The organism is Bradyrhizobium sp. 147, from assembly GCF_023073935.1.
Classification (GTDB): domain Bacteria; phylum Pseudomonadota; class Alphaproteobacteria; order Rhizobiales; family Xanthobacteraceae; genus Bradyrhizobium.
The window spans coordinates 115,344-173,014 of sequence record NZ_JADPKL010000077.1 but is presented as its reverse complement, the minus strand read 5'-3'; the positions used below and the strand labels follow the sequence as shown (position 1 = coordinate 173,014).

Annotated in this window: 47 protein-coding genes and 1 pseudogene (2 of these 48 cut by a window edge); 20 read left to right on the top strand and 28 right to left on the bottom strand. The window is 65.2% G+C overall.

Annotated elements, in window-relative coordinates:
- From IVA87_RS17500 to IVA87_RS17480, 5 genes are all read right to left on the bottom strand, one after another.
- Positions 1-1,453, bottom strand: partial view of a flagellar protein gene (locus tag IVA87_RS17500; protein WP_247334414.1) — the 5' portion only. 431 nt of this gene lie to the left of the window's left edge; the window shows 1,453 of its 1,884 coding nt (coding positions 1-1,453); the start codon lies at positions 1,451-1,453; the stop codon falls past the left edge of the window.
- A gap of 21 nt (positions 1,454-1,474) precedes the next feature.
- On the bottom strand, positions 1,475-3,358 hold the full coding sequence (gene flgK, locus IVA87_RS17495; protein ID WP_247334412.1) for a flagellar hook-associated protein FlgK: 1,884 nt from the start codon (positions 3,356-3,358) through the stop codon (positions 1,475-1,477).
- A gap of 34 nt (positions 3,359-3,392) precedes the next feature.
- Complete coding sequence (locus tag IVA87_RS17490; RefSeq protein ID WP_247334410.1) at positions 3,393-5,654, bottom strand: flagellar hook-basal body complex protein; 2,262 nt, start codon at positions 5,652-5,654, stop codon at positions 3,393-3,395.
- A gap of 236 nt (positions 5,655-5,890) precedes the next feature.
- Positions 5,891-6,403: a peptide-methionine (R)-S-oxide reductase MsrB gene (gene msrB, locus IVA87_RS17485; protein ID WP_247278681.1), complete on the bottom strand. Its 513-nt coding sequence runs from the start codon at positions 6,401-6,403 to the stop codon at positions 5,891-5,893.
- An 87-nt stretch (positions 6,404-6,490) separates the two neighbouring features.
- Positions 6,491-7,948: an FAD-binding oxidoreductase gene (locus tag IVA87_RS17480; RefSeq protein ID WP_247334408.1), complete on the bottom strand. Its 1,458-nt coding sequence runs from the start codon at positions 7,946-7,948 to the stop codon at positions 6,491-6,493.
- A 92-nt stretch (positions 7,949-8,040) separates the two neighbouring features.
- Here IVA87_RS17480 and IVA87_RS17475 point away from each other — a divergent pair, with 92 nt between their 5' ends.
- From IVA87_RS17475 to IVA87_RS17465, 3 genes are read left to right on the top strand one after another with little or no spacing between them, the layout of a single operon-like run.
- Positions 8,041-8,577: a histidine phosphatase family protein gene (locus IVA87_RS17475; protein ID WP_247300133.1), complete on the top strand. Its 537-nt coding sequence runs from the start codon at positions 8,041-8,043 to the stop codon at positions 8,575-8,577.
- A gap of 49 nt (positions 8,578-8,626) precedes the next feature.
- Positions 8,627-9,052 carry a universal stress protein gene (locus IVA87_RS17470; protein ID WP_247278684.1) on the top strand — a complete coding sequence of 142 codons (426 nt, stop codon included), beginning with the start codon at positions 8,627-8,629 and terminating at the stop codon, positions 9,050-9,052.
- Between the two features lie 15 nt (positions 9,053-9,067).
- Positions 9,068-9,664: a hypothetical protein gene (locus IVA87_RS17465; RefSeq protein ID WP_247334406.1), complete on the top strand. Its 597-nt coding sequence runs from the start codon at positions 9,068-9,070 to the stop codon at positions 9,662-9,664.
- 429 nt (positions 9,665-10,093) lie between these two features.
- On the opposite strand, the gene IVA87_RS17460 is transcribed toward IVA87_RS17465, so the two are convergent.
- Positions 10,094-10,330 (bottom strand): DUF1127 domain-containing protein, encoded by a 237-nt coding sequence (locus IVA87_RS17460; RefSeq protein ID WP_247300137.1) that lies wholly within the window; start codon positions 10,328-10,330, stop codon positions 10,094-10,096.
- A 182-nt stretch (positions 10,331-10,512) separates the two neighbouring features.
- On the opposite strand from IVA87_RS17460, the gene IVA87_RS17455 reads away from it, so the two are divergent.
- Entirely contained in the window at positions 10,513-11,856 is a 1,344-nt protein-coding gene (locus IVA87_RS17455) for a PLP-dependent aminotransferase family protein (RefSeq protein ID WP_247334404.1), read from the top strand.
- 8 nt (positions 11,857-11,864) lie between these two features.
- On the opposite strand, the gene IVA87_RS17450 is transcribed toward IVA87_RS17455, so the two are convergent.
- Complete coding sequence (locus IVA87_RS17450; RefSeq protein ID WP_247278688.1) at positions 11,865-12,446, bottom strand: hypothetical protein; 582 nt, start codon at positions 12,444-12,446, stop codon at positions 11,865-11,867.
- Between the two features lie 78 nt (positions 12,447-12,524).
- On the opposite strand from IVA87_RS17450, the gene IVA87_RS17445 reads away from it, so the two are divergent.
- Complete coding sequence (locus IVA87_RS17445; RefSeq protein ID WP_247278689.1) at positions 12,525-12,959, top strand: hypothetical protein; 435 nt, start codon at positions 12,525-12,527, stop codon at positions 12,957-12,959.
- A 4-nt stretch (positions 12,960-12,963) separates the two neighbouring features.
- Here IVA87_RS17445 and IVA87_RS17440 read toward each other — a convergent pair whose 3' ends face one another.
- The 3 genes from IVA87_RS17440 to IVA87_RS17430 all read right to left on the bottom strand — a co-directional run bounded on the left by IVA87_RS17440 (position 12,964) and on the right by IVA87_RS17430 (position 17,605).
- Complete coding sequence (locus tag IVA87_RS17440) at positions 12,964-15,363, bottom strand: EAL domain-containing protein (RefSeq protein ID WP_247300142.1); 2,400 nt, start codon at positions 15,361-15,363, stop codon at positions 12,964-12,966.
- 111 nt (positions 15,364-15,474) lie between these two features.
- The gene (locus tag IVA87_RS17435) at positions 15,475-16,884 is read right to left on the bottom strand and encodes an MFS transporter (protein WP_247278691.1); all 1,410 of its coding nucleotides are present in this window, start codon (positions 16,882-16,884) and stop codon (positions 15,475-15,477) included.
- 214 nt (positions 16,885-17,098) lie between these two features.
- Complete coding sequence (locus IVA87_RS17430) at positions 17,099-17,605, bottom strand: ferritin-like domain-containing protein (protein WP_247278692.1); 507 nt, start codon at positions 17,603-17,605, stop codon at positions 17,099-17,101.
- A gap of 425 nt (positions 17,606-18,030) precedes the next feature.
- Here IVA87_RS17430 and IVA87_RS17425 point away from each other — a divergent pair, with 425 nt between their 5' ends.
- The 8 genes from IVA87_RS17425 to garD all read left to right on the top strand — a co-directional run bounded on the left by IVA87_RS17425 (position 18,031) and on the right by garD (position 29,398).
- On the top strand, positions 18,031-19,113 hold the full coding sequence (locus IVA87_RS17425; protein WP_247278693.1) for a YbhN family protein: 1,083 nt from the start codon (positions 18,031-18,033) through the stop codon (positions 19,111-19,113).
- A gap of 78 nt (positions 19,114-19,191) precedes the next feature.
- Entirely contained in the window at positions 19,192-21,144 is a 1,953-nt protein-coding gene (locus tag IVA87_RS17420; RefSeq protein ID WP_247334402.1) for a hypothetical protein, read from the top strand.
- Between the two features lie 269 nt (positions 21,145-21,413).
- Positions 21,414-22,766, top strand: coding sequence for an MFS transporter (locus IVA87_RS17415; protein WP_247334400.1), 1,353 nt, complete (start codon positions 21,414-21,416; stop codon positions 22,764-22,766).
- A gap of 126 nt (positions 22,767-22,892) precedes the next feature.
- A complete protein-coding gene (locus IVA87_RS17410) occupies positions 22,893-23,798 on the top strand; it encodes a LysR substrate-binding domain-containing protein (RefSeq protein ID WP_247278696.1) in 906 nt (301 codons plus the stop codon).
- 123 nt (positions 23,799-23,921) lie between these two features.
- The gene (gene kdgD / locus IVA87_RS17405; RefSeq protein ID WP_247300148.1) at positions 23,922-24,866 is read left to right on the top strand and encodes a 5-dehydro-4-deoxyglucarate dehydratase; all 945 of its coding nucleotides are present in this window, start codon (positions 23,922-23,924) and stop codon (positions 24,864-24,866) included.
- Between the two features lie 26 nt (positions 24,867-24,892).
- Entirely contained in the window at positions 24,893-26,236 is a 1,344-nt protein-coding gene (gene gudD / locus IVA87_RS17400) for a glucarate dehydratase (RefSeq protein ID WP_247334399.1), read from the top strand.
- Between the two features lie 78 nt (positions 26,237-26,314).
- Positions 26,315-27,763 carry an aldehyde dehydrogenase family protein gene (locus IVA87_RS17395; protein ID WP_247300152.1) on the top strand — a complete coding sequence of 483 codons (1,449 nt, stop codon included), beginning with the start codon at positions 26,315-26,317 and terminating at the stop codon, positions 27,761-27,763.
- 93 nt (positions 27,764-27,856) lie between these two features.
- Positions 27,857-29,398, top strand: a complete 1,542-nt coding sequence (gene garD, locus IVA87_RS17390; RefSeq protein WP_247300154.1) for a galactarate dehydratase — start codon at positions 27,857-27,859, stop codon at positions 29,396-29,398.
- A gap of 90 nt (positions 29,399-29,488) precedes the next feature.
- On the opposite strand, the gene IVA87_RS17385 is transcribed toward garD, so the two are convergent.
- The 3 genes from IVA87_RS17385 to IVA87_RS17375 all read right to left on the bottom strand — a co-directional run bounded on the left by IVA87_RS17385 (position 29,489) and on the right by IVA87_RS17375 (position 31,882).
- A complete protein-coding gene (locus IVA87_RS17385; protein WP_247300156.1) occupies positions 29,489-29,845 on the bottom strand; it encodes a hypothetical protein in 357 nt (118 codons plus the stop codon).
- A gap of 292 nt (positions 29,846-30,137) precedes the next feature.
- Entirely contained in the window at positions 30,138-30,734 is a 597-nt protein-coding gene (locus tag IVA87_RS17380) for a DUF2147 domain-containing protein (protein ID WP_247334398.1), read from the bottom strand.
- Between the two features lie 119 nt (positions 30,735-30,853).
- Positions 30,854-31,882, bottom strand: a complete 1,029-nt coding sequence (locus IVA87_RS17375; protein WP_247278703.1) for an NAD(P)/FAD-dependent oxidoreductase — start codon at positions 31,880-31,882, stop codon at positions 30,854-30,856.
- 184 nt (positions 31,883-32,066) lie between these two features.
- On the opposite strand from IVA87_RS17375, the gene IVA87_RS17370 reads away from it, so the two are divergent.
- Positions 32,067-32,534: a thioesterase family protein gene (locus tag IVA87_RS17370; protein ID WP_247278704.1), complete on the top strand. Its 468-nt coding sequence runs from the start codon at positions 32,067-32,069 to the stop codon at positions 32,532-32,534.
- A 17-nt stretch (positions 32,535-32,551) separates the two neighbouring features.
- Here IVA87_RS17370 and IVA87_RS17365 read toward each other — a convergent pair whose 3' ends face one another.
- On the bottom strand, positions 32,552-32,872 hold the full coding sequence (locus IVA87_RS17365) for a 2Fe-2S iron-sulfur cluster-binding protein (protein ID WP_247278705.1): 321 nt from the start codon (positions 32,870-32,872) through the stop codon (positions 32,552-32,554).
- A gap of 169 nt (positions 32,873-33,041) precedes the next feature.
- The gene (locus IVA87_RS17360; protein ID WP_247300162.1) at positions 33,042-33,416 is read right to left on the bottom strand and encodes an Hpt domain-containing protein; all 375 of its coding nucleotides are present in this window, start codon (positions 33,414-33,416) and stop codon (positions 33,042-33,044) included.
- Positions 33,417-33,814: 398 nt separating this feature from the next.
- Between IVA87_RS17360 and IVA87_RS17355 the strand changes: the two genes are divergently transcribed.
- Positions 33,815-39,523 (top strand): negative regulator of septation ring formation, encoded by a 5,709-nt coding sequence (locus IVA87_RS17355; RefSeq protein WP_247334397.1) that lies wholly within the window; start codon positions 33,815-33,817, stop codon positions 39,521-39,523.
- A gap of 272 nt (positions 39,524-39,795) precedes the next feature.
- Here IVA87_RS17355 and IVA87_RS17350 read toward each other — a convergent pair whose 3' ends face one another.
- The 3 genes from IVA87_RS17350 to IVA87_RS17340 are packed head-to-tail and all read right to left on the bottom strand — an operon-like array spanning position 39,796 to position 42,588.
- Positions 39,796-40,665: an MlaD family protein gene (locus IVA87_RS17350; protein WP_247334396.1), complete on the bottom strand. Its 870-nt coding sequence runs from the start codon at positions 40,663-40,665 to the stop codon at positions 39,796-39,798.
- A 16-nt stretch (positions 40,666-40,681) separates the two neighbouring features.
- Positions 40,682-41,452: an ABC transporter ATP-binding protein gene (locus IVA87_RS17345; protein WP_247300168.1), complete on the bottom strand. Its 771-nt coding sequence runs from the start codon at positions 41,450-41,452 to the stop codon at positions 40,682-40,684.
- A gap of 2 nt (positions 41,453-41,454) precedes the next feature.
- Positions 41,455-42,588, bottom strand: a complete 1,134-nt coding sequence (locus tag IVA87_RS17340) for an ABC transporter permease (protein WP_247300170.1) — start codon at positions 42,586-42,588, stop codon at positions 41,455-41,457.
- A 134-nt stretch (positions 42,589-42,722) separates the two neighbouring features.
- Between IVA87_RS17340 and dgcA the strand changes: the two genes are divergently transcribed.
- The gene (gene dgcA, locus IVA87_RS17335; RefSeq protein ID WP_247300172.1) at positions 42,723-43,718 is read left to right on the top strand and encodes an N-acetyl-D-Glu racemase DgcA; all 996 of its coding nucleotides are present in this window, start codon (positions 42,723-42,725) and stop codon (positions 43,716-43,718) included.
- Here dgcA and IVA87_RS17330 read toward each other — a convergent pair.
- A complete protein-coding gene (locus tag IVA87_RS17330; protein ID WP_247300174.1) occupies positions 43,688-44,884 on the bottom strand; it encodes a major facilitator superfamily domain-containing protein 6 in 1,197 nt (398 codons plus the stop codon). The two genes, dgcA and IVA87_RS17330, sit on opposite strands and share 31 nt — an antisense overlap.
- Before the next feature lie 75 nt (positions 44,885-44,959).
- Between IVA87_RS17330 and IVA87_RS17325 the strand changes: the two genes are divergently transcribed.
- The gene (locus IVA87_RS17325; RefSeq protein WP_247334395.1) at positions 44,960-46,327 is read left to right on the top strand and encodes a hypothetical protein; all 1,368 of its coding nucleotides are present in this window, start codon (positions 44,960-44,962) and stop codon (positions 46,325-46,327) included.
- A 718-nt stretch (positions 46,328-47,045) separates the two neighbouring features.
- Positions 47,046-47,822: a Crp/Fnr family transcriptional regulator gene (locus tag IVA87_RS17320; protein ID WP_247300179.1), complete on the top strand. Its 777-nt coding sequence runs from the start codon at positions 47,046-47,048 to the stop codon at positions 47,820-47,822.
- 133 nt (positions 47,823-47,955) lie between these two features.
- On the opposite strand, the gene IVA87_RS17315 is transcribed toward IVA87_RS17320, so the two are convergent.
- The 5 genes from IVA87_RS17315 to IVA87_RS17295 all read right to left on the bottom strand — a co-directional run bounded on the left by IVA87_RS17315 (position 47,956) and on the right by IVA87_RS17295 (position 50,772).
- Complete coding sequence (locus IVA87_RS17315; RefSeq protein WP_247300180.1) at positions 47,956-48,153, bottom strand: hypothetical protein; 198 nt, start codon at positions 48,151-48,153, stop codon at positions 47,956-47,958.
- 40 nt (positions 48,154-48,193) lie between these two features.
- On the bottom strand, positions 48,194-48,403 hold the full coding sequence (locus IVA87_RS17310; RefSeq protein WP_247278716.1) for a hypothetical protein: 210 nt from the start codon (positions 48,401-48,403) through the stop codon (positions 48,194-48,196).
- A gap of 195 nt (positions 48,404-48,598) precedes the next feature.
- Entirely contained in the window at positions 48,599-49,066 is a 468-nt protein-coding gene (locus IVA87_RS17305; protein ID WP_247334394.1) for a phasin family protein, read from the bottom strand.
- A gap of 819 nt (positions 49,067-49,885) precedes the next feature.
- Entirely contained in the window at positions 49,886-50,281 is a 396-nt protein-coding gene (locus tag IVA87_RS17300; protein ID WP_247334392.1) for a hypothetical protein, read from the bottom strand.
- A gap of 47 nt (positions 50,282-50,328) precedes the next feature.
- Complete coding sequence (locus tag IVA87_RS17295; RefSeq protein WP_247334390.1) at positions 50,329-50,772, bottom strand: RbsD/FucU domain-containing protein; 444 nt, start codon at positions 50,770-50,772, stop codon at positions 50,329-50,331.
- A gap of 165 nt (positions 50,773-50,937) precedes the next feature.
- On the opposite strand from IVA87_RS17295, the gene IVA87_RS17290 reads away from it, so the two are divergent.
- Positions 50,938-52,698: a caspase family protein gene (locus IVA87_RS17290; protein WP_247334388.1), complete on the top strand. Its 1,761-nt coding sequence runs from the start codon at positions 50,938-50,940 to the stop codon at positions 52,696-52,698.
- Positions 52,699-52,977: 279 nt separating this feature from the next.
- On the opposite strand, the gene IVA87_RS17285 is transcribed toward IVA87_RS17290, so the two are convergent.
- The 4 genes and pseudogenes from IVA87_RS17285 to thiD all read right to left on the bottom strand — a co-directional run bounded on the left by IVA87_RS17285 (position 52,978) and on the right by thiD (position 56,896).
- The gene (locus IVA87_RS17285; protein ID WP_247300191.1) at positions 52,978-53,961 is read right to left on the bottom strand and encodes a threonine/serine dehydratase; all 984 of its coding nucleotides are present in this window, start codon (positions 53,959-53,961) and stop codon (positions 52,978-52,980) included.
- A 64-nt stretch (positions 53,962-54,025) separates the two neighbouring features.
- Positions 54,026-55,068: pseudogene (locus tag IVA87_RS17280) on the bottom strand (glycosyltransferase family 1 protein).
- Entirely contained in the window at positions 55,068-55,880 is an 813-nt protein-coding gene (locus IVA87_RS17275) for a UDP-2,3-diacylglucosamine diphosphatase (RefSeq protein WP_247300194.1), read from the bottom strand. The pseudogene IVA87_RS17280 and the gene IVA87_RS17275 overlap by 1 nt, the downstream one beginning before the upstream one ends.
- 215 nt (positions 55,881-56,095) lie before the next feature.
- Positions 56,096-56,896, bottom strand: coding sequence for a bifunctional hydroxymethylpyrimidine kinase/phosphomethylpyrimidine kinase (gene thiD / locus IVA87_RS17270; protein WP_247334513.1), 801 nt, complete (start codon positions 56,894-56,896; stop codon positions 56,096-56,098).
- A gap of 578 nt (positions 56,897-57,474) precedes the next feature.
- Between thiD and IVA87_RS17265 the strand changes: the two genes are divergently transcribed.
- A protein-coding gene (locus IVA87_RS17265) for an Lrp/AsnC family transcriptional regulator (RefSeq protein ID WP_247334386.1) crosses the window boundary here: on the top strand, positions 57,475-57,671 show its 5' portion. It continues 49 nt past the right edge of the window; only the first 197 of its 246 coding nucleotides appear in the window; its start codon is at positions 57,475-57,477; the stop codon falls past the right edge of the window.

Sequence of the window (57,671 nt, the reverse complement as noted above, 5' to 3'; positions counted from 1 at the left end):
AGCGCGGCGAGCCCGGCCCGTCGTTTCCCAAGTACCATTTCACTGTACTGGCCGAGCCGTTCACCAGCGTGGTTGCCGAACTCGCCGGCGACGAGCCGACGCGCAGTGGCGGTTGCGTGGCGGTCACGGGCGTCGAATTGAAACCGAGCGAACTCAGCGCGCCCGTATTCGAGCTCGTGATGCCGAGGCTCGCCGCATCGTCGGTGTTGATCGTGATCGAGCCGCCATGGACGGTCGAGGGCTTCGACGTCCCCGTGATCTGGTCGATCCTGCTCAAGAGGGTCTGGATGCTATCGGTGACGTTGAGCTGGTTGCCGGTCGCGCCGGAAGCGACAAAGGTCAGCGTGGTGCCGTTGACGGTGATGGTGTCGCCGGCGACGAAGCCCGGCGAGATCGAGTCCGAGGGGCTCGCGCCGGACAGTGCCGTCGCGCCGGAGACAGGGGCCGGCGGCGTCGCCTGGTTATTGACGGGCGCGCCGATTGCAGAGCTCGCGCTGTTGAAGAAGTTGTCGCCGGCGACGACCGCGGATGCCGCCACCAGCGAGGTGTTGGCGAGCTTGGTGATCGCGGTGTTCAGCGCCGTGTTGAGGTTCGCGGCCGTGTTGTTCGGATTGACGGGGACGCTTGCATCGATCGCGAAGTTGCCGAGCGGGGTCGGCGTCGCCGTCGAGGCGGTCAGGTCGATCTGCTCGGTCGTGCCGTCCGGCAGGGTGAACTGGACGCTCAGCTTGTCGCCGTTGTTCGGGTTGACGCCGTTGAGATCGACCGAGAACGACACCGGCGAGCCGCTCGGGCCGGTGACGGTCGCACCGGTCAACGTCGAGGAGACCGACTTGATCTTGAGCCCGAACGGTGACCCGGCGGCGTCTTCCGCGACTTGCACCGAACTCGGCGTCGGCTGCGTCTGCACCAGACGGCCCATGCCGTTGGCGCCGAGGTCGGCGGCTTGGCGCTCCGCCATGACGGTCTTGAACCCCGCCAGCGTCGTGGTGCCGTTGATGATGTCGCCGGCATCGGCGACCGATTGGGTGTTGACGGCCGTTCCGGAGAACAGATAGCGGCTGCCGGTCTGCGTGTTGAGAACGCCGACCATTGAGCCGAACTGGGCGGCCGCGGTGTTCTGCGCGACCGTCTGGCCGTTGACGTTGAGATCCTGCGCGGTGGAGGCCGAGCCCGTCTGCACCGTGCTGCGGATCTTCGTCAGCGACTGCAGGGCGGTATTGGCGAGGTTGATGCTGACATTGACGTTGGTGATCGTGTCGGTATAGGCGGCGATGTTGGAGAGCTGCGCGCGCCCGGCGATCGCAAAACCCTCGTTGGTGCCCATGCCGGAATAGTTCTGCGACAGCTTGCCGGTCGAAAGCTGCGTCGACAGATCGGTGAGCTGCTGATTGATGTTGCGGATCTGCGAGCCCAGAACCGACGACGAGTAGTTGATGCTGCTGATCGACATGTTTCAGAGCCCTGTTACTTGTTACCCTTGAGCCTGGAGCAACGTGTTCATCATGCTCTGCACCACCGACATGACGTGGGCGTTGGCGGCATAGGCATTCTGAAGCTGGATCAGGTTCGACATCTCCGAGTCCAGGTTGACGCTGGAGGTCGAGTTGAACTTGGCCTGGAGCGTCGAGACCACGACGCTCTGGCCCTGCTGGAGCTGGGTCGCCTGGGTCGCGGCATTGGCCTGCACGCTCAGGAACTGCTGGAGGTAGTTCGAAACGCTGCCGGTGAAGGGCTGGCTCGCCGAGCCGAGCCCGCTCTGCGGCGAATAGGAGAACACGGCATTGGTGAGCTGGGAATAGAGATAGTCCGAACGCGTGGTGTCGCCCGCGGGCGTCACCGGCGAGGTGTTGTAGACCGACAGCCGGGTCGGATCGGAAACCAGCTGTGTGTTCACGGCGATGCGCCCGGCAAGGCCGGTCATCTGCGAACCCGACGCGGTGATCGCGCCGGTGTAGAGCGCCTGGCCGCCGTCGGTGAACAGCGGCAGTTGCGGGTTGCCCGAGGTCAGCGACGAGATCGTCTTGGTGGTCGAGGCCGAATTGACCTTGGCAAGGCCGGTGTTGTCGTCGGCTAGCCGCAGCGTCGTGGCCGTCGCCGGCGACGGGGCGGCGGCGAACGACAGATGCGTGCCTGATAGCGCGGTGTTGAGCGCAGAGGCGATCGCGCCCATGCCGCCGGCGAAGTTGATGCCGATCCGCATCGGGTTGGCATTCGTCGCGTTCTGCAGCGGCAACGCGGCCGGATCGGTCACGTTGACCAGCGTGATCTGGCGCTGCGTGTTGGTGGTCGTGTCCGTGTAGGCGATGTTGACGGTGTTGCCCGGCGCCGCACCGGCGAGGTCGAGATCGAATCCGGCCGGCGGACCGGAGACCGTGCTGCCGGCCGTGGTCTTGTCGGACAGCGCGCTCGACATCGTGGCGGCGAGCTGGTCGATCTGGTTCTGCGCCTGCACCAGCGTCTGGTCGCGCAGCTTCAGGTCAGCCGCGATCTGGCCGGAAGACACCACGTTGTTGGCGACGACGTCGACCTGCGAGCCATTCGGCAGCTTGATGTTGAACGCGCCGACGCCGGACTTGGCCGGATCGATGTTGTAGAGCGAGGTCGCCGACAGCGCGCCCGCGGACGCAAAGGAGAATTCCGAGGCGAGCCCGGCGCCGACGAGCTGAATCCCGGTCGTGGTGTAGATGTTGGCCTGGTTCGAGCCGTCCGTCGTGACGCGGACGTCGACATATTTCGACAGCGTGTTGATGGCCTGGTCGCGCTGATCCATCAGCGTCGCGGCGGAGGGATCGTTGGCCGACAGGCCCTGGAGCCTGGTGTTGATATCGGCGATCTGCCGCATCGCCGCGTTGGCGGCTTGCGCCGAAGTGCCGAGATCCTGCTCGACGTTGGAGCGCAGCGACTGGATGCCTTTGGTCGTGACGTTGAGCTGCTGTGCCAGCGCCTGGGCCGCGCCGAGGGCCACGGTCTGCGCCGACGACGCGCCCGAGCTTGTCGACAGCGCCTGCAGCGCCGTGGTGAAATTGTTCAGCGCAGTTTCGAGCGTGCCGGAATTGCCGGGCGTGCCATAGACATTCTGAAGCTGCTTCAGGATGTTGGCCATCTGGTCGGCGTAGCCGCTGCCGCCGGTCTCGGTCCGTAGCTGGTTCAGCACGTAGCTGTCGAGCTCGCGGCTGACACCGGTGGTCATCGCCGTCGAGCCGAAGTCGCCGGTGGTTACCTCGATCTGGTTCGGCGTCTGGACGACGTAACCCGGCGTCTGCGAATTTGCGACGTTCGAGGAGACGATCGAGAGCGCGGCCTGGTTGGCACGCAGACCGCTCATCGCACTGGCGAGGGCCGAACTCAAACCCATGTTACTAGCCGCCTTTGGTTAGGTTACGCGCCGATCAGCGCAACACGTTCAAGAGGTCCTGCACCATCGAATTCGCGGTCGTGATCACCTTGGTGTTGGCCGAATAGGCCTGCTGGGTCACGATCAGCTTGGTGAATTCGTCGGCGATGTCGGTGTTGGATCCCTCCAGCGACGAGCCGCTGATGGTGCCCGAAGCGCCATCGATGGCGTCTCCCGACTGTTCAGTCGCGGCATAAGCGCCGCCGTCGAGCGCCTTCAGATAGTTTGTGCCGTTGAAATGCGATAGCTGGACCTGAGCGAGGTTGAGGTTCTGGCCGTTCGAGAAGGTTCCGACCACGATGCCATTGTTGTTGACGGCAACCGAGCGGAGCTGACCGGCGGAATAGCCGTTCTGGGTGATGGTGTTGATGGTCACCGCGCCGCTCGTGCTGGCATATTGCGTTAGCCCGCCCGAGGAGATGTTGAAGGCGACGGAGCCGAGCGACTGGCCGCTCACGCTGACATTGTTGATGGTGATGCCCGAGCCGCTCGGCGAGGTCAGCGAGCCGTCCGAGGCAAAAGTGAAGGCCTGGCCGGTATTGACCCAGCCGACCGTCGTGCCGGTCGCATTCGGGTCGGTCTGGTAGAACAGGTTCCAGGTATCGGAATGGCCCGCGCCCAACGAAGCGCTGTCGGTCTTGGCCCAGCGCAATTGCAGATTCACCGGCGTGCCGGCGGCGTTGTAGGCGGTCACGGCACCGCCGCTGATCGATTCCTTGGTGAAGGTGGCGATGTCGTTGCCGATCACACCGCCGGTGCCGGCGGTGCCGCCGCCGTCGCGATTCTTGGTGATGGTCGAGGTGAAGCCGAGCGCGGCAAAGGCCGCGCTGTTCGAGCTCGACACTGTGAGATTAGAGACGGTGCCGGTATTCAGCGTGATCACGCCACCGCTGCTCACCGACGACCCCGACCCGCCGGAGAGTGCATCGATCTTGCCGAGCAGGGTCGTGATGTTGTCGGTGATGTTGATCTGGTTCGGGCCCGAGGCACCCGAGGCGACGAAGGTCAGCGTCTGACCGTTGACGGTGATCGTGTCGGCGGGCGGGCCTGCGGAAAAACCCGACGAGAGCACTTGGGCGCCGCCGGCGGTCGCCGTGCCGCTCAGCACCGTTGAGCCCGAGATCGCGGGCGAGGACAGCACGTTTCCGCCGCGCGTCACGCTGCTGATGCCGAGCGCGGTGGCTGCCGTGCCGCTGCCCACCGCCACGTCGGTGCCGGTACCGCTGGAGATCACGATGTTGCCGCTGGCGGAGAGGGACGCCGTGACACCGGCGCCGCCGGCGGTCTGGATCGCGTTCAGGATGTCCGCCACCGTAGCCGTCGTACCCGCACCGAGACCGATCGTGGTGTTGCTGCCGACCGTCGAGACCGTCGTGCCGGCGTTGAAGGTGACCGTGTTGCCGTTAATGGTCAGCGTCTGGCCGCTCAGCGCGGTGAGAATGCTAGAGGCGAGATGCGTACCTACCGTGTTGTCGAGGGACGTGGTGGTCGAAGCCACGGCGGACGAATTGTTCTGAAGCGCAACCGTACCCGTGCCCGTGGTCGACGAGTAGGGCGAGCGGACGTTGCCGGTCGCCGCCGCGCCGGAGACCTTTGCGTTGGCATAGGGTGCGGGCGGTGTGCCGACGGGCAACGGATTGGCGGCGAAGTCGGATGGGTTCAGTCCACCAGCGGCCAGCAGCGTGCCCGTCGCCGCCGTCGTGCTCGCCACCGTGTTCGGCTGCGTCGGCAGGTTCCCGGCGTACTGGATCGAGGTGGTCGCCTGCGCCGGAATGAAATTGTTCTGGAATTGCAGGACGGTCGCCACGTTGCCCTGCGGATTGCCCGTCTTCGGGTCGACCGTGACGCCCATCAGGTAATAACCGGCGCCATTGACCAGATTGCCGTTGGCATTGAGCTGGAAGTCGCCACGCCTGGTGTAGTAGGTGACGCCGCTGAACACCGGTACGTTGTCGACGACGCCGGTCGCCTTCTGGATCGAGAAGAAACCGTCGCCGGTGATTGCCATGTTGGTGGCGACGGTGGACGACGAGATCGTTCCCTGCGTCGTGATGGTGGCCTTGGCGTTGGCCGTCACGCCGCCTGCGACCTGCTTGCTCGGCACGGACGAGTCGGGAATGAGATCGACGAAGCTGGTGCCGATGCCCTTGTAACCGGTGGTCGATGAGTTCGCGATGTTGCCGGAAATGTTCTGAAGCGCGAACGACTGCGCCTGCAGGCCACCCACCGAGGTGTTCATTGCATCGAAGATACCCATAACTTTGTCTCCAAATCCGATCCCGGCGGCCGGTCGAGCCTGGCCGCAGTCGGAGGAGACAGTCGCAAAGGCTATGCCAATGCAGGTATCTTCAGGAAATCAACGACTTAAATGAACATGCCCCAGTCGGATGACCGGGGCACAATTGCCGGGCCGGCAACAATTGCCGGGATGCCATAGCGTTTTCGAGCGAAGTGGCTACCGGTTCGCGTGAAGAAGACGCCTCAAAAAAAGCCCTACGTCGCCGACGCCGCCGCGGGATGGAAGACCAGCCCGAAACCGTCGATGCAGTAGCGCAGACCGGTTGGTTTCGGACCGTCGTCGAAGACGTGGCCGAGATGGCCGCCGCAGCGGCGGCAATGCACTTCGGTGCGGACCATGCCGTAAGCACGGTCCTCTGTCTTGCCGACATTGCCCTCGATCGGCTGGTAGAAGCTCGGCCAACCGGTGCCGCTCTCGAACTTGGTGTCGGAGCTAAACAGCGGCAGGTCGCAGCCGGCGCAGGCGAAAATGCCCTTGCGATGCTCCTTGAGCAGTGGGCTGGAGCCGGGCCGCTCGGTGCCGTGATTGCGCAGGATCTCATATTGCTGCGGCGTGAGCTGGGCACGCCATTCGGCCTCCGTCTTCACGATCTCGAACTTTTCCGCGGCCTTCTCGCCAGCCTCGGCCGGCGATGCCCTCAGCCAGCGGAAGGCCGAAAGGCCGAACAGCCCGGCGGCAGTCGATAGCAGGATGCGGCGATCAAACATCTCATTCTCCGTGCGGGAGCGTTCACGCCCTGAGATACGGGCTTCTGACGGCCGATGTTACACTTCCGGGCGGAATTATTCTCGGGTCTATTGCGAGACGCTGTCCTCCTGCGGGGCTGGTTCCGCGGCCTGGGCCGCAGCTCGTGGCGGCGGTGCCGGCCGTGGCCGGACCCCGGGCGGCGGACGGCGCGGACCGGTGCCAGCCGCCCGGTTGGCTTCGGCGAGGCGCGCCTCGCGTTTCCCGTTCTTGACCCGCGCCCGCTCGCGGTAGCGGGCGAGCGAGCCGGCGGCCGCGGAACTCGCCCTGCCCCAGAGCCCGACCAATTGGCCGGCGACCCGTCCGGTCATCCCTCCCGCCCAGACCAGCTCGAAGGGCGAAAACAGGCGCCAGCGTTCATCACCCCGCAGGATGCTGCGCGCGATCAACTGTCCGGCCATGGCCGAGGTGTTCATGCCCTGGCGGCCGAACCCGCTCGCCACCCACAGGCCTTTGCGCAGTTGGCCGATCTGCGGCATGCCGTGCACCGTCTGGCCGGTGGCGCCGCCGAACATATCGGTGATCTCGACATTGCCGAGCTGGGGAAAGATCGTGCGGATCCGCCGCCTGACCGCGCCGGCGAAGCGCTGCGGACGCGCCGCCCAGGTGGTCTGCGGGCTCTCCCACATCAGCCGGTCGCCGTCGACGATACGAAAATGGTCGATGCCGCCGGAGTCCATCACCGATCCCTTGAAGGCGGTGATCTCGTGCACGCGCTCGCCAAGCGGCGCGGTGATGCCGGCATAGCGCCAGACCGGAAGCAACGTCTCCGACAAACGCCGCAGGGGCGCGCCGAGATGGATGTTGCCGGCGAGCACGATATGGCTCGCGCGCAGCCGCGCCGAGGGCGTGACGATGCGCTTGCGGATGCCGGAATGATCGATGCTGACGACCGGGGTATCCTCGAAGATGCTGGCGCCTGCCCGCCGCGCCAGTGCCGCAAGGCCGTGCACATATTTGCGGCCGTCGACCTGGAACGCGCGGGGATAATGGATGCCGTGGAAGTATCGATCGGTCTTGAGCACCGCTCGGACGCGATCGACCTGCCAGCCCTCGACCTCGGTATCGAAATCCTCGTGCAGCATCTGCAGCCGGCTGATCAGCCGGTCGCCGTCATGGACATTCGACACTTCCAGCGCGCCCTCGCGGAGGCCGATCCCCGGCATGTTCTCTTCGGTGGCGTTGGCGCGGACGAACTCGGCGCCCTGCTTCGACAGCGTCCACAATTCGCGCGCGTCCTCAAGACCGACGCGCTCGATCAGATCCGCGAGCGACAGTGCAAAGCCCGGCATCACGGTGCCGAGCTGGTTGCCGGAGGCGTTCCAACCGATATGGCGGCCCTCGAGCACCGCGACACTGGCCCCGAGCCGGGCCGCCTCCAGCGCGACCGAGAGGCCGGCAAGCCCCGCCCCGATCACGCAGATGTCGGCATCGAGATCGAACGTCAGCCGCGTCCGCTCGCGAAAGCCGGCTTCTTCCTGGGACACGCTTGTGAAAGTCTCGCTCATGTCGTTTCTTAACGGAGCCATCAGGCGCTTGTCACCTTGTCCTCAACCCGCGCCTGTAGATTATCGTGGACGCGTAACGATTCGAGAATGCCATGCGCCGTTTGATGCTGCTGCGTCACGCGAAGACCGAGACCGACGCACCGAGCGGCCGTGACCAGGATCGCCGGCTCGACGACCGCGGCCACAGGGATGCTGCGCAGATGGGCGACTGGATCGCCGCCCATCCGCCCTTCCCCGAGACCGTGCTGGTGTCGCATGCCGTCCGGGCCCGGCAGACCTGGGACATCGCCTGGGAGGCAATGAAGGACCGCGTCGCTGCGCCGCAGGTCGAGGTCCTGCCGGAACTTTATGGCGCCGATCCCGCGCAGATCCTGGACGCCATTCGCACTGCAACCGCCCCGGCCGACCCAAAGCAATTGCTGCTGGTCGGCCACAATCCCGGCATGCACGAGGTCGCGCTCATGCTTATGGGCGGCGGCGATCCGGCCGGCGCGCGGGCACTCGGCGACAACCTGCCTACCGCGGGGCTTGCGATCTTCGACTTTGACGTCAAGGATTGGGGTGACGTGGCCTACCGCCGCGGCAAACTGGTGCTGTTGGTCAGCCCCAAGCTGCTTCGATCGGGATGATCGCGCGACGTACCGCCAAGACGTGCTGACCGAAAGATTGGAGGCGCAGATGTTCAAGTCCATCCTCGTGCCCATTGACCTCGCTGACACCGATCTCGCCAAGCCGGCGATCGCAACCGCGGCGACGTTGTCGCAAACCTGGGGCGGCGTTGTACGCCTGCTCAACGTGCTGCCGATGACGCCGGTGATGCTGGCCGAATACGTGCCGGCCGATTTCGACGAGCAGCAGCGCCAGACCTCGGAAGAAGCGCTCGCCATCGTCGCGCGGGAGTCCGGGATCGAACCCTCCCGCATCTCCAGCGTGGTGCGCCAGGGCGGCATCTACCACGAGATCCTGGAGGAAGCGGTGCACATGAAAGCCGACCTGATCGTGATGACCTCGCACAGGCCGGCGATGCGCACCTATTTCCTCGGCTCCAACGCCGGGCACGTCGTGCGCTACGCCAAATGCTCGGTGCTGGTGGTCAGGCACTGAGCTCAGAGCAATGTCGTGAAGCAATGGTGGCGGAGATGGACCTATGAGGTCCCGCTTGCGGTCGGCGACGCACTATGGGAGGTGCTGGTCGTGCGGCTGGCCGCGCTGCTGGACAGACTGACGGTGCGGAAGTTGATCGCCTCCATCCCCGTCGCGATCATTGTGCTGGCCTACTATCACAGAATCCCGATTCCGCCGGAGCTGATGCTGGTCGGCGACTTCCTCGCTTATGTCGACATTTTCTCGGTGCTGTTCCTGGTAGGTATGCTGAGCCGCGTCACGACGGTCATGTTCTTCGTCAAACAAGCGGCAGCACACGTCGCCCAGCTCACCGGCGGTGTCGTCGCACATATGCAACGTCTCGATATCCGGCATCGACGTGAACGGGGCGCCTGGTCGAGACCACACCGCAAATCCGACCGGCCCGAGCACGACCTCACGGCCTTTGAGCGCGACCGGGCTCAGATCCAGCAACGGGCGGTTTTGCGAGAACCGCCCGTTTGCACATTCTGGCAGATTTCCCAGACACAAGAGCGCGACATAGGCCGTTCCAACCGTCCGCGCAGGGAAGGCCGGGATGTCTCCGGTTGCCCTGTTGTCCGCTATGCATGAAGCACACGCAATCTGCTCTTGGCATGGCGGTCCATGGAAGCCAACCGGCTCCCGGTCTTCCCCCCGTCTTCCCTGCCCCTCTTTCAATTATGAGGGCAAGGCACCGAAGCAAAGCTCGGGCGAACAAGCCGCGAGGATGCGAAGGTGTGTCTGCCACCACACACTCGCTGTCATCGCCCGGCTCGACCGAGCGATCCGGTACGCCGAGACGGCAGTGATTGAACAGAGACGCCGCGGCGTACTGATTCCCCGCCGGGGCCTGTCATCGGGCTCGCCGAAGGCGAGACCCGGTGGCGGGGAATGACGGCGTCACCTGGAGAATCAGGCCGCCGCCTCTTGATCGTCATCGCGAGGAGCCCTTGCGACGCAGCGCGTCCGGGACACGCGAAGGGCGAACGCCGTCACCCACCCTTCGCCATTGTCATCGTCTCACAAATACCGCGTCAGCTCGGCCTTGAACTGCCCGTAGACGGCGTCCTCGATCTGGCTGCGCGTGATGCCGATATCGCGCAGGGCGCGGTCGTCGAGTTGGTTCAGCGTCTTGACGGCGGAGCGGCGCTCGAGGCGGTCGAACAGCGCATAGGTGGCGGCGACGAGCGTGCTGAAAAATCCGCGTGATGAGGAGGGGCGTAAACTCCGCTCGGCAGTTTGCGAGATCGTGGTCATTGTTCTTCTCCGGCATGCTGTCCCGCGCGGCGAAGCCGATGCCGTTGGCGCAGACGCTTCGAGCGCTTGCACCTCATTTGCCGCGGGATTGCTCTCGCTCTCCTCGGCTCGCGGAACTTGATGGAACTTAAATGCTTCAGTACACTGATCGGAGCAAGTAAAACATTGCTCTCGGTGCAATAATGTCCAAGTTCGAGTACGTGAAGCTCGCCGATTCCATTGCGGCCGATATCACTAACGGCACGTTAAGGCCTGGCGACCGGCTGCCGCCGCAGCGCAATTTTGCTTATGACCGCGGCATCGCGGTCTCGACCGCGAGCCGGGTTTACACCGAATTGCTCCGTCGCGGGCTCGTCGTCGGTGAGGTCGGCCGCGGTACCTTCATCTCCGGCGATGTCAGGCGCGAAGTCGAGACGATCAGGGAGCCCGTGGACGCGCGCATCAATTTCGAGGTCAATTATCCGCTGCTGCCGCAGCAATGGGCGATGATCGCCAAGAGCCTTGCAGGGCTCGAGCGCGTCGACGCGCTCGAATCCGCGCTGCGCGTCTCGACCAGCACCGGCACCAAGAGCGCGCGCGTTGCGGCCGCCGCCTACCTCGCACGCAAGGATTTCGCGCCGCAGGCCGAGCAGATTTTCTTTACCGCCAACGGCAAGCAGTCACTCGCGGCCGCGCTCGCAGCGCTCGTCCCCACCGGGGGCCGCTGCGGTGTCGAGGCGCTGACATATCCTTACGTGAAGAGCATCGCCGCGCGGCTCGGCGTGACGCTGGTCCCGATCCCGATGGACGAGCACGGCGCGCGGCCCGACGCCATCCAGAAAGCGCATCGCGAAGCCCACCTGTCGGCGCTGTATCTCCAGCCCATCATCCAGAACCCGCTCGGCGTTACCATGAACGCAACGCGGCGCGCCGATATCATGCGCATCGCCGAGAAGCTCGATCTCACCATCATCGAGGACGCCGTCTACGGCTTCCTCGCCGACGACACGCCGCTCGCAGCGCTCGGGCCCGACCGCTGTATCGTGCTCGACAGCCTGTCCAAGAAGGTCGCGCCCGGCCTTGCGCTCGGCATCCTGGTCGCGCCGCCGCATCTGCGCGAGAGCGTGATGAGCGCGATCCGCACCGGCGGCTGGATCGCCTCCGGCCACGCGCTGGCGTCCGGGCAGCGGCTGATGGCCGACGGCACCGTCGCCGAGCTGACAAGGCTGAAGCGCATCGACGCCGCACGCCGCCAGCAGACCGCAGCGAGGCTCTTGGCCGGCTACCAGCTCGCCGCCGATCCGCGCGCCTATCATCTTTGGCTGACGCTGCCACCGCATTGGCGTTCGCAGACCTTCGTCGCCGCGGCAGCCCGGCGCGGCATCGCGCTGACGCCGTCCTCGACCTTCGCGATTGCTCATGGTCATGCACCGAATGCGGTGCGGCTCGCGCTCGCGCCGCCCTCGCCCGAGCAGCTCGATTCCGGCCTGCGCACGATCGTTTCGCTGCTCGGCACCAAGGAAGAGGATTTTGACTCGACGGAGTAGCGATCTATCTATGGCAGCAAGGACCGGGGTAGTTGATCGAAGCTGTAGCTCCGCGGCCGGTTGCGCCGGACGAAGCCGCCGACCCGCCAGGCGAACAGCGCGGCAAAGCCGAGAATGAACAGCGCGCCCGCGAACTCGCCGATCATCAGCGCGCGGATCAACAGCACCGCCATCGCCACCGTCAGCACCGCAAGGAAGACCAGCACCGCCGCATAGGCCATGCGGCCGAGGCCCGCGCTCAGCGTCGCCCGGCTGCCGGCCTTGGCCATGCGTGCATGCAGCGCGACGATGAACTGGCGAAAACCGCTGTCCTGCGGCGCCATCAGCGCGGCCGTTTGCCAGCTCGTCGACAGGATCGCGATGCGCCGACCATCGGCGTGGCTGACGTCGGCGCGAAAGCGGTGCTGCTGCATCGACACTGGGCGGAACGACAGCCGGATCGCGCTGATCTCGTCATAGCGCCACAGCGCGGAGCGCCCGGCGATGTGCCAGGACAGGCCCTCGTCCGTCAGCTCGAAACGGTGGGCCGAACCGATCAGCGAGGCCTTATAGGCATAGCTCGTGACTGCGTCAGCATCCGAAACCTGCATCTCGACATCGATCCCGTCCTCGCGATCCCGTCAGCGATCCGCTTGCGCGAACGCCCTCGCCCATCCTACAAGCGGGGCATGGCTGAGACGACCTTTTTTCCGCGCCGCCTGATTCTCGGCGCTGCCCTGATCTCCGGCGTGCTGCTCGCGCTCGCGGTGCATATGCTGGGCGCGCGCTACGGGCTCGACCTCGGCGGTCTCTGGCGCGCCGACACGCATGAGTTCATCCCGGCCGGCGCGGCGATCGCATGGTGGCTGATCGCCACCGTCGGCTTTTCCGGCGGCTATTTCACGGCATCATTGATGCAGAGCGCCGTCTCCGGCCAGATCCCGCAACGGATGCGCCAATTCCTGATCGCAGTCGGCGTGCTGCTGCTCGCGGGCGCGGGCCAGGCGGCCTCAGCACCGAGCCCGATCCCAACGGTCTCGGGTGTCCTGGCCGGGCTCGCTGCGCTGTGCCTCGGCGCTGTGATGGCATTTTGCGGCGCGCATTTTGCGTTGCGCCGCGGCTAGGCCATCACGCCGACGCGAGTAGCCGCGGCCGATCCAGCATGATCGCGATATCGGAAGCAGGCCGCGGCTTGCTGAACAGATAGCCTTGCGCCTGGGTACAGCCTTCACGCCGGAGCAGCTCGAGCTGCGCGTCATTCTCGACACCTTCCGCCGTGGTGACGATACCGAGGCTGCGGCCGAGGCCGGTCACAGCGCGGATGATCGCCATGGAATCCTCGCGCGTCGCCAGCTCCGACACGAACGAACGATCGATCTTGATCTTGTCGAACGGGAAGCTGCGCAAATAGCTCAGGGACGAATAGCCGGTGCCGAAATCGTCGAGCGAGATCCGCACGCCCATCGCGCGCAGCTCGTGCAGGGTCGTCAGCGTCGCCTCGCTGTTCTGGAGCAGCACTGATTCGGTGATCTCGAGCTCGAGGCGGCGCGCATCAAGTCCCGAGAGGGCCAGCGCCTCGGTCACCGATGCGATCAGGTTCGGGCTCTTGAACTGCACCGGCGACAAGTTGACGGCGACGTCGACATCGTCGGGCCAGGTCGCCGCGTCGGTGCAGGCGGAGCGCAGCACGAACTCGCCGAGCTGAACGATGAGCCCGGTCTCCTCGGCCAGCGGGATGAAGCTGATCGGTGCGATCAGCCCGCGCTGCGGGTGATTCCAGCGCAGCAGCGCCTCGAAGGCGACGACGCGGCCGCTCGCGACGTCACGGATCGGCTGATAATACGCCACGAACTCGTCACGTTGCAGCGCCGCGCGCAGATCCATTTCAAGGAGGCGCCGCGCCTGCGCGCGCGCATCCATGCCGGTCTCGAAGAAGCGATAGGTGCCACGGCCGTCCGCCTTGGCGCGGTAGAGCGCGAGGTCTGCGTTCTTCAGGAGCTCGTCCGGATGGCTGCCATCCTGCGGCGATAGCGAGATGCCGATCGAGACGCCGATCACGATCTGGTGGTCGTCGATCTCGTAAGGCGCCGAGATCACCTCGACGAGGCGCCCGGCAAGCGATCTCGCAGCGGTTTCCTCGGAACGTCCGATCTGGACCACCGCAAACTCGTCGCCGCCGAGCCGCGCCACGGTGTCGTGCTCGCCGACGGTGGCCTTCAGCCTGCGGCCGACTTCCTTTAGCAGCGCATCGCCGATGGGGTGGCCGAGCGAGTCGTTGATGTCCTTGAAGTGATCGAGATCGAGACAAAGCACCGCGAGCTGCTCGCCCGACCTGGTCCGGCGCAGCCCATGCTCGAGCTGTTCGTGGAACAGCACGCGGTTCGGCAGGCTGGTCAGCGCATCATGGCGCGCCATGTGCGAGATCTTGGCCTGCGCCTCCAGCCATTCGGTGATGTCCTCGAAAGTGGCGACCCAGCCGCCGCCCTGCATCGGCTGGTTGACCACCCGGATCGAGCGGCCGAACCGGTTGACGACGTCGGTCGTGGTGCGTCCCTCCCGCGCGTCGGCGACGAGGCGGGCGAAGAATTGATCCGCGTCGCCCTGCCACTGGCCCTTCGCCTGCTCTTCCCTAAGCACGTCGACCAAAAGGCGGCCGGTGAGCAGGATGTCGGTGCGACGGAGCATCGCGGCATAGCGCTCGTTGAAGAGGATGATCTTGCCGTTGGCGTCGAACATGCACAGTCCTTGCGACATGTTCTCGAGCGCGCTGTCCAGCACGATCTGCTGGCGCCCCAATTCGCCCTTGGCGCGGCGGTCGAGCAGCGCGGCCACGAGCGCAATCGCGATGATCGCAACCGCAGCGCTGGCGGTGAGGAAGGACAGCGAGGCCGGCGGGATGGAGAGCCCGCTGATCGCGCGGGTCGGGTCTGGCGTCAGCAGCACCGCGCCCATCGCGGTGAAATGATGCGCGACAATGGCAAGCGTCAGCAGCGCAGTCGCGCTCAGCGCATGGGAGAGGTCGTCGCGCCGCGCGGCGATGAACAATGCGAAGCCCGCAAAGACGATTCCGAACAGCACCGAGGCGGCAACCGTGCTTCCGATCCAGGCCACCTGCGCCGGAATCTCCAGCGCCGCCATGCCGGTGTAGTGCATCGCCGCGACACCAGAGCCGACAATCGCGCCGCCGAGGGCGATCCACGCCGGGCGCGAGGACGATACCGCGATGCTCAGCCCCACGAAGGTCACGGAGATCGCAAGGATCAAGGAGAGGAGCGTCACCGGGATGTTGTAGGCGCCGGCACCGCCCGGCCCGTAGGCGAGCATCGCGATGAAATGCGTCGCCCAGATGCCGCATCCGCTGACGACGGCATCCAGGGCGATCCAGACCAGACGTCCGGGGCCCTGCGTCGCGCGTGCGCGCTGGAACAGGCTGATTGCCGCCGCGCTGGCGAGCAGACACACCGCAGCGCCAAGCGCGACCAGTCGCCAATCGTGCTCGTCGGTGAGACAGAAGAGAACTTGATACATCGCCGGCCCCTATCGACCGGCACTTGAGCCGACAGAGATGGACGATTGGTAACTGGCTACAAACCTGCTCCGGGAATGGTGAATGGGAGATGTGTGCGTTCGCTCAATTGTTCATCCTCGCGCCGGCGCACCGACACCGATCACGGCGGCGGCAATCAGCAAGACCGCCGCCGAGATGACCAGCGACAGATGCAGCCCGGTCATGAACGCACGGTCCGACGCCACCAGCGAACCGAACAGGGCAACGCCGAGCACACTGCCGGTCTGCCGCGTCGCGTTCAGGACGCCGGCTGCGATGCCGGAGCGCGCCTTCTCGACGCTGCCGAGCAGCGTTGACGTCAGCGGCGGCACCAGTAGGCCGAGCCCGCCGCTGATCGCGATCGTCTGCGCGCAGATCGCCCAATAGCTGGTCCCGGCTTCGATCCAGAGCAGGCCGAGACAGCCGAGTGCCGATATGCAGGCGCCGAGGACGATGGTCGGGCACGAGCCGATGCGCTCGGCTAGGCGCGGCGCTAGCAGATTGACCGGCAGAACCGCCGCCATCATCGGCACGAAGGCAAGCCCGGTCCACCACGCGGACAGCCCGTTGATCCTCTGGAAATACAGGCTGAGCACGAAGATCAGGCCGTAGATCGCGATGTTCACCAGCAGTCCCACGAGTGAGGTCAGCGTGAACAGCCGCTGGCCGAACAACGACAGCGGCAGCATCGGCTGCGCCGCGCGGCTCTCACGCCAGACAAAGAGCACGGCGAGAATGGCGGCTCCGACAAAGGCTGCGATCACGGCCGGATGGTCCCAGCCGAGCGCCCCGCCTTCGATGATTGCTCCGGCAAGCGCGCCCAGCGCACCGATTGCAGCCAGCTGTCCAAGCAGATCGATCTCGCGCGAGCGTGCCCGCGTGGTCTCGCTGGCATAGCGCCAGCTCAGCCACAGGCCGGCGAGCCCGATCGGCAGATTGACCAGGAAGATCGCGCGCCAGCCGACCAGCGTGATCAACGCGCCGCCGACAAACGGGCCGGCGGTGAGTGCAAGACTTGCTCCGGCGGCCCAGACCGCGACGGCGCGGCCGCGCTCGCGGTCGTCCGCATAGGCATGATTGAGCAGCGCAAGAGAATTCGGCACCAGGATCGCCGCCGCCAGGCCCTGAACCAGCCGTGCTGCGATCAGCACGACCGCATTGGGCGACAGCGCACAGGCGAGCGAGGCCGCGGTGAAGATGGCGAAGCCCGCCATGAAGACGCGCTTGGCGCCGATCCGGTCACCCAGCGCACCGGCCGTGAGGATGAAGGCGGCAAACGCGATGGTGTAGGCGCTGACCACCCATTGCAACTCGGCGACCCCGCCGCCGAGCGCCCTCCCCATTGCATCGAGCGCGGTGTTGACGATGGTGACGTCGAGCTGCACCACGCCATAGCCGAGGCTCATGGCGGCAAGCGTGAGGGAGGTTGCAAGATGCGAGCGGGCCCGCGGCGCAGCACTCGCGTTGTCAAAGGTTTGGTGTTTGATAATGCTTGCTCGCATGCTGCCACCTCGCTTGCAGCCCCATGCGAAATATACCCGTCCGGCGTGCCGCCATGTTTCGACAATGGCCGAATGATGGATGCGGATGCGCCCGGCCGCCACGCGTAAAGTACATCGCCCGTCTTGTGCGCAGTGGCGCACTGGGATGAGGACGGAAATAAGAAGACGCCGCGCGGACCATCGCGCGGCGTCTTCATCTTAGCTCCGTCTTGCCTCAGCTCGCCGCGCGCAGATTCACCTTGCTCTCGGCGAGTGTCGTCAGCTTCTTGTCGGTCGCCTTTTCCTCCTCAAGCGTCTTGGCAAGCACCGCCGCGCAATCATTGCGGCCGAGCTGCTTGGCCCAGGCGATCAGGCTGCCGTAGCGGGCGATCTCGTAATGCTCAGCGGCTTGGGCCGCATTGATCAGCGCCGCGTCGAGCACGGCCTTGTCGGCAACTTCGCCCGCCGTCTCGTCGGCTTCCTCGATGATGCCGTCGATCGCCGGGCAGTCGATCGCCTTCACGGCGACGCCGTGCATCTTGAACACTTCCTCGAGACGCGCCACGTGCTGCTTGGTTTCTTCAAGGTGCGTCAAAAAGCCCTGTTTCAGCTGCGGATCGGTGGCCTTGCTGGCCATTTTCGGCAGCGCCTTGGTGAGCTGCTGCTCGGCGTAATACACATCCTGGAGCTGGTGCACGAACAGGTCGTTCATGGTTTTGATGTCTTTTGTGAACAGTCCCATCGTTCCGGTCCTCTCGGTTTCGGGAACACGGCGGCATCGGCCTGCAGAAAGGCCGCCTGTTCCGCCATGTCCGGTTGCTGATGGGGCCTAACGAGCACGCGGCACCGACGTTCCAAGACACCCTCCGCCTGCGCTGGAACAATGCCGACGGCGCCAGGATTGAAACCGTCCTCCTCAAATACGAATGCGCTTTCCGAACCGCACGTCGGGACTCATATGCTTAACGCGCGTCGGATGTGAACCACATATGACAAAGTGGCTGGTCCAACGCAGAACCTATTGTTGTCAAGGGCTGCACAAGCCGCTGTTTTTGCCTTAAATGAGCTGGATCATGCCAAGCGATCGACGCCTGCCCTTTGGCCGTCATCGTACCCGCACTGGCCAATGCCTGGCCGGATCGGTCTTGCCCCCCGCCGGGAGGATGAATGCACGGACTGCTGCCCGCGCTGAAACGCGGCTTCAACAGATGGATTGGCTGGCGACGGCTCGGCATTGCCGCGAGCGTCTTCATCATCGCCTTCGCAATCACCACGCTGGTGCGGACCCTCAAGGGCATCGATACCGGAGTTATCTTGACGGCGTTGACCGAGATTCCTCGCGGGAATATCGGGCTGGCGGCGATCTGCGTTTTGTTTGCGTTCTGCACGCTGACATTCTACGACTTTTTCGCACTGCGAACGATCGGCAAGAAGCACGTGCCCTATCGCATCGCGGCGCTCTCCAGCTTCACGTCCTATTCGATCGGCCACAACATCGGCGCTACCGTCTTCACCGGCGGAGCGATCCGCTTCCGGATCTATTCGGATTACGGGCTGAACGCGATCGACGTCGCCAAAATCTGCTTCCTGTCGGGCCTGACCTTCTGGCTCGGTAACATCTTCGTGCTCTCGATCGGCATGGCCATCCATCCGGGTGCGGCGTCGTCGATGGATCAGCTGCCGTCGTCGATCAACCGGTTGATCGCGCTCGGCGGCCTCGCCTCGATCGGCGCTTATCTGGTCTGGCTCTGCATGGGTGAGAAGCGGCGCGAGCTCGGCCAGAAGGGCTGGAAGGTGGTGCTGCCCTCGGCGCCCCTGACGCTGGTGCAGATCCTGATCGGCGTGATCGATCTCGGCTTCTGCGCCACGGCGATGTACCTGCTGATGCCGGCCAATCCACCGATCGACTTCATGTCGCTCGCCGTTGTGTTCATCCTGGCAACGCTGCTCGGCTTTGCCAGCCATGCGCCGGGCTCGATTGGCGTATTCGATGCCGCCATGCTGGTGGCGCTCCCCGAATTCGGCCGCGAGGAGCTTCTGGCGACGCTGCTGGTGTTCCGCATCCTCTATTTCGTGATCCCGTTCGGCCTCGCCATCTCCATCATGGGCACGCGCGAGCTCTGGATGAACGTGGTCGCGCCGTGGCAGGAGCGGCGGCGGCTGGCGGAGGCCTGCACCCAGGCCAACCTGCCCAAGCAGGTGGCCGCGATGGAGCGCGAGCGTGCGCTGCGGCAGGCCGGCAAGCGGTAGGCCACTCAGACAAAGGTTGCGGGCGGGCAGCGATCCTCTCTTATTTCCGCCTCAACTTTGCCGTTGAACACGCGGGCCATGATCCCTCCCTCCTTTCGTACCCTCTCCGCAGGCGCCCTGCTGCTTGCCGGGATTCTGACCGCTTTGCCGCTCGAGCGCGCCGCCGCTCAAGACGCCGGCGCCATGCAGATCAGCTGGGAGGTGCGCAACCGCTTCCGCCTGTTCCGCGAGGAGCGCGATTTCCTGCTCCATGTCGAGAATGCGCGCAACCGCAGCATCCTGGCCGCCGAGCAGTCGCTGGAGCTCCAGAGCGAGGGCCGCGGCTGGGCCCGCAACATGGTCAACCGGCTCTGCATCGATCTCCAGGGCCGGGTCAACCAGCCCTGCACCCGCGACAACGTCAAGGAGAACTACATCACCCCGATCGATCATCCCGTCACCGTGCGCCTCGTCGGCACAGTGCCGGTCGGCGCCACCTGCGCCTGGTCGTTCGATGACGGCGACGGGCCGCAAGCGTCGACCTTCGATTGCGCCGAGCCGGTCAATTTGCGCGTCCGTTACGGCAAGCAGACGGTCGCGACCGTCGACGTCTCCTCCGGCTCCGATCCGACCCAGCGGGTCCAGGCCGAGATCCAGGTTCGCGACATTTTCGTCGCCGGCCTCGGGGACAGTATCGCCTCCGGCGAAGGCAATCCGGACCGGCCGCTGGCGCTGTCGGACGAAGGTTTCTGCTTCCGCTCCTATCTCGGCACCGCCGGCGCGCAGTACTATCGGCCGAGCCGCGCCGGCTTCAAAGGCGGCCGCGCCTGCGAGGCGCCGGACACGCTCGCCAACTGGCAACGCTACAGTGCGCTCTGGTTCAACGCGCCCTGTCACCGCTCGCTCTACAGCTATCAAGCCCGCACCGCGCTGGCGCTCGCGGTGCGCTACACCCATATCGCCGTGACCTTCCTGCCGCTCGCCTGCACCGGCGCCAGCATCGGCGACGGACTGCTCGGCTCGCAGCGCGCCCGCGAATGCCCGCCCGGCAAGACCGGCGTCTGCAACACCAGCGTGAACGCGCAGGTCGCCGAGCTGCGCGAAGCGCTCACCGCGGCGAAGAAGCGCCAGCCCGACCGCACGCTCGATCTCGTGCTGCTCTCGGTCGGCGCCAACGACGTCTATTTTTCCGGCCTCGTCGCCGACGTCATCGTCGACACCGCGACCGAGCGCGCGCTGTTCCGCCGCTCCGGCGTGATGGCGAGCGTCGACGATTCCCGCGATGCGCTGGCGCGCGAGCTGCCGCAGAATTTCGTCAAGCTGCGCGAGGCGCTGAAGCCGCTGGTCGGCGGCGACCTCTCACGTGTGGTCTATGTCTCCTACGCCAACCCGGCGCTCGCCGATGGCGGCGTGCCCTGCCGCGGCGGCCGTGGCGGCTTCGACATCCATCCATCCTTCAATGCCGATCCGCAGCGCCTCGCCCGGGTCTCCACCTTCGTCGACACCGAATTCCTGCCGCAGCTGAAGGGCCTCGCCACCTGCACCCGTGGCGCGCTCTGCCGCGATCCCGAAGCCGATCGCATGACCTTCGTCGATGCGCACCAGGCCGCGTTCGCCGATCACGGCTTCTGCGCCCATTCCGGCAACGATCCCGAATTCGACCGCACCTGCTTTGCCGAGAACGGCCAGAGCTTCAATCCCGACATCGTGACGGCGGCGAGTCAGCCGATGCTGTGCGGTCGCGGCGCCTCGGAATATCGCGCCTACCTGCCCCGTGCCCGCTGGATCCGCGACGCCAACGACAGCTATTTTGCTGCGATGACCTATCCGCAAGGATTGCCGGCCGCGAGCCAGCCGACCGACATCCATGACGCCACCTGGGGCGTGCTCTCCGCCGTCTATGGCGGCGCCGTGCATCCAAGCGCCGAAGGCCACGCCGCGATGGCCGATGCCGCACTGCCTGCCGCGAGCGCCGTGCTCGGGCTGGATGCAGTACCGCCAAGCGTGACGCGCGGATTTCTGCCGCAGCTATTGCCGAGCGCCCGGCAGTAAAAGCAAGAGCGAGCTCTCTCCACACCGTCATTGCGAGCGCAGCGAGGCAATCCAGAGTCCCTCTGCGAAAGAGCCTGGATTTGCTTCGCTGCGCTCGCAATGACAAGTGCGGGGCTCACGGCTCTAATCTCCTCGCATCGTTCCCCTCATCTGCCGTTCCATCAATCCAAAAACGGCATCGATCGATACTCCCTTGAACTTGGACACTTTGCCGCGCGCGCCTCTAGGAGTCGCCTTGAGGAAATGTTCGAGTTCTAAGGAGGCGCGTGATGAGCGCAGTGGTGTCCGCGGCGGACGTGAGGAGGTCTCGCGTCAGGCTGTTCATCGTGACCATGTTGTTCCTGGTCACCACCGTCAATTATGCCGACCGCGCAACGCTGTCGATCGCAGGCCCCGCACTCTCCAAGGAGCTGCATCTCGATCCGGTCGCGATGGGCTACATCTTCTCGGCGTTCGGCTGGTCCTATGTGATCGCGCAGGTGCCGGGCGGCTGGTTGCTCGACCGCTACGGCTCGCGCCTCGTCTATGCCTTCAGCATCATCGTTTGGTCGATCTTCACGATGATGCAGGGCTGGGTCGGCTTCTTCAGCGCCGGCACTGCGATCGTCGTGCTGTTCGCGTTACGCTTCCTGGTCGGCATCGCCGAAGCGCCCTCCTTCCCCGCCAATGCGCGCATCGTCGCGGCCTGGTTTCCGGGCAACGAGCGCGGCACCGCGTCGGCGTTCTTCAATTCGGGGCAGTATTTCGCGACCGTGATCTTCGCGCCGCTGATGGGCTGGATCGCGCACGCCTACGGCTGGCGCTTCGTGTTCTTCGTGATGGGCGCGCTCGGCATCGTCATGGGCCTCGTCTGGATCAAGACCATCTACGGCCCGAAGGAACATCCTTCGATCAACGATGCCGAGTTCGACTACATCAAGGAGGGCGGCGCGCTCGTTGATCTCGACGCGCCCAAGGACGATCTGAAGCAGGAGCGCGCGCCTCAATCCGGCTCCGGGTGGGACCACATCCGCCAGTTGCTCTCCAACCGCATGATGCTCGGCGTCTATCTCGGCCAGTATTGCATCAACACGTTGACCTATTTCTTCCTGACCTGGTTTCCGGTCTACCTCGTCAAGGAGCGTGGGCTGTCGATCCTGCAAGCCGGCTTCGTCGCGACGCTCCCGGCGCTGTGCGGCTTCATCGGCGGCGTGCTCGGCGGCATCATCTCCGACGCCATCCTGCGCAAGACGGGCTCGCTGACCCTGGCGCGCAAGATCCCGATTGCCGGCGGCATGCTGCTGTCGATGTCGATCATCGCCTGCAATTATGTCGACGGACAGGCATTCGTGGTCGGCTTCATGGCGCTCGCCTTCTTCGGCAAGGGCATCGGCGCGCTCGGCTGGGCGGTCGTCTCCGACACCTCGCCGAAGGAAGCCGGCGGCGTGTCCGGCGGCCTGTTCAACACGTTCGGCAATCTCTCCTCGATCACCACCCCGATCGTGATCGGCTACATCCTGGCCGCAACCGGTTCGTTCAACGGCGCGCTGGTGTTCGTTGGTCTCAACGCGCTGGTGGCGGCGTTCGCCTACCTCGTGATCGTCGGCAAGATCGAGCGGGTGGTGCTCAAACGTTCCTCCTGAGAGCTCCGAGCAATCGGAGCGGACCAGGCAACTCAACGGCGGCTTAATCAGCCGCCGTCTTTGTTTTGGGGGTGATCGATGCTAGAAGTGCCGGGGAAACGCCTTATCCATCTAAGGCATGTATCGATGTTCGACCTCAACCAGCTCCGCTGTTTCGTCACGGTGGCGGAGGAATTGCATTTCGGCCGCGCCGCCGCGCGGCTGAACATGACCCAGCCGCCTTTGTCGCGGCAGATCCAGGTGCTCGAGCACATCATCGATGCGCCGCTTCTGGAGCGTACCAGCCGCTCGGTGCGCCTGACGCCCGCGGGGCGCAGCTTCCTGCCGGAGGCGCGGCGCATTCTCAAGCTTGCGGAAAGCGCCTCGCAGGTCGCCCGCCGCATCGCGCTCGGCAAGACGGGCTCGCTGAAGATCGGCTTCACGGCCGCCGCGGCCTACGGCTTCCTGCCTGAGCTCGTCGCCGCCTGCCGTGCAAAGCTGCCTGAAGTGGATTTCTCGCTGAAGGAGATGGTGTCCGGCGACCAGTTCGAGGCGCTGACCTCGGGCCAGATCGACGCCGGCCTGCTGAGGCCGCCGATCGCGCGTCCGGAGCTTGCCAGCCGCCGCGTCGTTGCCGAGCCCCTGCTCGCCGCGATCCCGAAGAAGCATCCGCTGGCGAACGCCGACAGCGTCACCATCAAGGATTTCGACGACCAGCCCTTCGTGATGTATTCGCCTTACGAGAGCCGCTACTTCCACGATTTGCTGGTGGCGCTGTTCACGCGCGCCGACGTGCTGCCGCGCTACGTCCAGCATCTCAGCCAGATCCACTCGATCCTCGCCATGGTGCGCGCCGGGCTCGGCCTCGCCATCGTGCCGGCGGCGGCGGCGAGCCTGAAGATCTCCGACGTGCGGCTGCGGCCGCTGAAGCTGCGCACCCGCCTTCCGGTCGAGCTCTTCATGGTCTGGCGCCGCGACGACGAGAATCCGTTGCTCTCGGCCCTCGTCAAAATCGCCGGTGAATTGTCCTCCGCGGAGGTGATAGAGGATTGATGCTCAATCTGCATCAGTCGATATAGGCTTTGGCTTGGACGCGCATCGAACGGTTTCCTAAACACCGGCCCATGGACGCGCAGGCTTGCGTCCTCCACAACACGCAAGAAGGGAGCCGCGCCCATGAGCAAGATGACCCCGCCGGAGATGGCCCAGAAGATCGGATCTGGCCTCCTGTCCTTCCCCGTCACGCCGTTCAGCGCTGACTACTCCTTCGACGAGGCGACCTATCGCGCTAACATGGACTGGCTGTGCGGCTATGACGTCGCCGGCCTGTTCGCCGCCGGCGGCACCGGTGAGTTCTTCTCGCTGACGCCGACCGAGGTTCCGCAAATCGTCAAGATCGCCGTCGAGGAGACCAAAGGCCGCGTGCCAGTGCTCGCCGGCACCGGCTACGGCACCGCAATCGCCCGCGAAATCGCCCTTGGTGCCGAGAAGGCCGGCGCCGACGGCCTGTTGCTGCTGCCGCCCTATCTCACGCATGCCGAGCAGGAGGGTCTCGCCGCCCATGTCGAGGCAGTCTGCGCTGCCGTGAAGATCGGCGTCATCGTCTACAACCGCGACAACGCCATTCTCCAGCCCGACACGCTGGCTCGCCTTGCGGAGCGCTGCCCGAACCTCGTCGGCTATAAGGACGGCATTGGCGACATCGAGCTGATGACCCGCGTCTATACCAAGCTCGGCGACCGCCTGACCTATATCGGCGGCCTGCCGACCGCGGAGACCTTCGCGCTGCCCTATCTCGACATGGGCGTGACGACCTATTCCTCGGCCGTGTTCAACTTCGTGCCGGAATTCGCCACCAACTTCTACGCCGCCGTGCGCAAGCGCGACCATGAGACGATCCACGCCGGCCTGAAGAACTTCATCCTGCCGCTGATCGCGATCCGCAACCGCAAGAAGGGCTATGCAGTCTCGATCATCAAGGCCGGCATGAAGGTGATCGGCCGCGACTCCGGCCCGGTCCGTCCGCCGCTGACCGATCTCACCGAGCAGGAGGTGGCGGAACTGACCGCGCTAGTAAAGAATCTGCCCGCCATCCGATCGACACAACAGGCAGCAGAATAGCGAACGACAATAGAGAGGAGCGTGCGATGGTCCAGACGGAGATCTCTGGCGCACCGGTCGTCACATCGATGCAAGTGATCCCGGTCGCGGGCCGCGACAGCATGCTCCTCAATTTGAGCGGCGCGCATGCGCCGTTCTTCACCCGCAATATCGTCATCCTCACCGACAATTCCGGTCATACCGGCGTCGGTGAGGTGCCCGGCGGGCAGAAGATCTGGCAAACGCTCCAGGACGCCCGCGATCTCGTGATCGGCAAGACCGTCGGCGCCATGAACAACATCCTCGCCGACGTCCGCACCACTTTCGCCGACCGCGATGCCGGCGGTCGCGGTAAGCAGACGTTCGACCTGCGCGTCATGATTCACGCGGTCACAGCGATCGAATCCGCACTGCTCGATTTGCTCGGCCAGCATCTGGGCCTGTCCGTCGCGGCGCTGCTCGGCGAGGGCCAGCAGCGCAACAGCGTCGAGACGCTCGGCTACCTCTTCTTCGTCGGCGACCGGCGCAAATCCCGCCTGCCCTATGTGGAAGGCGAGACCGGCAAGGCGGAATGGTTCAACCTCCGCCACCAAGAGGCGATGACGCCGGAGAGCGTGGTGCGGCTCGCGGAGGCCACCCACGACCATTATGGCTTCGCCGATTTCAAGCTCAAGGGCGGCGTGCTCCGCGGCGAGCAGGAGATCGAGGCCGTCACCGCCATCGCAAAACGCTTCCCGAACGCGCGCGTCACGCTCGATCCCAACGGCGCCTGGTCGCTCGATCAGGCTGTCCGGCTTTGCAAGGACATGCACGGCATCCTCGCTTACGCTGAGGACCCCTGCGGCGCCGAGGCCGGCTTCTCCGGCCGCGAGATCATGGCCGAGTTCCGCCGCGCCACGGGCTTGCCGACCGCGACCAACATGATCGCGACCGATTGGCGGCAGCTTTCTCATGCGCTGCGTCTCGGCGCGGTGGACATTCCGCTGGCCGATCCCCATTTCTGGACCATGCAAGGCTCGGTGCGCGTCGCCCAGACCTGCCGCGACAATGGCCTGACCTGGGGCTCGCACTCCAACAACCATTTCGACATTTCGCTCGCCATGTTCACGCATGTCGGCGCCGCCGCACCTGGCAAGGTCACCGCGATCGACACCCACTGGATCTGGCAGGACGGCCAGGCGCTCACCAAGGAGCCGCTCCAGATCAAGGGCGGCAAGATTGCCGTCCCGGACAGACCTGGTCTGGGTATCGAAATCGACAGGGCCGCCATCGACGCCGCGCATGACCTCTACAAGCAGCATGGACTTGGCGCCCGGGATGACGCTATTGCCATGCAGGACCTGATCCCCGGCTGGACCTTCGACGACAAGCGTCCCTGCCTCGTTCGCTAAGAAACTCAGGCATGATTCCGGAAAAGTGGGTACCGGTTTTCCGAGAGGGATCATGCCCCTAATGACTTGGAGGAATACATGACTGCGATCCTGAAGAACTTCATCGGCGGCGAATGGGTCGACGGCTCCGGCGTCACCAGGAATATCAACCCCTCCAACACCAACGACCTCGTCGGCGAATATGCCAAGGCCGACAAGGCGCAGACCGAAAAGGCGATCGCCGCCGCCAAGGCCGCCTTCCCCGCCTGGGCGCGTTCGACGCCGCAGGAGCGCTATGACGCGCTGAACAAGATTTCTCTCGAAATCCTGGCCCGCAAGGAAGAGCTCGGCCGCCTGCTCGCGCGCGAGGAAGGCAAGACGCTGCCGGAAGGCATCGGCGAAGTCGCCCGCGCCGGCCAGATTTTTGCGTTCTTCGCCGGCGAAGCGCTGCGCCTGATCGGCGAGAAGGGCGCCTCGGTGCGTCCCGGCCTCGACGTCGAGCTCACCCGCGAGCCGATGGGCGTCGTCGGCATGATCACGCCCTGGAATTTCCCGATAGCGATCCCCGCCTGGAAGATCGCGCCCGCGCTCTGCTACGGCAACACGGTGGTGTTCAAGCCGGCCGAGCTGGTGCCGGGCTCGGCGCACGCGCTGTCCGAGATCATCACCCGCTCCGGCATTCCCGCGGGCGTGTTCAACCTTGTCGTTGGCTCCGGCTCCGTGGTCGGCCAGACGCTGCTCGAACACCCGGACGTCGCCGCGATTTCCTTCACCGGTTCGGTTCAGACCGGCCGCAAGATCGCGCAGGCCTGCGTGCTGTCGAATCCGATGAAGAAGTTCCAGCTCGAGATGGGCGGCAAGAACCCGCTAGTCGTGCTCGACGATGCCGACCTCAAGACCGCCGTCGAGGTCGCCGTCAACGGCGCCTATTTCTCGACCGGCCAGCGCTGCACCGCTTCCTCCCGTCTGATCGTCACCGAAGGCATCCACGACCGCTTCGTCGCCGCGATGGCCGAGCGCCTGAAGGGCCTGTCGGTGGACGACGCGCTCAAGGCCGGCGTGCATATCGGCCCCGTCGTCGACCAGAGCCAGCTCGATCAGGACCTGCGCTACATCAAGATCGGCCAGGACGAGGGCGCCAAGCTTGCGTGGGGCGGCGAGCTGCTCAAGCGCGAGACGCCGGGCCACTACCTCCAGCCGGCGCTGTTCACCGAAGCCAACAACAATATGCGCATCGCGCGCGAGGAAATCTTCGGACCCGTCGCCGCCGTGATCCGCGCCAAGAACTACGAAGAGGCGCTGGCGATCTCCAACGACACCGAGTTCGGCCTGGCTTCCGGCATCTGCACCACCAGCCTGAAATACGCCTCGCACTACAAGCGCAACAGCGAGTCCGGGATGGTGATGGTCAATCTGCCGACCGCCGGCGTCGACTATCACGTGCCGTTCGGGGGGCGGAAGGGCTCGAGCTACGGCGCCCGCGAGCAGGGCTCGTACGCGCGCGAGTTCTACACCACGGTGAAGACGGCTTATACCTTCCCTGGCTGATAGGCCGGGATCGCGTCGCAAGCGTAGGTGCCCACCTCTCCCTTTGGGAGAGGTGAGCGAAAGCACGGCTTCTCCCGTTCTTGAGGAAAGCGTATGGACCAGTCAGTCGCAGCGAAAGAGCAACCCCGCTACATCAAGCTCAACGAGCGCGACAATGTTGCGATCGTCGTCAATGATTTCGGGCTTCCCGCCGGCACCCGCTTTGCCTGCGGGCTGACGCTGCGCGCCTTCGTGCCGCAGGGGCACAAGACGGCGCTGGTCGACATCGCGCGAGACGCGCCGATCATCCGCTACGGCGAGGTGATCGGCTACGCGCTGTCGCCGATCCTGGCCGGCGAATGGGTGGATGAGGCGCGCATTCGCATGCCGGAAGCCCCTGCCCTCGACAAGCTCGAAATCTCGACGGCCGTGCCCGCGCCGCTGCCGCCGCTCGAAGGTTTCACCTTTGAGGGCTATCGCAATCCCGACGGCTCGGTGGGCACCAAGAACATCCTCGGCATCTCCTCCTCCGTGCAATGCGTCAAGGGCACGATGGAATATGCGGTGAAACGCATCCGCGCCGAGCTGTTGCCGAAGTACCCGAACGTCGATGACGTCGTCCCCCTCACCCACGCCTATGGCTGTGGCGTCGCCATCACCGCGCCCGACGCGGTGGTGCCGATCCGCACGCTGCAGAACATCGCGCTCAATCCGAATTTCGGCGGCGAGATTCTGGTCGTCGGGCTTGGCTGCGAGAAGCTCGCGCCGGAGCGGCTGGTGCCGGAAGGCGTCAGCGATGCGATCGTGCGCATGCAGGACGAGGCCTTCGATGGCTTTGGTGCGATCGTCGATGCGATCATGACCCAGGCCGAGGCGCGGCTGAAGGTGCTCAACACGCGCAAGCGCGAGACCTGCCCGGCCTCCGACCTCGTGATCGGCCTGCAATGCGGCGGCAGCGACGCGTTCTCCGGCGTCACCGCCAATCCCGCCGTCGGCTTCGCCGCGGACCTGTTGGTGCGTGCCGGTGCCACCGTGATGTTCTCGGAAGTCACAGAGGTGCGCGACGCCATCCAGCTGCTCACGCGACGCGCCATCAACGAGGACGTCGGCCGCGCGCTGGTGCGCGAGATGGCCTGGTACGATTCTTATCTTGCCCGCGGCGGCGCCGATCGCAGCGCCAACACCACGCCCGGCAACAAGAAGGGCGGCCTTGCCAACATCGTCGAGAAGTCGCTGGGCTCGATCGTCAAGTCCGGATCGTCCGCCATCACCGGCGTGCTTTCGCCCGGCGAGAAGGCGACTCAGAAAGGCATGCTGTTCGCGGCAACTCCTGCCTCCGACTTCATCTGCGGCACGCTCCAGCTCGCCTCCGGCATGACGCTGCAGGTGTTCACCACCGGCCGCGGCACGCCCTACGGCCTTGCGGCCGCCCCCGTCATCAAGGTCGCAACCCGCAGCGAACTCGCGCGGCGCTGGAAGGACCTGATCGACTTCGATGCCGGCCGCATCGCCACCGGCGAGAAAACCATCGAGGAAACCGGCTGGGACCTGTTCCGCCTGATCCTCGACGTCGCCAGCGGCCGGACAAAACCGTGGTCGGACCGCTGGGGCATCCACAACGATCTCACGCTGTTCAATCCGGCGCCGGTGACCTGAAGAAAGCGATCGACGAAACGATCTTGAAACCGAACCCTGAAGCGTTTCGTCTTCCTTTCACCGCCGCTACCCATCGAGGACTTACCTCGTTCACGTCATGCTGCCCGGCATGAAGCAGCGCACGCGCGGATGGCCGTCGATATAGTGTTTCCACACCATGGTGCGGCCGATCTTGTTCGGCACGGTGATCACCGCGCCGTCGGGCACCACGACCCATTCGTTGTCGATGCGCACGCGGTAGCGGCCGCGATCGGACGCCCAATCGACGTCGGCGATGACGTAGCCGTCGGCGTCGGTGCAGCATTGTCCGAACTCGCTGTGCAGGCTTTCGAACCAGGGTTTTAGCGGCGAGTTGGCGTAGCGCCCGTCGTCGCGCGCCAGCGCCGATGTGGCCAGCAGCGTCATAAGGCCCAGCAGCGGGGCCGCACGCGATGTTGCAGATCTCATGTCGTCTCCGCGGATCGAAATCATCGCCGCGAGGGACAACGCCTGCCGTTCGCCTTTCGCGGCTCGGCGAAAGGCGTGAAGGACAGCGACTCACCCCCCAACAGCTTTGCGGAGGCTATGCAATTCCAGCGCCAGCACGCATTCCGGGGAACTACTGGCGGAGGGCGGAATGATCGACGCGTTGCGGCGGATGCGCACCATCATCGGGCTCGCCGAAGGCGAGACCCGGTGGCGGGCCGATGACGCCAGTGAATGGGAAAGCAGCCGGGATGATACCCAGCGTGAAGCGCCCTTACTGCTTGGGCGCCGGCGCCACCATCGCGCCGCCCTTCTTCGCCGCAGGTGCCGCCGGCTTCGCGGCGGCGGCCTGCGCAGGGAGATATTTTGCCACGATGGCAGGATCAATCTGCGCGATGTTGGCATCGGGCAGCCGCGTCCAGGTCTCGTCCTTACCGAGCAGCGCGATGCCAAGATAGCCGCGCAGCGTCAGGGTCTGGCCATCGGGACTGATCTTCATGTTGGCTTTCCAGATCTGGCCGTCGCGCGGATTGAGCACATTGCCGCCTTCGTACTTCAAGCCTTCGCGCTTCATGTTGCGGACGAAGGAGATGCCGAGCACCGGCGCGTTCTTGCGGTCGTCCGTGCACTTGCTGCAGACCTCGTTCGGATCGTCGCCGGGCCGCGGGAAGGTCTTCGCGATCACGCCTTCGAAGATGCCGTTGCGGTCGATGAAGAGAAACCATCCGACCGTCTTGCCGTCTTCGACCTTCTGCCAGAGCCCCGCCGCCGTGGGCTCGGCGGTCTGTGCCGCAGACGGTGTCACCGCAAGAAGCGACAACGCGAGCGCGAGGAAGGGGAGCAGCCGAGAGCTGGAAAGAAGATTCTGCATTAGATCACCTTGCTATGCCAATCACTTGCTAGCCAGGACTGGATGGCCACAGAGTACGGCGATTTCGCGAACGGCTCCAGCACCAGAAACATGGGACATGGCCTTCCGGCCCCAACCGCTCAGTTGACGCCGAGCTTCTTTTGCAGACTGGAGGACGAGGTCGTGTACTGGAACACCAGCCGCTTCTCCGGATAGACGTAGCGATGGGCTTTTTGCGACATCAGCGCCCCCTCGTGGAAGCCGCACAGGATCAGCTTGATCTTGCCGGGATAGGTGTTGATGTCGCCGATTGCGAAGATGCCGGGCACGTTGGTCTCGAACGCGGATGTCTCGACCGGCACCAGATTGTTCTCCAGCGCGATGCCCCAGTTCGCAACCGGCCCGAGCTTCATGGTCAGGCCGAAGAAGGGCAGCATGGTGTCGCAGGCAATTTCAGTCATGGTGTTGTCGTTGCCCTTGATGGTGGCACCAGAGAGCTTGCCATCAATGCCGGAGAGCGCCGTGACTTGGCCGAGCCGCAGATCCATCTTGCCGCCTGCGACCAGCGCGCGCATCTGCTCGACGCTGTGGGGCGCGGCGCGAAACTCGTCGCGCCGGTGCAGCAGCGTGATGCGCTTGGCAAGTGGATGCAGATTGAGTGTCCAGTCCAGCGCGGAATCGCCGCCGCCGACGATCAGCACGCTCTTGTCACGAAATGTCTCCATCTTGCGCACGGCGTAGTGCACTGAAGTGCCTTCATAGGCCTCGATCCCCGGGACCGGCGGGCGCTTGGGCTGGAACGAGCCGCCGCCGGCCGCGATCACCACCACCTTGCATTCGAACACCTTGCCGGCATCGGTGGTGCAGCGGAATGCAGGATCGCCGATCTTCTCCACGGTCTCGACCATCTCGCCGAGATGGAAGGTCGGATGGAACGGCTTGATCTGCTGCATCAGCGCCTCGGTCAGCCCCTGGCCCGAGACCTGGGGAATGCCGGGAATGTCGTAAATCGGCTTTTCCGGATAGAGCTCGGCGCATTGGCCGCCGACCTTGTCGAGAATGTCGACGAAATGCGCCTTCATGTCGAGAAGGCCAAGCTCGAAGGCGGCGAACAGACCGCACGGGCCGGCGCCAATAATCAGCACATCGGTTTTGATCACGTCGCTCATGTCGTCTCTTTTATCGGTCGTTACCGGTTGGACGGCGTCCCTTAGGCCGAGGGTGACCCTGCCTGTCTAGCCAACGGGGATGGATCAGGGAAGGCATAAAAGCGGGAGCGCCCCGCAGCCGCACCCACTTGCCGGGTCAAACTAACTGGGCTGTAACGAGCAAGGATATGACGGAGATCAATCGGTGAACGCACCAAGCCACCTCGATACGACGCCGCGCCTGGAAGACTACCCATATCGCCTCAGCGACAACGTGCGCTTCGGCGATCTCGATCCCAACCAGCACGTCAACAACGCCGTCTACGCCACCTATTTCGAGACCGGCCGTGTCACGCTGATGAAGCTCCCGGAATATGGGCTGACGCCGCCGGGTCTTGCCTGGATCATGGTGCGGCTCGACATCCATTTCCGCGCCGAGCTGCACTGGCCGAACACCATCGAGCTCGGCCTCGGCGTGGTCAAGCTCGGACGAACGTCGGTGACCTTCGAGCAGGTCGTATTCTCGCAAGGAAAGTGCATCGCGTCGGCGAATTCGGTCGGCGTGATGATCGACGAAGCGTCGCGGCGGCCGACGCCGCTCACAGCGGAAGTGATCGCAAAGCTGAGACCCTGGCACAAGCGCGGCATCGAGGTCGCGCCGGCGAGGACATAGTTACCTAATCGAGTGGATCAGGCCTGGCGTTCCGGCGTCGCGACGACGAGCCCGTCGAGTTCGTCGGAGACCTTGATCTGGCAGGACAGGCGCGAGTTCGGGCGCACGTCGAAGCCGAAGTCGAGCATGTCCTCTTCCATCGGCGTCGGGTTGCCGACCTTCTCGCGCCAGGCTTCGTCGACATAGACATGGCAGGTCGCGCAGGCACAAGCGCCGCCGCATTCGGCCTCGATGCCCGGAATGCTGTTGCGGATGGCGGCTTCCATCACGGTTGCGCCGTTCTCGATTTCCACCGTGCGGGTTTCGCCCTTGTGGTCGACAAAGTGAATCTTGGCCATGTGTGCTCGTGCTGCCGCGGTGCTTGGAATGAAGGAGGGGTCCCGGCCTGTCCTATAACGGGTCGGTCAGCCCGGCGCCATAGCGTTTTCGGCGCGCGGTGAATCCCGCTTCGCGGGAAGAAAACGCGTCAAAACAAAAGAGTAGAACCCGGTTCTGACAGTACGCGCCTTAAGGCTTCAGCATCGCCTCGATGGCGGCGCGAGCCTCGGTGACCGCCTCTTTCAAGGCAGCAAGGGCGTGGGGCCGACCATGGCCGGTGCGGATCGCGGTCTCCAGGCTGCCTGCGGCATCGGCCACGGCAAAGGCGCCGATCCCTCGTGCCGAGCCTTTGAGCTTGTGGGCCAGTGCGCCCGCCTCGGCCGGCAGCGCCGTCATCGCTGCAACCAGGCGGACCGCCTGCTCGGCGAACATCGCCAGCACTTCCCGTTCCAGCTCGGCATCGCCGAGCGTCATGCGGGCAAGGTGATCGAGGTCGAGCGGACTGTCGATGGGTGCAAGCGGGGGCGAGGGCATCCAGTCCATCCGTTGCAGTTCAGGCGTCATGACCCAGGCCCCGGCAGCGCGCGATCGTCCCGCCGGTCCGGCGGTCAGGTTCCTCCCACCCAAGCATGAAAATGGTTAACGAAATGTTTGGGCCGTTTTACGCAATTCCGCCGATTTGTTGACGAGAAGTTGCCGCAATCGGCCGCGTTCGGTGGAGAATTGCATTTAGTGCTAAGGCGTTACGGCGCGATCCTGTTAACGATGATTAACATTGTCTTAATCGCAGCCATTTCATTCGCGACGCTCTGCCAATAGGATGTTGCAGAAATTGGCGGACAAGCCGTCCGGGTGGGGACGGCTCGGAGATCCGCGCAAGCGGCATGATCCGGTCTGTGGGCTTGCGTATCGCGCAGGGCTCGCGGGGGGACGCGTACAAGTAACGAGGGCTCGGACTGAACATGGCGAACACTCCGAAAAAGGCCAAAGACCCCACAGAAGTTGCGCTTTCTGCGATCCAGGAAGCCCTTAACATTAGTGACACCGCTGCGGATACCAGCCGCAACGCCGCGATGCGCAACGAGACGGTGCCTCCGGTGGGGCCGCCCGCGCCTCCGGTCTTCGACGAGCCGAGCTTCGAGTCGCGCCCCGCCGCCAACGAACGCGCAACTGCGTTCGACCCGATCGAGGAGCCGCGCACCTCCCGCCGCGCCGCCAATGATGACCGTGAGACCATCGGCCAGTTGCTCCAGGCGCTTCAGAGGGGCCGCCCTGCCCGCAACGTCTACACCTTCGCCACCATCTTCGCCGGCGTCTGGCTCGCCGCCTGCGCCGCGCTGACATTCGGCTTCCTGCCCTCGATCCAGGCCGCCATGGGCCAGAGCGGCGGCGTGCTCGTCGTTGCCGGCCTGATCGCGATGTTCTTCGCGCCCATCATGCTGTTCTACTTCCTGGCGAGCCTCGTTTGGCGCGGCCAGGAAATGCGCATGATCGCGCAGGCGATGGCGCAGGTCGCAATCCGCTTCTCCGAGCCGGAAGGCTCGGCCTCTGACTCCATGGTCACCGTCGGCCAGGCGATCCGCCGTGAGGTCGCAGCGATGGGCGACGGCATCGAGCGCGCCATCGCGCGCGCCGGCGAGCTCGAGACGCTGGTCGCCAACGAGGTCGCGGCGCTCGAGCGGGCCTATTCCGACAACGAGGTGCGCATCCGCGCCCTGCTCCAGGACATCGCGCATCAGCGCGACAACCTGGTCGGCCAGGCCGAGCAGGTCCGCAGCGCCATCTCCGGGGTGCAGATCGACCTGCGCCACGACATCGCGCTGATCTCGGACGCGATCGCCTCGCGCGTCGACGAGGTCGCCAAGTCCATCACCGGCGCGCTGGAAGAGCGCGGCGCCCACATCACCCAGGCCCTGAGCAATGCCGGCGACAACATGATCCTGGCGCTCGGTGAGCGCGGCGGCGACCTGCTCGATCGCCTCGAGGAGGCCAGCAACGAGACCACGCGCGCCGTGCTCGACGCCAGCGAGCGGCTGACCACCAGCCTCAACTTCAAGACCGGCCACGTCCACGACGAGTTCGTCGATCTCGCCGACCGCGTCCACGAGATGCTGAACGAGCGCATCGACCGCATCACCGGCGAGTTCGAGCAGCGCTCCGCCGCGATCGTCGACGGCATCTCCGAGCGCACCGAGCTGGTGCATGATTCCCTGAAGAATTCGTCGGACTCGCTCCTGCTCGAGCTTGAGCTGCGTTCCAACGACATCTCCGCCAAGATCGACGATGCCGGCAACCGGCTCGCCGGCCAGATCATGACGAGCGGCGACAAGGCGAGCGAGGCGCTGGACGCCACCGTCAACAACCTGGTCGCCAAGGTCGTCAGCCAGACCGAGACCGCGCACGACTCGCTGTCGCTCCAGATGAGCGCCTTCGACGAGCTCGTCAGGAACCAGGGCACCGAGCTGGTCGAGAAGTTCGCCCGCGATTCCGGCACGCTCGGCGCGCTGATCACGCGCCACATCTCCGAGTTCGACCGCACCGTGAAGACCTTCGGCGGCGAGATCGTCGAGCGCATGGGCCAGCGCACGCAGGACATCGCCGAGACGTTGAAGACCTATGTCGACAATTTCGACACCCGTTTCACGTCGAACGGCGGCCAGATCACGGCCGTGCTCGACCAGCGGCTGGTGCAATTCGAGACCACGATCGGGGAACGTGTCAGCAATCTCGACGCCTCGCTGGACGGCAAGATCGCCAGCCTCGACGGCACGATCGAAGGCCACATCAGGACCTTCGACCAGCAGCTCGTCGGCCGCGTCGCCGCGCTCGAACAGTCGTTCGACACCCGCGCCAGGTCCATGACCGAAACCATCGATGGCCGCATCAATACGCTGGCGACGTCGCTGAGCGATGGCGCCGTGCAAGCGATCCAGTCGATCGATAGCCGCCTCACCCACCTCACGACCTCGCTGACCAGCGGCGCATCGCAGGCCATCGAAACCCTCGACGCGCGCCTTAACCACCTCACCACCTCTCTGACCGACGGCGCATCGCAGACCATCCAGTCGATCGACACGAGGCTGACGCATCTCACGACGACGCTGACGGGCGGCGCCTCGCAGGCGCTCGAATCCATCGACTCCCGCCTCACTTACCTGACCTCCGCGGTGACGAACGGCGCCTCGCAGGCCGTGCAGTCGATCGACACGCGCCTCACGCTGCTGACCTCGACCCTCACGGACGGCACCGCGCAGGCGATCGAGGCGGTCGACCGCCGCATCACCGGCGTCACCGAGGTCATCGACGGCCGCACCGTGCATCTGACCGACACGGTCACGGCGCGCTTCCAGGAGATCCACCACGCCATCGAGACCAAGGTCGGCTCGGTCGCGAGCGACATCGACGTGCGCGTGGCGCAGTTCGAGGACCTGCTCGGCTCGCGCGTCGAGGCGGTCGCCGGCCGCATCGAGAGCAGCGGACGCCAGGCCAGCGAGGACATGATGTCCCGCGCCGAGATGATCTCGACCGCGATCCGCTCGCATGTCGAGGACGCCGAACGTTCGCTCACCAACCTCGTCGTCAACACGAGCGAGACCATCCAGACCGGCGCGCGCACCGCTCAGCAGTCGCTGCTGACGGTCTCCTCCGATGTCAACGCCCAGCTCAAGATGACCTCGTCCGAGGTCGAGCGCGCGCTGACCGCGGTCGGCACCGGTGCTGCGAACTCGATCCTGACCAGCGCCCGCGAGGCGCAGTCAACCCTGGTCGCCGCATCGGGCGATGCCTCCAATCAGATCAAGGGGCTCGCGGCCGACGTCGAACGCACGCTGTCCGCAGCGGGCTCGGCGACCGCGGCCTCGATCCTGGCCGGCGCCCGCGAGGTGCAGACCACGCTCGTCACCGCCTCTTCGGATGCGGCCAACCATGTCAAGACGCTCACCGCCGACGTGCAGCGTTCGCTGTCGCTGGCCGGCACCACCACAGCGGAGGCGATCGTCGCCGGCGCCCGCGATGCGCAGGGCGCGCTGATCGCGGCTTCGACCGAGACCGCCAACCAGATCAAGGCGCTGTCTTCCGATGTGCAGCGCTCGCTCTCGATGGCGGGCACTTCGACCGCCGAGACCATCATGAGCGGCGCCCGCGAGGCCCAGAGCACGCTGGTCACGGCGTCCTCGGATGCAGCGAGCCAGGTCAAGTCGCTCGCGGCCGAAGTGCATCGTTCGCTCTCGCAGGTCGGCCAGTCGACCGCCGAGACGATCACCACCAGCGCCCGCGACGCCCAGAGCACCCTGCTCACGGTCTCGGCCGAGCAGACCAGCCAGGTGCGTTCGCTCGCGGCCGAGATGCAGCGCGCGCTGGCAACCGCTGGCGGCGCCACCATCGAAGCGCTCACCAGCGGTATCCGCGAGGCCCAGGGCACGCTGATCTCCGCCTCGACCGACGCGGCGAGCCAGATCAAGTCGCTGACCACGGATATCGAGCGCACGCTGACCGCGGTCGGCGCCGACACCGCCTCGACAATCCTCAACAGCGCGCGTGAGGCGCAGACCTCGCTGACCTCGACCTCGGCGGATGCCGCGAGCCAGATCCGCACAATCTCGACCGAGATCGAGCGTACACTGAGCGCAGCCGCCGCGAACGCGACCAACGACATCCAGACCAGCGCGCTCAGCGCCCAGAACGCGCTGATATCCGCCTCTAACGAGGCCAGCTCGCGGGTCAAGTCGAGTTCGGCCGACGTCGAGCGCTCGGTGCTCGCCGCCAGCAGCAGCTTCGGCCAGGCCATGACCGGTAAGACCGACGAGATCGTCACCTATGTGCAGCAGCAGGCCGACCGTCTGTCGAACATGATTGACGCCAAGCGCGGCGCCCTGGTCGACGCGATCGGCTCCCAGACCAACCAGCTCACGCTCGACATTGATCGCGTCACCTCCGACGCGCTGAAGTCGATCGAGACGCGCGGCCAGGCCTTCTCGCAGACTATGATGGGCGACGGCTCGGAAGTCGCCCGCGCCATCAATACGGCGAGCGAGATCGCCACCGGCGCGGTCGGCAAGTCGCTCAAGGACCTCGAGCAGGCCTCGCGCTCGGCGATCGACCAGTCGCGCCAGGTCTCGATCGCGGCCGTGACCGAGATGCAGGAGACCAGCAAGATCCTACGCACCGACACGGTGGCGCTGTTCGAGCGGCTGCGCGAAGGCAACATCCTGCTTCAGGAGGTGCTGACCGGTGCGCACGACAACCTCAACTCGCTCGAGCGGGCGCTGGTGACGCGCGTCGCCGACTTCGTCTCGGCGATGAACGACGTCACCTCGCGCAACGGCGCCGCGACGCAGAACCTGGAAGACCAGCTCAACGTCTTCAACAGCAAGACCACGAAGGCGCTCCAGGACCTCGGCGAGCTGTCGACCCAATTCGACAAGCATGGCAAGGCGCTTGTCGAGGCCGCGCAGGTCGTCGAGCAGAGTAACAAGAACACCACCGCCTCGCTCGCCGAGCGCAAGCAGGCGCTGGAATCGCTCGTCACCACAATCGACCTGCGTACGGCCGATCTCGACCAGCGCCTGTCGCGCTTCACCGGCCTGCTCGATGAATCGCTGGCCGCAGCCGAAGAGCGTGCCCGCGACATCGCCCGCGTCGTCGCCGAGACCGCCGGCGCAGGCTCTGCCGCAATCACCCGCCAGTTCGAGGCGGTGCGCGCTGCGTCCGAAGAGGAGCACCGCCAGACCATCGAAGCCATGCACGACATCTACCGCCAGACCACCGACGAGGCGGATGCGATGTTCAAGCAGTCGACCGAGCGCTTCAGCAATCTGGTCGCAAGCATGAAGCAGATGGCGCTCGAGATGCACAACGAGCTCGAATCCACCCGTAACGAGCTGCGCCGCGGCGTACTCGAGATGCCGCAGGAGGCCGCCGAAAGCACCGCGCAAATGCGCAAGGTGATCGTCGACCAGATCGAGGCGCTCGCCGAGCTCAACCGCATCGTAGCCCAGCATGGCCGCGGCCTCGACGTCACCACGACGAGCCGCGGCAGCGTGCAGCGCCAGGAAGAGCCGGCGGTGCTGGCCGCAGTCGCAGGCCGCGCCACCGAGACCCGCATGCGCGACACCGGCAGCGCCTCGACGCTGCCGCCGCCGGATCTCGGCATGCCGGCTGCGCGCCGCACCGAAGCGCCGTCGGTCGCGCCTGCCGGCAATGACCAGGGCCGCGACGGCTGGCTGTCGGACCTGCTCAACCGCGCCGACACGGGTCCTGCCGCCTCGGCCGGCCGTGAGGCTCCCCGCGGCCGCGCGGCACCCGCTCCGCAGCCGCAGGCGCTGCAAGGTGGTGGCAATCCGCTGGAATCGTTGTCGCTCGACATCGGCCGGCTGATGGACCGCAACCTCGCCGCCGAGATGTGGGACCGCTACCAGCGCGGCGAGAACAAGGCCTTCACCAAGCGCCTCTACACGCCCGCCGGCCAGAAGGCCTTCGACGAGGTCGCCCGCAAGTATCGCGCCGACCGCAACTTCAAGGGGACGGTCGACCGCTACATCGCGGAGTTCGAGCGCCTGCTCGACGAAGTCGCCCGCGACGGCCGCGGCCCGCAGGAGCTGCACAGCCACCTGACCTCGGAGACGGGGCTGGTCTACACGCTGCTGGCCCACGCGGGGGGACGGCTCGGGTGAGCGGCTCGTAGCGTCACCGATTAGCGGATGAAAACGGAGGCCTCACGGCCTCCGTTTTGGTTTTGGGCGGCATCCTCGCTGTCGTGCCCCGGACGCAGCGTAGCGCCTCTTCGGCGGTGCGCTGCAGAGCCGGGGCCAATGTCGCACATCACACCGTGTTGCCTTCTGGGTCCTGGCTCTGCGCAGCAACGCTAAGGTCGTTGCAGCGCGTCCGGGACACGAGACCTGGCGCTCACAATACGATGGTGAGCGACACGCGAACGCCTCGCCAACTATCGTCTGCGCTCGCTCGCCGTCGGCTTTGGCGGCTCGGGCGGCGGGGCGGGTTGCGATGAGTTGCTGGCGCCGAACAGGACGCGGGTCGGGTTGCGGTCGAAGTTGTTCACGGCGCGGCTGATGTCGCCGAGAGTGCGGCGGCCATCGCTCATCAGCGCGCCGGAGCGCTTGTCGAAATCCTCGGCCAGTTCGCGGATCGACTTCACCGCCTGGAACAGCTCGCCGCCGTCCTTGCCGCCGGCCAGCGTGTTGAGGCCGAGCATGAGATTGTCGGCCTTGAGCATCACGCCGTCGACCTTGGCCATCACGCCATCGATCTTCTCGGAGTTGCGGGCGAGCGAGTTGGTGAAGGTCTCCAAATTCTTCAGCGAGTTCTTCACCGATTCCTGATTGTCGGCGACGATCTTGTTGATGTTCTGGAGCGTGCCGCGGATCGCCTCGGTGACGTCCTGGAGCTTGTTGGGATCCGCCGTCAGCGTCGGGATGCCGTCCTGGTCGAGCGGCGGCGGGGCCGCGTCCTCGTCGCCGCCCTTGAGCGAGATGGCGGCTACACCGGTGAGGCCCTGGAATTCGAGCCCGACCAGCGTGTCCTTGCGGATCGGGGCGTTGTTCTCGATCATGGCGAGTGCGACAACCCGCCGCGGGTTGTCCAGCTTCACCGAGACCACCTCACCGACCCGAATTCCGTTGAAATTGACGCTGCCGCCGTTGCGCAAGCCCGCCGCGGGGCCCTCGAACACGACGCGCAGGGGGCTGCGCTGCTTGGTGGTGTGCAGCGACTGAAACCACAGCACGAAGCCGATCGCAGCGGCGATCACCGCCAGCGTGAACGATCCGATCAGCACGTAATTTGCGCGCGTTTCCATCAGCTACTCCGGCACCTCAGCCCATCACCGCGCGGGCGCGCTTGCCATGGAAATATTGTCTCAGCCAGGGATGCTGCGAGGCCTGCATGTCGGCGATCGACCCTGCTGCAATGATCTTACCGTTTCCTAGAACGGCGATGCGGTCACATGCTGTGTAAAGGCTATCGAGGTCGTGCGTTACCATGAAAACGGTCAGTCCCAAAGTGCGCTGGAGCGTCCTGACCAGCTCGTCGAAGTCGCCGGCGCCGATCGGATCGAGGCCCGAGGTCGGCTCGTCCAGGAAGACGAGATCCGGATCCAGCGACAGTGCACGGGCGAGTGCCACGCGCTTGATCATGCCGCCGGAGAGCTCGGACGGGAAGCGCTCGGCAACTTCCGGCCTGAGACCGACCATGGCCAGCTTGGCCATGGTGATCTCGTCCATCAGCCGCTGCGACACGCGCAAGTATTCGCGCATCGGAAACTGGATGTTCTGCCGCACCGTGAGCGAGGAGAACAGCGCGCCCTGCTGAAACAGCACGCCCCAGCGCCGCTCGACATTTCGCCGTTGCGACGTGCTGGAGGAATCGAGGTCGACGCCGAACACCTCGATGGAGCCTGCGACCTTCGGCACGAGGCCGATGATGGTGCGCGTCAGCACCGATTTCCCGGCGCCCGAGGGACCGACGAAGCCAAGGATCTCGCCGCGCTTGACGTCGAGGTTGAGGCCATCGAGCACGCGCGTTGCGCCGAACTGCACGGTGACATCGCGGACTTGGATGATGGGGTTCTGGATCTCGCCTGCCATCGTCACATCCCGATCGAGGCGAAGAAGATGGCGAAGATGCCGTCCATGACGATGACGAAGAAGATGCCCTTCACCACCGACGCGGTCGTGTGCTGTCCGAGCGATTCCGCGCTGCCCTGCACGGCAAGCCCTTCGACGCAGGCGACGATGCCGATCACCGCGGCCATCACGGGTGCCTTGACGATACCGACGATGAAATGATCGATCGAGATGGCGTCGCGCAGCCGCAACAAGAAGGCCTCCGGCTGGACACCGCCATAAAGCCAGGCGACGAGCCCGCCGCCATAGAGCGCGGCCATCGCGCCGAGGAAAGCGAGGATCGGCAGCGCAATCACGAGCGCCATCATGCGCGGCAGCACCAGCACCTCGATCGGGTCGAACCCCATGGTGCGCAGCGCGTCGATCTCCTCGCGCATCTTCATCGAGCCGAGCTCGGCGGTGTAGGCGCTGCCCGAGCGGCCGGCGACCATGATCGCGACCAGCAGCACGCCGATCTCGCGCAACACCAGCACGCCGAGCATGTCGACGACGAAGATATCGGCGCCGAACCTGCGGAAATGGAAGATGCCTTGTTGGGCGATGATGCAGCCGATCAGGAAGGTGATCAGCACGATGATCGGCACCGCGCGCCAGCAGACCTGCTCCATGTGGTGCACGGTCGAGGTCAGGCGGAACGAGCGCGGGTGGATCAGGACGCGAAAGCCCGCGGCGAGCACCGCGCCGAGCATGTCGACGAGGCCCGCCATCGTACCGGCAACGCCGGCGACCGCCCGGCCGATCTGCTCCAGCATGCCGATGATGGTGATCGTGCTGCCGTCGACCACGGGCGTCGCCCTGACCCGCCGCACCTCGTCCACCAGGCTCGAATAATTGGCGGAGAGCCCCGCGATCTGGGCCTCGACAGGTCCTTTCGTCAGGCTGCGGCGCAGCCGCTCGATCAGCCAGGCGCCGAACGTGTCGAGCTTGGCGACCTCGGAGACGTCGATGAAAATGCTTTGGGGGTTGCCGGCGAGCTGCTCGGCATCGGCCACCAGCCGCTCCAGGACCGGCGCGAAGCTCGCGGTCCAGGTCCCGGTGGCGCAGAGTGCAAGCGCATTGCCCTTGGCAACCCGTTCCAGCTTCGGATCGCCGCTCAAGATGTCCGCTCCCCTGCCGGGACGGAGGAAAACAGAAGGTTGCGCACGCGCCCTTACCTAGAGAAGGTATCCCCAACTGGCCACTATTAGTTGCTACAGGTAACCAGCAGGTTCAGATTTCGCCAGAGTTCAAAATGACTTCCAGCAAACTTGTCTCCCTGGCGGCACGAATCGAACGCTTTCCGATTGCCGGCAGCTTTACCATCAGCCGGGGGGCCAAGACCGAGGCCGTGACCGTCGTGGCGGAGGTCAGTCAGGACGGGCTGACCGGCCGCGGCGAGTGCGTGCCCTACCCCCGCTACGGCGAGACTCCGGAGGCGACGCTCGGCGCCATTCAGGCCATGCAGCAGGCCGTGGCGGGCGGGCTGACGCGGCAGGCCCTCCAGGCGGCAATGCCGCCTGGGGCGGCTCGTAACGCGCTAGATTGCGCCCTGATTGACCTCGAGGCCAAGGTGGCCGGCCTGCGCGCCTGGAACCTGCTGGGCCGCCCGGAGCCCGGCGAGCGTACGACCGCCTACACCATCTCCCTCGGCACGCCCGAGAGCATGGCCGCGGCAACCGCCAAGGCCGCACACCGGCCGCTGCTCAAGATCAAGCTGGGCGGCGAAGACGATCCGGCGCGGATCGCGGCGGTGCGCAAGGCCGCCCCCGAATCCGAGCTGATCGTCGACGCCAACGAGGGCTGGAGCGAGGCCAATCTGGAGCACAATCTTGCCGCCTGCGCCGACGTCGGCGTCACGCTCGTGGAGCAGCCGCTGCCCGCCGGCAAGGACGAGGCGCTGGCACGGATCAAGCGTCCGGTCACGGTCTGCGCCGACGAGAGCGTGCACGACCGCTCGTCGCTCGAGCCCCTGCGTGCGCGCTACGACGCCGTGAATATCAAGCTCGACAAGACCGGCGGCCTCACCGAGGCGCTGGCCATGGCCGATGCCGCGCAGTCGCTCGGCTTCGAGATCATGATCGGCTGCATGGTCGCGACCTCACTGTCGATGGCGCCTGCGATGCTGGTGACGCCGCAGGCGCGCTTCGTCGATCTCGACGGCCCGCTGCTGCTGGCGCGCGATCGCGATCACGGCCTGCGTTATGACGACAGCCTGGTTTACCCGCCGGACGCTTCGCTCTGGGGATGAGACTTGAGCCGGTGCCGCGCCGACCAGATCACCAGCGCACCGGCAGCGGCCATCGCGGCCATGACGTAATACAGGCCGTCGCCGATGCGGGCGTAGATCGCGCCTGACGCGATCGAGGTCGTTGCGCCCAATAGACCGTTGCACGCGGCGTAGTAGCCCTGTCCCCGCGCGATCTGGTGCGGCGGCACGCGCTGCACCAGGAGATTCATGGTGCCGACGATGGTCATGCCGAAGGTGAGACCGTGGCCGAGTTGCACGATCGCGAGCAGCGCCAGCGGCGGCTCGTTGGCGGTGACGATCCAGCGCACCACCGCGCTGAGCCCCCCGATCGCCATCATCGTGGACGGATGCAGCGAGAAGCGCGGCGAAAGGGCGAACACGACGATCTCCGCGATCACACCCAGCGTCCACAGGGCCGCGATCGTCAGCCCGCCGAGACCCTGGAGCTGCCAGTTGATGGCCGAGAAGGTGTAATAGGCGACGTGGCTGCCCTGGATCAGCGCCGCCGAGGCGATGATCGCCCAAAAGCCGCCATCGCGCAGCAAGGCCTTGCCGGCATGCGTCTCGGCGGTCCTGCGCCTGACCTCGTCGAGCGGCTGAAGCAGCAGGCTGGCGAGAACCGCGACTACGGTCCATGCGACGATGACCCAGATCAGATCACGCGGCGCGATGCTGTCGACGAGATAGCCGCAGGCGAGCGAGCCTGCGGCGAACGCCGCCGAGCCCCACAGCCGCAACGGCCCGTAATCGAGCCCGTAACGCGCGACACCGCGCAGCGCGTAGGCATCGGTCAGCGGCATCGTCGGCGTCCACATCATGCAGGTCAGCGCATAGATCAGGAACAGCGCCAGCGGCTGCTGCTGCAAGCCGACCGCGGTAAAGCCGATCGCCGTCACCAGCACCGATACCATCATGGCGGCGCGAATAGCCTGCCGCTTTTCGGCAAAGGCGGTCACTTGCGGCAGCGTGGTGAAGCGCGTGATCGCCGGCAGCGCGTTGATGAGGCCGATCCAGGCCGCGTCGACGCCGATCGCCTTCAGCCACACCGGGAAGAACGGCAGATGCGTGCCCGAGACCGCGAAGACGGCCGAATAGAACAGGGCGAGGCTCACGGCGAATCGCCGCTTCTTGGCTTCCGCGATGGGGATTTGTGATTCGCCTGCCATCAAACCAATTGCGATTCGGTCGATATCGTGGTGATCGTTACAGTAACGCGCGGTGATTTGCGCGACGAGATTGTCATGGCCAACGAAGCATTCGCCCTTTCGCCCATGTCTGCCCGCGCGGCCGAGCCGAACGAGCAGGATTACGACGCGATCCGCGAAGCCTTCATGGAGACCGCGCGCGGCCGCTGGTTCCTCGGCGAATATGCCAAGCGCAACCGCAATGCCGACACCCGCATGGTGCTCGATGCGGTTGCGAAGATCGAAGAAACCCTTGCGGCACAGCGACAACCCGTCGTCGAGGACCGCCTGCCCGAGGCGCTGGTCGATATCCGCCGCGCCATCCGCGAGGCCGAGACGATTGCGATCGCGGCGTTCGATCCCGCCGCGATCGAGGCGAGCCTCGCGCCGATCCCGCGCGGGGTGCGTATCATCAAGGAGATCTCCTGGCGCTGGCGCGAGATCGGCGCCGACGGGCGAATCTGCGACCTCATTGATTCGCAGCTCGCCTCGATCGAGGCGGCCTGCGGACAGATTTCGACCATCGACCCCCGCGTCGAGCTCCAGGCGGCCTTCGATCTGCTGAGGGATCGGCTCGAGCAACTCGACGGCGGCGCAACGCCCCAAGCGGCGCCTTACGAGCCGGCTCCGAGGCAGGAGGCGCCGTCGTCTGCGGCAGACCTGCCGCCTGCCGAAGTCGCACCTGGCGCGATGGCCAGCGAAGCCCCCGTGGCTTCTACGGAGGCGCCGCAGGACATCGCAGCCACTCCGGAGGTCGAAGCACCTGGCGTCACTGAGACGTCGGCCGTTGCCGAGCGGGCCATGGACACCGCAGTCGCGCCGGAGATCGTCGCCGAAAGCCAGATCGCTCCCGAAAGCGCTGCGCTCGACAATGTCGTGCCTGATGATGCCGAGCTTGAAGGCGCCTCGTTTGAAGAGCCGGCCACTGAACCGGCCGCCTTGACGGAAGCAACCGATGCGTTCGCGCTCGATGCCGCCGCGGAAGCCGAGGACGAAGCCATCCTCGAGGCCATCGCGCTGGAGATGGCCGCGCCGGATTCCGACTTCGAGGTCGCAGCTCCCGTTGCGGCGGAGTTGCCGGAGCCGATCGCGCCAGAGCCGGTCGTCGCAGCGGTCGAGGAAGAGCCCGCAGACGCGCCGATCGCGATGGAGTCGCTCGCGCGCCTCACCGACGCCATCGCGGAAGCTGCCGCCGAAGTGATGGAGCAGCAGGCCCCGGCCATGGCGGCCACGGCAACATTCGCGGCAGCGCCAACCGCGCCGCTGCCGATGCCCTCGCCGCTGTCCGCGTCCTTGCCGGAGCCCTCGCTCGGCGCCACCATCCTCGCCAGCGGCATCTTGCAGAAGCCCCGCGCGCCGGCGAACGACCCGCTCGCGCCCATCCGCCGCATGACCCAGGCCGAGAAGATCGCGTTCTTCTCGTAAACCTCAGCACCCCACTCCCGTGTCCCGGATTAGCAGCAACGCCCTTTGCGTTGATGCGCAGAGCCGGAACCCAGAAGCCACGTTCCCCGCTGCTACATGGGCGCCGACTTCGCGATCTTGTACGATCTCGTCTGCCGATTGCGAGCAAGCGTCGCGTCAGGCTGCCACGGCCGTACTTGGAACAAGCCGCAATCAACGCGTCCACATCGGCCGAAGCGTAGGTAGCTCCGCGACAACCGTTTCGCTGTTGATGCTCTCGGCTTGCGAGGTCAGTGCACATCTTGGCGGCAGCGCAATGCCATCTCCTGGTGCGAGGAGATTAAGCTTGTGACTATCCAGATCGTGAGTGCGTTTGCGGCGTAGGACAGCAATTCGCAGACACATTCGATAAGTTGATCTGTTCCATGTCGAGCGAAACTGGGATTGCTCAATGCGCAACAGTAAACGAAGCATGTGGAACACTGGGATTCCGTCTGGCCGTAGGGTTTTACCCATGCGCATTTTGCAATTGCATTGCTGCCCGCGGTGCACTTGCATCGAAATCGTGGAGTTGCGCGGTTGAGCGTTGAGATTGTTGTTGAGAGCGAAGGCGTCTGGAAAATGAATTGGATATCAGTGCGTGTAGAGAAAGCAGACTTAAACAAATGTTGAGATCGCTGTTCGGTGCCGCTTCGAATGGAGGAAGCGGTGCAAGCGTTACCGCGGCTTCGCTGTGGTAATGGCTTCCGGCGGATTTGGTAACCGCCTTCTTGCAACACTTCCGCGATCAGACTTCGATCTGCTGGCGCCCGAGCTGGAGACGGTCGTCCTCGATCACAACGCGGTGCTCTCGCGAGCGGGCGAGCAGGTCGATTACGTCTTCTTTCCTCATGCCGGCGCCATCTCGCTGATGGTCGACATGGCGGATGGCCGGACGGTTGCAACCGCAGTGATCGGGCGTGATGGGGTCGTAGGCAGTCTTTCGGTGCTGGGGCCGTCGCCTTCGGCCATTACCGCCATCGTTCGGGTGGCGGGCACCGCCTCTCGGATTTCCGCGTCGCGATTTCACGCCGCTTTTGGCCGGAGCCCTGCGATCCGCCACGCAATCCAGAGCCACGTTAGAGCGATGCTCATCCAGTTTCAGCTCGGCTCGGCCTGCCATGCGCTGCATCCGGTCGAAGCCCGCATGTCGCGTTGGCTGCTTCAGTTGCGCGACTGCGTCGACCAAGACGTCCTTCCGCTCACCCAGCAGGAGCTGTCGCAAATACTCGGTGTCCGACGAACGACGGTGACGCTCTTGATGCGCAATCTGCGCGCGTCCGCTGCGATCATCTCTGATCGAAGAGGCCAGATCGAAATCGACCGGTCCCGACTGGCGGCGGCCGCCTGCGAGTGCCACGACACCATGCGGCGCGAAATCGAGGAGGTGTTCTCGATGGGGATGGGCCGATCACGCGAAACGGCCGTTTCGCGTGATCGGCGAATCCTGACCAGCGAACCCGGCGGCGCTGGGTAAGCTGCTTTCAATTGGGTCGAGACACGCCGCAACCTTGCACGATTGCCCTCCTCCTTCCGAGGAAGTCAGGAGGGCGCTGGTGAACTAAAAGCCAGTTGCCGGAGAGAGAAGGACGGAGCGGCGTCGAACCTGATCACGTTCTCTCGGGTCGATCACTGTCCCCTGCAGGTTTGCATTGCGCCTCGATTTTCGCAAGCTCGCGCAGCACCGCCGCCACCTCGCGCAGTTCGTTGCGCGCGGGGCCCGGCTTCAGTCGTCGTGCTTCGTCAAGAAATTCTCTGGCCTGCATCAGGAAGACGGAGCGTGCATTGGTTGTTTGCGTCCCCGCCATCGTGTCCCTCCAGATTACGATCCACGAGCTGTGGGGTCGGTCAGGCCGTGTGCCACGGCTGCGGCGCTGCGCGAGCGCTCGGCTCATCCACCCAGCCTTCCTGTGCAAACCAGGCGTGATCGGCCTGACAGATCGGACAATGGGTGCGCCTGAAAAACACAATGCTGCGCAAAAAACTCTCGCGATCGGCCTTGATGCCGGTGGGGATAGCGCGGCCGCTTCGCGGGCATTTGATCATGACCATTCCCATGTGACCTCCCTTTGCACGTCAGCTTGCATTCCGAAACAAAGGCCGGCCCGTCAGATTGCGCCTCTTATTGGTGCGGCTACTTGGGGGGCATCGCGCACCTGGCCATTATTGGTCGAGCATGTGGGGGCATGTTCGTGGCGAGGCTTGTTCCGACGGGCCGGTTTCCCTGCTGAAGGACTCCTGGACGAGAGCTTTTTAGCTGGCCGGATGCAGGACCTTGGCGAAGTACTTCTTGATCGGCTCGCCGGCTTCTTTCGCAAGCTTCTCCCCAAGCCCCCACAATTCCTTGTTCTGGGCGGACGCGGTGTCGAAGGTCTTGCGCGCTTGCGCAACGGACAAGGTGAAAACATCCGGGACTGACTTACTACCCAGGGCCTGCGCGAAGAAGTCGATCGCAGACACCGTATTGGCGTTCGACATTTCGATCAGCTTGGCCGCGTAGTCGGTTGCGCCCTTGGCATTGCTCGAATACGTCTCACGCAGCGCTTCCGCCATCTCCGCCGACGCGACCTTGATCTTCTCGCAGCCTTGCTGTGCGCTGGCGACCCCCTGCTCGGCGAAACCGCCGATCGCGCTAGACAGCGGGATATTCGGGAACCCGAATAACGGAATTGCGTAACCATTCGTCCCGTTCAGTCCAACTTTCACTTCGCGTTCACTCACGGCACCATCCTCGTTCTCAAGCGGCATCATTTCCCGAGAGGTTGACTTGCCTCATGGGACTGGAGGCGAGGACATGTCCCCGCTTCCATGTTCGATCAGATTCAAAGGAGCTCTTAACCCCGGCCCTGAGATGCCATCATGCGCGAAGCAAGCGGACGCTGTCGGTTCGATGTGCGACTCTCGGTGAAATTTTTCTCTCAGATGTCAAGACACGCAGTCGTCATATCTACAGGAATTGTGCTGTGCGGTGGGAGCCTCGTCAGGGGTGTGAGGCACTCCGCGCGAGCGCGCTCTGAATCGTTCCTGCGTCGGTGGCGGGCGTCGCGCCATTTCGGAGTATGCTATCGCCGCCAAAACCGGCCAGCTCTCCGACCCAGTCCAGTTGAAGCACTGTCGCCGTAATGCAAATCGCCGTGGCGAAGGAACTAGCGGCGCGCCATTCTACCCTCGGGCACGCGTCTCGCTGCGACGCGGCCCGGCCTTGGCGCGAGCCGACCTTGTCGTTAGGCGCAGGCCATCGGAGTGCGGCTCTGAGATTCGGGTCCAACTGCTCTCGCCGCCAAAGGCAAGCGGCCATCCACACGCAGCCGACTGTGACCAGTAGTCCATGCGCCATGCGGAGGGGCTGCGCGCCAAAGAATTGCGGAACGTATAAAGGACATCCCGATGGCAACGGACGCCGCTTGCCTTCGGAGAGCGACAGGAGCGCCAAAGCGCCGTTGTGGTCCCATTTTCATCGGCCGCGGTGCCCCGGCTCTGCAGCGCATCGCCGAAGGAGCGCTGCGCTGCCTCCGGGGCGCGAGAGCGCCGCGCGAGCAATCACCCGCAATTCCAGATCGGCCCGATCGGCGTCCGCGTCCAGCACGGCCCGAAACTGCCGCCATTGTAGCGGCCGCCGCCGAAGCCGGGGCGGCCGAAATAGTGCCACTCGCCGTCCCAACGGTAATACTGAGGAACCGGATCGATGTACCAGTGGCGCCGGTCGGCGCGCGACAGGCGACGCATCGCGTCCTTCTGGTTGTAAAGCGGGATGCTGTTGCTGAGCGGCTGCCGATAGCCCGGCAGAAAGCCGTAGCCTTGCCAGACCGGCTTGGGCCGCTTTTGAATTGACGCAGCCGGCGCGACGGCGGGGAGCAGCGACAGGATGACAGCAACAGATAGACACACAAGGCGAGACATGAATCGACCATAGTCGGTCGGTTGCGCGGAGGCCATTCAAATTCGGGTGCAGAGTTCTGCGCGACCTTGCGCAGAATTATTCCCTAGCTGATCACGCCCTTGCGGATCAGGAAGCAGCCATAACCTCGGCTGTCGCCCACCTTCACGACGCCGAAGCCCGCCGCCGCCGCGCGATAGAAATGCGCCCGTGAGAGTTTGCCGGGAGCAACGGGGCCGCCGGCCGCGCGTTCGATCTCCGCCAACACGGCGCGCTGCACCTCCGGGACTCGATCGGAATCGTCCACCGGCATCATCACGCGCACCGGATCGGGATCGAAATCATCGAGCGGATAGAGCGTCATGATGGCACGGACGGCCGTCTCCATACGCATGCCAGGCAACTGGATCAGGCGCTGCGACGAGGTCGCCGCGGCAATGCGGGTTGCGGGGTGGTTCGCGTCGACGACCACAAGATCGTCGCCGTGGCCCATCGAGGCGAGCAGCCAGAGCAGGTCGGGTGTCAGGATCGGATCGATCAATTTCAGCATGTGACGGACTGTCCTCCCAAGCGATGGCAAACGATAGCAGGTTCCAAACGTGATTCAGGTCACGGAGCCTACCATCGTGATCGTGATCACGGACGTCCAACTCGAACGCGGTCAGGCTCCTTCGCAACCAATCTCGCATCGAGATGAGTGCCAAAGGAGCACGCCATGTTCCGCCTAAAGCATTTCCTGATGACTGCGGGTTTCCTGGGAAGCCTGTTCGGCTTCGCCTGCGGGCCCGTTTCCGCGCAAGTCGCCCCGGTTGCACCGACTCCCACTGCGCTGCAAGGCCCGGAGCAGCGGGTCGCGCTGGTGATCGGTAATGCGAACTACCAGAACGCGCCGCACCTTGCGAACCCCGACGATGACGCGCAATCGATGGCGCAGTTCTTGAACTCAGCCGGCTTCGAAGTGGTCGCCGCGACCGACTTGACCCAGAACGACATGCTGCGCGTCGTCCAGGACTTTTCCGCCAAGGTCGCTTCGCGCGGTCCGAACACGGTGGCGATGGTCTACTACGCCGGGCACGGCGTGCAGCTCGCCGGCGAAAACTATCTCGTTCCCGTCGACGCCAAGGTGTCGAGCCCGACCGAGCTCGTCAACAATTCGGTGCGCCTGGTCGACGTAATGTCGACGCTGGAGACGATCCCGAGCCGCATGCGCATCGTCATCCTCGATGCCTGCCGCAACAACCCCTTCCCCCAGGTCAACGACGCCGGCCGCGGCCTCGCCATCGTCGATGCGCCGAACGGCTCGATCGTCGGCTACTCGACCGCGCCGGGCGCCGAAGCGCTCGACGGCACCAACGGCCACAGCCCCTACACGCAGGCCTTCCTGAACGTCGCGCGCGAGCCCAACGTGCCGATCGAACAGCTGTTCAAGCGCGTGCGCCTGCAAGTGAACCAGACCACCAGCGGTGCGCAGATCCCGTGGGAAAGCTCGTCGCTGACCTCGGATTTCACCTTCTTCGGCGACACCGCCGTTGCCGCCAACCGCGCGCCAGTGAAAGCGCCGGTGGTGCAAATGGCCTCCAACCTGCCGAGCCGCTCGACCCGCCAGGCTTATGATTACGTCGTGTCCGAGGGCCGGCCGGAATATTATCAGGAGTTCATTCAGATGTACCCGCACGACCCGCTTTGCGACCACGTCCGGTGGCTGCTCAACAATCTCCTGATCTCGCAGGCCTGGCACAAGGCTGTGCTCGCGAATTCGCCTGTTGGCTACAAGAGCTTCCATGACAGCTTCAGCAACAGCCCCTATGCGCATGTCGCGCTGAAGCTGCAGGCGCAGCCGAAGGAGATCCCGTTGATGCAGGCGACCAAATTCCTGGCGCCGCAGAACATTGCCCCGACGCTCAAGATCGGCAATCTCGGTCAGCCCAAATACATGCCGCTGATGCAGCAGGGCAATGGCGGCGCGCATGTGAACGGCGACCTGCCGGTCGTGCAGAAGCCGCTCGACGGCAATGTGATCGGCAAGCTCGGCAATGGCGGCCACATCGTCAACCTGCCGGCAGGCAACAACCAGTCGAACCAGCAGAACGGCACGCCGTCGCAAACCCCGGGCAAGATCGTCACCCTGCCTGCGCCGACCAACACCATGCCGAATGGCGGCAACGCCAACGGCAAACCCGGCAGGATCGTGAGCATGCCGGTCAATGTCGGCAAGGGCGGCCCGAACGTCGAGGCAAAGCCGATCAACGTTCAGACCCAGAACCACCCGATCCGCATCAACAACGGCAACACCGGCATCGTGAAGCTCAACAACAATCCGGTGAACAAGGTGCAGGTCCAGAACAACGTGGCGAACAATCGTCCGCAGCTCAACACGATGCCGACCCGCATGGTCAACAGCGGCAACAACTTTCGCCAGTCGATGAACCAGGCGCCGAGCATGGGCGGCAACAATCGCCGGAGCTTCATGCACTGATCGCGCGGAGAAGGTGCGCGCCCTCCCCCAGCTTGCGGGGGAGGGTTGGGGAGAGGGTGCTTCCACAGTCGAGGACCCCCAAGAGGAAAGAGCCCCCACCCGGCGCTTCGCGCCGACCTCCCCCGCAAGCGGGAGAGGTTGCACCGAGCAAGGGGCAAGCTGAATCCGCCAAGCCACAAATGCAAAAGGGGTAGAGCGGCAACGCTCTGCCCCTTCTTCATGTCAGCTCTTGCACATCGTCATTCCGGGATGCGCCTAGAGGCGCAAGCCCGGAATCCATTAAGCCACCAGCTCGGCGAACAGATCCGCATCGACATTGCCGCCGGAGAGCACGATCACGACGTTCTTGCCGGCGACGTCGAGACGTCCCGCCAGCAGCGCGGCAAGGCCAACGGCCCCGCCCGGCTCCACCACGAGCTTGAGCTCCCGATAGGCAAACGCCACGGCAGCACCGACTTCGGCATCCGACGCGGTGACACCGCGCGCGAGCAGCTTGCTGTTGATCGCAAACGTCATCTCGCCGGGCATCAGGGCCATCAGCGCATCGCAGATGGTGCGGCCTGCCGGCGGATGCGGCTCGCGATGACCCGCGGTCAGCGAAATGCCGTGATCGTCGAACGCCTCGGGCTCCGCGACCACGATTTCGGCCAGCGGATAGCGCGCCTTCACGGCCGTCGCGACGCCCGCGATCAGGCCGCCGCCGGAAGCCGGCGCCACCACGATGTCGGGGGCAAGGCCGAGGCCCGCCATGTCCTCGGCGATCTCGCGGCCGGCGGTACCCTGCCCCGCAATCACGAAGGGATCGTCATACGGCTTGACCAGCGTCGCACCGCGCTTCTCGGCAATGCCGCGCGAGATCGCCTCGCGGTCGTCGCGGTCGCGATCGTACAGCACGACCTCGGCGCCGTAGGATTTGGTGCGCTCGCGCTTGGACAGCGGCGCATCCGCCGGCATCACGATCGTCGCCTGCATGTCGAGGATCTTCGCCGCGGCCGCCACGCCCTGGGCGTGGTTGCCGGAGGAGAATGCGACGACGCCGCCGGCGCGCTTGTCCTGCGGGATCGAGAATACCTTGTTGAAGGCGCCACGGAACTTGAACGAGCCGGTGCGCTGGAGCATCTCCGGCTTCAGGAAGACCTTTGCGCCGACGCGCTCGTTGAGCACGGGGAAAGACAACAGCGGGGTGCGGATGGCGTAAGGCGCGATCACGCGCGCTGCGGCGTCGATGTCGGCGGGGCCGACCGGGAGGAGCTGTTCGATCATATCAGACCTTATCGCGGCCTGGGAGCCGCGAGCAAGACATCTCCCCGCGAGGATTTTTTGTCGATTAGGCCACGAAGCGCGGCGGTTCCGCCCCTTTCCGGCCGGGCAGCACCGCGCCCAGCGCCTCGATGCTGGCCAGGAAAGCCCGGGCCGAAGCCTCCCAGGTGTAATTGGCGGCGAACGCGACGCAGTCCTGCCTGGAGATGTCGAGCGCGGCGAAGCAGGCGGTGCGCAGATCGTGATCGAGCGCGCCGACCGCCGCATTGCCGATCACGTCGCGGGGTCCCTTCACCGGAAAGGCCGCCACCGGCAGGCCACTTGCGAGCGCCTCCAGCAGGACCAGGCCGAAAGTGTCGGTCTTGCTCGGGAACACGAAGACGTCGGCCGCAGCATAGATTTCCGCCAGCGCCTCGCCGTGCTTCTCGCCGAGGAAGATCGCATCGGGATAGGCCTCTTGAGCGAGGCCCGCGCCGGACCGTCACCAACGATCACCTTGGTGCCGGGCAGGTCGAGGTCGAGAAAGGCCTCGAGGTTCTTCTCCACCGCGACCCGGCCGACCGAGAGGAACACCGGCGCCGGCAGACACAGGTCGACCGCGCGCGGATGGAACAAATGGGTGTCGACGCCGCGCGGCCACAGCACGACATTGTCGAAGCCGCGCTCGGCGAGCTCGCGCGCGAGCGCAGGCGTCGCCGCCATCACGGCGCGGCTGGGCGCATGGAAGCGGCGCAGCGCGCGCCAGATCAGCGAGCCCGGCACTGGCACGCGAGCCCGGACATATTCTGGAAAGCGGGTATGGAAGCTGGTCGTGAACGGCAGCTTGCGCTGGCGGCAATAGCGGCGGACCATCAGGCCGATCGGCTCCTCCGTCGCGATGTGGATGCTGTCCGGACGTGCTTCTTCGATCAGCTTTGCAATTCGCGCCGGGCGCGGCATGGCGAGGCGCACGTCGCGATAGCTCGGCATGGCAAAGGTGCGGAACGATTGCGGCGTCAGGAACGTGAACGCGACGCCGAGCCCCTCTGCCGCGTCGGCCAGCTTGGTCAGCGTCCGAACCACACCGTTGACTTGCGGGTGCCAGGCGTCGGTCGCGACCAGGATACGCATCAGGCAGCTCTTGCCGCGACCTGCGGGACGGTTGCCGGCTTCTGCAAATGATCCGCCCAGGTGATGATCTCGAAACGGCCGTCGTCGTGCTCGACCAGCGCGGTGCAGCTCTCGACCCAGTCGCCGCAATTCATGTAGCGAATGCCGGCCTCGTCGCGGATCACGGCGTAATGGATGTGGCCGCAGATCACGCCGTCCGCGTCGTGACGTCGCGCGTCGGCGGCGAGCGCCTGTTCGAACGCGCCGATATAGTTGACGGCGTTCTTGACCTTCTGCTTGGCCCATTGCGACAGCGACCAATAGGGCACGCCGAACAAGCGGCGGAAGAAGTTGACGAGGCGGTTCATCTGGATCGCGAAATCGTAGGCCTTGTCACCGAGATGAGCGAGCCAGCGCGCGTTCTGCACCACGAGGTCGAAGATGTCGCCGTGAATCACGAGATAGCGCTTGCCGTCGACGCCGGTATGCACGGTGTTTTCGACCACGTCGATGCCGCCGAAATGCGTGCCGTAATAGTTGCGCAGGAACTCGTCGTGATTGCCGGGAATGTAGATGACCTTGGCGCCCTTGCGCGCCTTGCGCAGCAGCTTCTGGACGAGATCGTTATGGGATTGCGGCCAGTGCCAGCTCGATTTCAGCGCCCAGCCGTCGACGATGTCGCCGACGAGATAGATGGTGTCGGCATCGTGGTAGCGCAGGAAGTCCAGCAGAAGATCGGCTTGAGAACCGCGGGCTCCGAGATGGACGTCGGAGATGAACAACGTGCGAAAGCGCCGCTCCGGGCTCTCGTCACTCACATCGTAACTTCCCATGCGCCAGCCTGTAACAATGTCCCGTGACAGGGGGATGACCGATTGAACTTTTGAGGCACCTTCCGATACGAATCACGCCTTGCCTCGCCTGCCCTGCGAATATCAGTCGCATGCGACAATCAGGCGACATGGCGCGCAGAGCCTCGTCCAAGATCAGGTTCGCACTGGAAGCCCGGAGGGCAGGCCGCTCCCTCTCCCGCTTGAGCGAGCGGTCGTCAGTAGAACTTTTGGAAATGATGGATCGGCCCGTGGCCGTGGCCGACGCTGAAGCGGTCGGCGGCGCCAATCGCAGCGCTGATCCAGGCCTTGGCGTTGCGGACCGCCTGCTCGAGCGCCTCGCCTCTGGCGAGACCCGCCGCGACGGCCGAGGACAGCGAGCAGCCGGTACCATGGGTGTTCTCGGTGGCAAGGCGGGGCGCCGCGAGCGCGATGGCGTTGTCGGCATCGACCAGATAGTCGACGCTCTCCGCGCCCTCGCCGTGTCCTCCCTTGATCAGGACCGCGCGGCAGCCGAGCGCCAGCAGGCGGCGCCCCTGGCTTTCGATCTCGGCCTGGTTGGCCGCGACCGGTGCATCGAGCAGCGCAGCGGCCTCGGGCAGGTTCGGCGTGATCACCGAGGCCAGCGGTATCAGTCTCGTGCGCAACGCCTTGACGGCGTCGGAGGCCAGCAGCCGGTCGCCGGACGTTGCCACCATCACGGGGTCGAGCACCACGTGCCGGGGCGCCCAGCGCGACAGCGCGGCCGCGATCGCGTCAATGCTGGGGGCCTGGGCCACCATGCCGATTTTTACGGCGCCGACATCGAGATCGGAAAACACCGCATCGATCTGCGCGGTGACGAACTCGGCCGGCACTGCGTGAATACCCGTGACGCCGCGCGTGTTCTGCGCCGTCAACGCCGTGATGGCGGAGGCGCCATAGACGCCGAGCGCGGCAAAAGTCTTCAGGTCCGCCTGGATGCCGGCGCCTCCGCTCGAATCGGAGCCGGCGATGGTGAGCGCCACGGGCGTCCTCATCGCGGGAGACATCTGCTTGATCCGGACACCGCCATGGCCTGTCCTAGCGCGATCGTGGAACACCAGCAAGCGCGACCAGCTGCAAGCGGCGCTGATTCGCGACACCGCCGTGCTCCAGCGAAGCAAGCGGACGCGGCCGCAATCGTGCAGGCTTTGCAAAATGCAACCTCACCCTTCTCTTGGTATGGTCTTGCCCCTCAGCGTGCTTCGCCGATGCGTGAGACGTCAAGTGGTGGACTGTCCGCCGCCGCCAGTTGAGGGCCGCCCGGACCCGAAAGTCCATTTGGCGCGGGAGCCTTGCGCGAAAATGTCGAGATCAGGACGAGCTCGGGCTCCGGCATGATCATGGCCTTCGGATCGCGCCCAGCTTGAATCCGGGCCGCGCGCATGCGCAAGCGATCGTGCTGACCGAGCCGTATCGCAAGGTCGAGCTCGCGCAGCGGCTCAGGGATGCATTCGCCGCGGCGGCCGTCACCTGCTGAGCGCCGGACCGACATCTGGCGGCAGGCAAGTTCGCTTGCTAAATCCGGCCGATTTTGGCCTATTAGCCGACTAGATGTGCTTTCGGAGTGACCGCGATGGTTCCCTTTTTCGTCCAGATCAAATGCAAGCTCGGCCAGTCCTATGTGGTCGCCAATGCGATCGCCGAAGCCGAGATCGCCTCCGAGATCTACTCCACGGCCGGTCAATACGACCTCCTCGTGAAGTTCTACGTCGACAAGGACACCGACATCGGCCATTTCGTCAACGAGAAGGTGCAAGTGCTGCCAGGCAT

Excerpts from the sequence above, each read along its gene's own strand:
- flgK (WP_247334412.1), bottom strand. The coding sequence starts at position 3,358 with ATGGGTTTGAGTTCGGCCCTCGCCAGTGCGATGAGCGGTCTGCGTGCC.
- IVA87_RS17490 (WP_247334410.1), bottom strand. The coding sequence starts at position 5,654 with ATGGGTATCTTCGATGCAATGAACACCTCGGTGGGTGGCCTGCAGGCG.
- msrB (WP_247278681.1), bottom strand. The coding sequence starts at position 6,403 with ATGTTTGATCGCCGCATCCTGCTATCGACTGCCGCCGGGCTGTTCGGC.
- IVA87_RS17480 (WP_247334408.1), bottom strand. The coding sequence starts at position 7,948 with ATGAGCGAGACTTTCACAAGCGTGTCCCAGGAAGAAGCCGGCTTTCGC.
- IVA87_RS17475 (WP_247300133.1), top strand. The coding sequence starts at position 8,041 with ATGCGCCGTTTGATGCTGCTGCGTCACGCGAAGACCGAGACCGACGCA.
- IVA87_RS17470 (WP_247278684.1), top strand. The coding sequence starts at position 8,627 with ATGTTCAAGTCCATCCTCGTGCCCATTGACCTCGCTGACACCGATCTC.
- IVA87_RS17460 (WP_247300137.1), bottom strand. The coding sequence starts at position 10,330 with ATGACCACGATCTCGCAAACTGCCGAGCGGAGTTTACGCCCCTCCTCA.
- IVA87_RS17455 (WP_247334404.1), top strand. The coding sequence starts at position 10,513 with ATGTCCAAGTTCGAGTACGTGAAGCTCGCCGATTCCATTGCGGCCGAT.
- IVA87_RS17450 (WP_247278688.1), bottom strand. The coding sequence starts at position 12,446 with ATGCAGGTTTCGGATGCTGACGCAGTCACGAGCTATGCCTATAAGGCC.
- IVA87_RS17445 (WP_247278689.1), top strand. The coding sequence starts at position 12,525 with ATGGCTGAGACGACCTTTTTTCCGCGCCGCCTGATTCTCGGCGCTGCC.
- IVA87_RS17440 (WP_247300142.1), bottom strand. The coding sequence starts at position 15,363 with ATGTATCAAGTTCTCTTCTGTCTCACCGACGAGCACGATTGGCGACTG.
- IVA87_RS17435 (WP_247278691.1), bottom strand. The coding sequence starts at position 16,884 with ATGCGAGCAAGCATTATCAAACACCAAACCTTTGACAACGCGAGTGCT.
- IVA87_RS17430 (WP_247278692.1), bottom strand. The coding sequence starts at position 17,605 with ATGGGACTGTTCACAAAAGACATCAAAACCATGAACGACCTGTTCGTG.
- IVA87_RS17425 (WP_247278693.1), top strand. The coding sequence starts at position 18,031 with ATGCACGGACTGCTGCCCGCGCTGAAACGCGGCTTCAACAGATGGATT.
- IVA87_RS17420 (WP_247334402.1), top strand. The coding sequence starts at position 19,192 with ATGATCCCTCCCTCCTTTCGTACCCTCTCCGCAGGCGCCCTGCTGCTT.
- IVA87_RS17415 (WP_247334400.1), top strand. The coding sequence starts at position 21,414 with ATGAGCGCAGTGGTGTCCGCGGCGGACGTGAGGAGGTCTCGCGTCAGG.
- IVA87_RS17410 (WP_247278696.1), top strand. The coding sequence starts at position 22,893 with ATGTTCGACCTCAACCAGCTCCGCTGTTTCGTCACGGTGGCGGAGGAA.
- kdgD (WP_247300148.1), top strand. The coding sequence starts at position 23,922 with ATGAGCAAGATGACCCCGCCGGAGATGGCCCAGAAGATCGGATCTGGC.
- gudD (WP_247334399.1), top strand. The coding sequence starts at position 24,893 with ATGGTCCAGACGGAGATCTCTGGCGCACCGGTCGTCACATCGATGCAA.
- IVA87_RS17395 (WP_247300152.1), top strand. The coding sequence starts at position 26,315 with ATGACTGCGATCCTGAAGAACTTCATCGGCGGCGAATGGGTCGACGGC.
- garD (WP_247300154.1), top strand. The coding sequence starts at position 27,857 with ATGGACCAGTCAGTCGCAGCGAAAGAGCAACCCCGCTACATCAAGCTC.
- IVA87_RS17385 (WP_247300156.1), bottom strand. The coding sequence starts at position 29,845 with ATGAGATCTGCAACATCGCGTGCGGCCCCGCTGCTGGGCCTTATGACG.
- IVA87_RS17380 (WP_247334398.1), bottom strand. The coding sequence starts at position 30,734 with ATGCAGAATCTTCTTTCCAGCTCTCGGCTGCTCCCCTTCCTCGCGCTC.
- IVA87_RS17375 (WP_247278703.1), bottom strand. The coding sequence starts at position 31,882 with ATGAGCGACGTGATCAAAACCGATGTGCTGATTATTGGCGCCGGCCCG.
- IVA87_RS17365 (WP_247278705.1), bottom strand. The coding sequence starts at position 32,872 with ATGGCCAAGATTCACTTTGTCGACCACAAGGGCGAAACCCGCACGGTG.
- IVA87_RS17360 (WP_247300162.1), bottom strand. The coding sequence starts at position 33,416 with ATGACGCCTGAACTGCAACGGATGGACTGGATGCCCTCGCCCCCGCTT.
- IVA87_RS17355 (WP_247334397.1), top strand. The coding sequence starts at position 33,815 with ATGGCGAACACTCCGAAAAAGGCCAAAGACCCCACAGAAGTTGCGCTT.
- IVA87_RS17350 (WP_247334396.1), bottom strand. The coding sequence starts at position 40,665 with ATGGAAACGCGCGCAAATTACGTGCTGATCGGATCGTTCACGCTGGCG.
- IVA87_RS17345 (WP_247300168.1), bottom strand. The coding sequence starts at position 41,452 with ATGGCAGGCGAGATCCAGAACCCCATCATCCAAGTCCGCGATGTCACC.
- dgcA (WP_247300172.1), top strand. The coding sequence starts at position 42,723 with ATGACTTCCAGCAAACTTGTCTCCCTGGCGGCACGAATCGAACGCTTT.
- IVA87_RS17330 (WP_247300174.1), bottom strand. The coding sequence starts at position 44,884 with ATGGCAGGCGAATCACAAATCCCCATCGCGGAAGCCAAGAAGCGGCGA.
- IVA87_RS17325 (WP_247334395.1), top strand. The coding sequence starts at position 44,960 with ATGGCCAACGAAGCATTCGCCCTTTCGCCCATGTCTGCCCGCGCGGCC.
- IVA87_RS17320 (WP_247300179.1), top strand. The coding sequence starts at position 47,046 with ATGGCTTCCGGCGGATTTGGTAACCGCCTTCTTGCAACACTTCCGCGA.
- IVA87_RS17315 (WP_247300180.1), bottom strand. The coding sequence starts at position 48,153 with ATGGCGGGGACGCAAACAACCAATGCACGCTCCGTCTTCCTGATGCAG.
- IVA87_RS17310 (WP_247278716.1), bottom strand. The coding sequence starts at position 48,403 with ATGGGAATGGTCATGATCAAATGCCCGCGAAGCGGCCGCGCTATCCCC.
- IVA87_RS17300 (WP_247334392.1), bottom strand. The coding sequence starts at position 50,281 with ATGGCCTCCGCGCAACCGACCGACTATGGTCGATTCATGTCTCGCCTT.
- IVA87_RS17295 (WP_247334390.1), bottom strand. The coding sequence starts at position 50,772 with ATGCTGAAATTGATCGATCCGATCCTGACACCCGACCTGCTCTGGCTG.
- IVA87_RS17290 (WP_247334388.1), top strand. The coding sequence starts at position 50,938 with ATGTTCCGCCTAAAGCATTTCCTGATGACTGCGGGTTTCCTGGGAAGC.
- IVA87_RS17285 (WP_247300191.1), bottom strand. The coding sequence starts at position 53,961 with ATGATCGAACAGCTCCTCCCGGTCGGCCCCGCCGACATCGACGCCGCA.
- IVA87_RS17275 (WP_247300194.1), bottom strand. The coding sequence starts at position 55,880 with ATGGGAAGTTACGATGTGAGTGACGAGAGCCCGGAGCGGCGCTTTCGC.
- thiD (WP_247334513.1), bottom strand. The coding sequence starts at position 56,896 with ATGAGGACGCCCGTGGCGCTCACCATCGCCGGCTCCGATTCGAGCGGA.